This is a genomic window from Methylobacterium sp. E-045, from assembly GCF_022829685.1.
Lineage (GTDB): Bacteria > Pseudomonadota > Alphaproteobacteria > Rhizobiales > Beijerinckiaceae > Methylobacterium.
Window position 1 is genome coordinate 1 of sequence record NZ_JAKSYE010000122.1, and the last position, 54,185, is coordinate 54,185.

Here is a 54,185-nt window from a genome sequence, read left to right on the forward strand (position 1 = left end):
CCGTTGGGGCGACCCGGAGCTGGTGGCGATCAAGCGCGGCGGCCCCGAGGCGCCCGGCGGCTCGGTGTCGAGCCGCCACGCACAGGGCGCACGCCGCATTGCCGAGGCCCAGGCGCGTTACCGGCGCGGCGAGATCATCGAAGGCTCGGCCAGCGACGACGAGGACGACGAGGCGACGGCTTGATCATCGGACTGAAGCGCCACGCTGTAGGATCGTCACGGCATTGCCGTAGGCATTCATCCCCTCGGCGCCCACCGGAGTGAGGATCTGGCCCGTTCCGTTGCCCGCGAATGTCGGCGCACTTTGACCGGAATACGCACCCACGACCGTCCCCCTCGTCGGCAAGCCGTACGCGGTATCCCCGTCCCGAGCCTCGGCGATACGCGCCGTGCTGTCGAGTCAGTCCGCTGGCCAGCATTATCGCTCCGTTCGCGAGGATTAGAGCGAAGGATATTTACATTAAGTAAACCGCTCTCGTTGTTGATTAGAGACCGGCTCTCGCAGACGTCGAGGCGGAAGACGCGATCGAAGCTGTCCAGGATCTTGTCGTATTCGGTCGTGACGGCACGCAACTCTTTGAGTGTCGGCCTGCGTTACCGGACACCGCGCGCTGAACATGTCGATGGCCGATCATGTTGCTCATCGCCGTCTCCTCAAGTCCGCGCGCGGGGGATGATTGCTTCACGTACGGTCAGGCGCGTCCTGGCGGGCTCCCGCGAGGGCGTGTTCCATCGCCTCGACGCCGCCGGGGCCGGCAAACTCCCGGCCCTTCCGATGGATCGCCGAGCGGTCGGCCGTCCCCCCGGCCGGCAAACCGGCAGGCCCTCACTGGCGACGAGGAGGCCGAGGACCGAGGCAGGTGGACTGGCGACCGGCGGGGAAAACGGGACGGTCGGGGGCGGGCGGCGATCGGTGATGTCGTGTCCTTCGCCCGCGGCCGTGATCCGGCGCCCTGGCTCGGCCTCGTCCCGTGTCGGGGCGCGACGGGCGGACGACCCCACCCCCTCGGTATACCAAAGCGCGGCAGCACGGATCTGCGCAGGATGCCGGACCAGGGTGCCGGAGCGGTGCCGATCCGGATCGGGGGCGCCCCGGGGGCGCGGTCAGTGCGGTTGGGAGGGTTCGAGCTTCCGCCGGTGTAATCCCAAACGAAAAACCCGCCGCGGCGTGAGCCGAGCGGGTTTGCGCATGTCCGTCTGGGCGGAGGGTTAGGCGTGGACGTCTCTCACGTGCGCGCGGTTCTCGACAATTATATCAACCTGGATCTTTCAACGAAAGAGCTTCTAATTCAGGGTAAGGCTCATAGGGTCCTTCACACGCCGGAACTATATCTAGTTCCCTCCGCATCGAAAGTCTGGTGCCAGAAGATGTTTCAAACGTTGTTGCATGGAGATCGACAGTTGCAGGTCCAAATATACCGACTGACGACACATGCACCTTCGCACAAATAATATTGTTTGCGTAGATGCTTTTTGAAGGAACACTAACTTGGGCATTCTTATAATACCTGTCGTTGCCGAGCAACGTCTTGGTACCAAAATTTTGGTGTACAGAAATAAGCTTAGCAAACATAATCTTCAAATCTTGCTTGCGGAAATTTTGTCGCTCAGCGGTCATTGGCTCGATTGGTCGGGCGCCACATCCTGCAACGCCAGTTGAGATCAGGGCTAAAATTACAAATTTCGGGACCATTGACGCCAAATCCGTATTCAAACTGGCCAGATCATATTGGGCCCTTGTGGTATCGTGGTTGCATTAGCGCAACGCATACGCATGATCGCTCCACCCCACGGAACGTTTCAGGATTTGCGTCAGTAGCGGCCTCCCTCGACCCTGCCGGATCGGCGCTTCGCCGTCGCGCGCGTCGCGAAACGGGCCGGGAACGACGTGGGAAACGAGTAGGAACGACCTGGACACAGTCCAGCGGCTTGGGTCGATTGTGCGTTAAGGCCATGTTAACCCTGAGCCGACGATCGTTCCGCCGAGTGACCAGGGGTCTGCCGACCCGATGAGGAGCCGATGGGCCGCACGATCCTCGCTTGTCGGCTCGCCGCTTCCTCTCTCGCCTGCGCCCTTGCGGGATCGCCGGTTCTGGCCCAGGAACCGCTGCTCCTGAGAATCAGGCCTCCGGACGCCGCTCCGGCCGAGATCGGCGCTGGCGGCGGAATGCCGTCGGCGGAGGAGGTGGCACGGGCCCGGGCCGCTCGCGAAGCGGTGTGGGAGCGGGCAGACCGCCGCGCCCGCATCGCGATCGCCTCCGTCTGCAGCGGCTGTCTGCAGCCGGAACGTCCGGCGCCGCGGCTCACTTCTCAACCACGCCCGGAAGACGCCATCGTCCGGGAGCAGACGACACCGCCCGAGCCGCCCGCCGCCGGCGACACGGCTCCGGCCGATATCCTCGCCCAGACCTCAACCAGCCAGACAGGTACTCCATGACCCAGTCGCACCCCACCAGCGGCGCCGAGCCGGATCCGGCCTGCCCGGTCTCCCTCGATCTCCTCGGGGCGGTCTATCGCGCCGAGCCCGAGGACCTGCCCGAGATCCTGGCCGAGATCCCTCCCACCACCCGCGCCAACCTCGCCGTCTACCTCTACGGCAAGAGCCACATGCATCAACTCGGCCTCTCGGTGGCCCGGGCCTGCGAGCGGGACGACCTCGTCCGGGTCGCCGGCGAGATCGGCTCGGTGGTCCACGGACAGGCGCAGATGAAGTCGGCGCGGCCAGCGGCTCCCAACCCCGCCGCCGCCCCGCCCCCCCGCAAGATCAGCCTCGGCGGCGGTTCGGCTCCGAAGAAGATCAGCCTCGGTGGATCGTCGGCGAAATCGCGCTCCTTCGATTGAGCGCCCGCCACTGCGCGCCCGTTCGCGAGATCGTGACGCGCGAGCGGCCTTTCGATCGAGCCGGCCCTTACCGCGAAGACGGACCGCGTGACATAAGCGCGGCCATTGCGCCCGGCGGCGTGGAGAGGACTGACATGTTCGGTGCGTGGTGGAAGCTCGGCATGGATGCGACCCTGCTTGCGATGGAATCGCAGCAGGTGATCGGCCTTCGCCTCGCCAAGCTGTCCCTCGGCGGGCCGGCCGCGCAGGTCGAGGCTCAACGCATGGTCAGCGAGAAGATCATGGCCGCCGGCGAGGCGGCCCTGCTGATGGCGACCGGAGGCTCGACCCAGAGCATGGTCACCGGATACCGCCGGAAGGTCCGCGCCAATGCCAGGCGGCTCTCGCGGGGCTGACACGGCCTCGCTGCGGCGCAGCATTAACCAGGGATTAACCAACCTCCGCTTCCATCGGGGCGACCACCCACGAGGAGAGCGCGGATGATCCCTTTCGAACAGCAGGTGCGTGAGCGCGCCTATTATATCTGGGAAGGCGAGGGCCGGGTCTTCGGCCGCGCCGAGGACCATTGGCTGATGGCCGAGGCCGAGCTGGTCTCGACGCGTGATCCGGCCCCGCACTACGTCCAGGCGGCGACCGCCGATCTGAGCCTGTCGCCGAGCCCGGCCAAGGTTCTGAAGCCCCGTGCCTCGCGCAGCGCCGCCGCCAAGGCCGTCGCAGAAAAGGCCGTCGCCGAGAAGGCCGTCGCCGCTCCGCGCAAGCCCAGGACGTCGGCGAAGTCGGCGGCGACCCAGTCGGCTTCCGCCAAGGTGGCCGCCCCCAAGGCGCCTGCCGCGAAGGCGCCCGCGACCAAGACGGCGGCAGCCAAGACGACCGCAGCCAAGGCGACCCCGGCCGCGCGGCCCCGCGCCGTGTCCAAGCCGCGCGCCACCGCTTCGATGGAGTCCGGCGCCACCGTCCACTGACGCCGAACCGCTCCGTTCAAGCCCGCCGCCCGTCATGGGCGGCGGGCTTCTTCATGCGCGAGACCCGGTCCCCGGACGCCGCCCCTCGATCCGCCACAGGCACAGGGCCACGACCATGGCCACGGCGAGCAGGAGGGCGTTGAACGCCGTCACGGCCGGCCAGGCCCCCGCCGTCCAGAACCATCCGCCGGCCGAGCCGAGGCAGCTCGAACCGAGGTAATAGGCGAGGAGGTACAGGGACGCCGCATGGCCCTTGGACCCGGCCGCCATCCGGCCGACCCAGCCGCTCGCTACCGAATGCGCCACGAAGAACCCGATCGTGACCGCCGCCACACCGGCGATCATGCCGGGAAGCGAGGGCAGCAGCGTGAGGGCGATGCCCGCCGCCATGATCAGAATCCCCGAGACGAGGACGGGGCCGCGGCCGAACCGGTCCGCCATCGAACCCGCCGTCGAGGAGGATACCACCCCGAACAGGAACACGGCGAAGACGAGGCTGATCTGGGCCTGGTCGAGGCCGTAGGGCGGGGCGCTCAGCCGGAACGTCAGGTAGTTGAAGGTCGCGACGAAGACGCCGAGCACGAGAAACCCGGTGGCGAAGAGCAGCGGCAGGCCGGGATTGCGCAGGTGCGAGGCCCAGGCTCCCACATGATGGGCCGCGTTGATGCCCGAGCGCCGGATGAAGTTGCGCGAGGGCGGCAGCAGCAGGATGAAGCCGACAGCCGCCAGGAGGTCGACGGCGCCGAGGGTGAACAGGGCGGTCCGCCAGGAGGCGAACTCGGTGAGGGCGCCCATGCCGAGCCGGCCCATCATCCCGCCGAAGGCCGTGCCGCCGACATAGAGGCCCATGGTCGCCCCGAGGGCACGCGGGTCGATCTCCTCGGCGAGGTAGGCCATGGCCACCGCCGGCACGCCGCCCAGCATGAAGCCCTCGGCGGCCCGTAGCGCCAGGATGGCGTACCAGCCCGGCACCAGGGCGCCGGCCATATGGAGGAGGGCGCCCCCGGCCATGGAGGCGAACATCAGGCCGCGACGGCCCAGAGCCTCGGAGACTGCGCCGGCGCACAGGATCGAGAAGGCCAGGAAGCCGGTGGTGAGCGACAGCGCCAGGGACGCCTCCGAGGCGCCGATCCCGAATTCCGAGGTGAAGTTCGGCAGGAGCGGCTGCACCGCATAGAGCAGCGAGAACGTGGAGAAACCCGCCAGGAACATGGCGAGGCTGGTGCGCCGATAGGCGGTGGTCCCCCGCTCCACGAAGGTGCCGGCGGGGCGCTCGCGCCCTGCGCGCTCCGACCCGGCGGTAACGGAGGCGGGGATGCCGAAAGCCGTCTCGGCGGCGGAGAAGCGGGTGGTCATGGCCTGTCTTTCAGGTGGGGACGGCCATGTCCTAGTCCTCGCCGAGCTATTGCACCTCAGCAATCGAGACGGAACAGTTATCGCGAACGGGCATAGGTGACATGGACATCTCGCAGCTGCGCACCCTGGTGCACGTCGCCGAACTCGGCAGCCTCAGCAAGGCGGCGGCGCGCCTGCGCATCGCGCAGCCGGCCCTGAGCCGGCAGGTCCGGCTGCTCGAGGACGAACTCGGCGTGCCGCTCTTTGCCCGTCACGGGCGCGGGATGGTCATTACCGAACAGGGCCAGGCAGCGCTGCGCCATGCAAAGCGCATCCTGGCCGAGGTGGAAGCCCTGAAGGCCGGCGTCACCGGTGCCGGTGCGTCCCTGACCGGACACGTCGCCATCGGCCTGCCGCCGACCATCGCGGACATGATCTCGGTTCCCCTGGCCGCGGCGTTCCGGGCGGCGCATCCGGGCGTGATGGTTCAGCTCGTGAGCGCCTATACCGGCTACCTGCTCGACGGGCTCCATCGCGGCGAGATTGACCTCGCGATCCTGTACGACCCGCGGGCGACCCGTTCGCTGCGCTCGCGGCCCCTGATGCGCGAGAGCCTGTTCCTGATCGGACCCGGCGGGGAGGGGCGGGAAGACGGCGCTCCCATGTCCGGCAAGCCCGTGCCGTTCGAGGCCCTGGCCGCCGAGCAGCTGCTGCTTCCGAGCGACCGCCACGGCCTGCGCATCATCCTCCAGCACTTCGCCACGGAGGCCGGGATCACCCTCGACGTGGCGATCGAGACGGACAGCTACACGGCCCTGAAGGACTTGGTGCGCCACGGCTACGGCTTGACCATCCTGCCGCTGGCCTCGATCCATGCCGACATCGAGGCCGGACGGCTCACGGCAAGGCCCATCGTCGACCCGGCGCCCACGCGCCGCCTCGTCCTGTCCTATCCGCCGGACCGGACACCCTCCCGCGCCGCCAGCTTCGCCGGCGATGCGGTGTTGGCGATCATGACCGATCACGTGGAACGCGGAATCTGGGTCGGGGAGATGCTGCGAGGGTAAGCAGGTTTCGCAAGAGCGGTCGCCGCTCTTGCGTCCTGGAACCTGCGACGCGTCAAAGCCTCAGCGAGGTGAAGCGTCGGCTTGCCGAGGCGAACTTGCCGAGGCGAACTTGCCGAGGGGATGCCGCCGGCGGGGAACGCCGCGGCAACCTTCGCCGTTATACGCTCACCACATCGACACGCCGATTCCCGGCCCATCCCTCCGAGGCCCGCATGAAGACCGCCCTGTCCGCCGTGTTCGCCGTGGCGATGATGGCCGCGCCCCTGGTCGCCGCTCCCTCGGCCGCCGAAGCCGGCGCGGGTCCGTACCGCGAGCGCCCGGTCGTGCGGGAGGTCGATTCCACCGGCGGCATCAGCGTGGGCGGTCGCGCGCCTTGGAACCAGGCCTGGGAATACGATTCGGGCAGCGACAACGACCGCCGGCCGGAACTGCCCTATTACCAGCAGGGACGTGGACAGCAGACCGGTGGGCCGGCGCGCAACCTGCTCCCCGATGACGGTCTGCAGATCGTCCCCCGCTGACGCGCCAGTCTGGAACCGCTCTGCAAGCCACACATGACACAAATGCGTCAGAGCCGGTCGTCGGCTATGAATAGTCGGCGAAAGGGACTGGCGGAGGCGGACGACTTCGCGTAGCCAACCGCCCGGGGAAAATGATCCCGAGCGACGGAACGCAGACCATGCCGCAGCAGGCCCAGTCGAGCTTCGATACTCAGCATCCTTACGAGCGGATGGCGCTCCAGGACGAGGTCGAGGCCGCCGTCCAGGACGGCACGACCCCGATCAGCCGGCTGCTTCGGCTGATGTTCGCGGTCGATGCGGACGCCACGGCCAACGAGAACCTGCGCCTGCGCCTGCGTGCGCGCATCGGCGCGCCGCGCAGCGTCTGATCGTCCGCCTATCGCCGCCGACGCGCGGTGCGCGGCTGCGAGCGGGTCATGCAAGCGGTATAGATCTGACGGCCGACGGCGTAGAGTCCGATCCCACCCGGGTCGGGGGTGACGAACACCTTCGCACGGGCCTCGTTGCGGCAGGCCGCGTCCTGAGGACTCTTGATCGGGGCCTCGGCCCTGGCCGGCAGCGCGATTCCCAATAATCCCACAGCGGCCATGCCGACGATCCAGCCCCGTCGACGCACCGCCGAACTCCCACCGCACGATCCGGCCGTCTCGCCCATCATTCCCGCCCCCCGTCGTTACGGCTGAGGTAGGGCGGATCGGCGGAAAAGCGCATCGGTATTTTCCACTGAATCGGCGCTCGGGCAGGAATCCCCGCTTACGGCCGAATCCAGAGGCAGGAGGCCTCCCCCGTCACCGTGAGGCATTCGAACGGGGCTCCGCCGATCATGGCGCGGTGCTCGGGCGCGCCGACGCGATCGTGGGCGATCCTGCGGCAACCGGAGTCAGCGGCGGGATCGGCCGACGCCGCGGCAGGGTCGGATTTCATCCCTCCCATCAGGACGCGCAGATGGACCAACGTATCGCAGCCGACGACATCGCGCGGCGCGGCATCGTCGGCGGCGGCCGCCTTCGTCGCCGCCATGATGAGCAGGATGGCGATTCCCCAACGAGTTTGCGGCATCACGGCGTGGCCTCCTCCGGCTCTGCTCCACCGGCGGGGATATAGGGCGCCCCCGGCGTCAGGGTCCGCGACCGATGAGCCCTCAGCGCTTGGCTTTGGCGGGAGGCGCCTTTTTGGCGGCGCGCGCAGGATCGGCCGGGACGACCGTTCCCGCGATGGTCCAGGAACAGATGCTGGTCCCGGTGACGCCGACGCAATCGTATTCGTTGCCGTTGAGCGCCGCGTGGTCGGTGATGGCATTGACCGTCTCGCGGCCGAGGAGGTTGCAGCTCAGGTGATCGGCCTTGGGATCCGCCAGGGTCGCCGCCGCGATCTTCGCGTCCCCGCCCGCTTGCCGCAGGAGAAGGCGCAGGTTGGCGAGCGACGGACAGCCGATCGCGGGCGCCGAGGTCGCTGCGGCGGCCGGGGGCGCGGGAGGCCTGGCCGGCTGCGCTTCGGCGGGCGGGAATCCGATCGCGGCCGTGAGGATCGCGGCTGTCGGAAGGTGGCGGTAAGACCCGCCGCTCATGCCGCGCGCCTCGCCTTGGCATAGCGCTTCACGGCCCGCTCCCGCCGAAGCCGCGACAGGCGCTCGATCCAGAAGATGCCGTCGAGCTGGTCGATCTCGTGCTGGAGGCAGGCCGCCTCGAACCCCTCCGCCTCGACCTCGTGCTCGGTCCCGTCGAGGTCGGCGTAGCGCAGGCGCACGGTCACCGCCCGCTCCACGACGTCCGAGACGCCGGGCATGGAGACGCTGCCCTCGGTCTGGGGTGCGGTCTCCTCCGACGCGAAGCTGATCTCCGGGTTGACGTAGACCGAAGCCGGCGTGCCCGGCTCCAGGCGCAGGGCCACCACGCGGGCGAGCCAACCCACATGCGGCCCGGCGAGCCCGATGGCGGAGACGCGGGAGAGGGCCTCCACCAGTTCCGCAGCATCCCGCCGCAGGGCGTCGTCGAACATGGTGACCGGCTCGGCCCGCAAGCGCAGCCGTGGATCGGGATAGAGAATCAGCGACTGGACCGGCACGGGGCAGGGCACCTCACGGAATGGGCCGTGGCGTGGATACGCGATCGCTCGGGCGGTGTCCAAGGCCGCCCTGCGGATCGGTCACGACCGGGGCGCCCCCCCGTTGGTCAGGGTTCGGCAAAGACCTCGCGCGCGACGGCGACGGCGTTGAGGGCCGAGGGAAATCCGGCATAGGGAATCATCTGCAGGATCGTCTCGATCAATTCCGTCTGGCTCACCCCCACACGCATGGCGGCCTTCATGTGGACTTTGAGCTGGGGGCGGGCATTGCCCATCGCGGTCAGCGCCGCCACCGTGGCGATCTCGCGGGTCTTCAGGTCGAGCCCCGGCCGCGCGAAGACGTCGCCGTAGGCGAACTCGACGATGTATCGCCCGAGATCGGGGGCGATGTCGTCGAGGCTTTGAATGACGGCCTCGCCATGCGGGCCGCTGACCTTTTCGAGCTGGGCCAGACCGCGAGCATAGCGATCTTCAGGCGCCTGTGCCCCTTCCTCGGCCGGGATCGGCAGTGCCGCCGCACCCGCCATGATCGTGCATCGATCCAGGGTCATCGACCATTCCTTCCATGTCTCGATAGTGAGTGATCTTGGCGTCGAGTGCCGCGATCAATCCGGCAATGTCCGTCTGCTTCTTGAGAAGGGTGGCCCGGTGCTCTTCGAGCATGTGCCGGCGCTCGCCCAAGGTCGTAGTCCCCATGGATCTCAGACGGCTATATTCGAGCCTCTTGCGCATCGGCATGTCCATGGCCTGAAGTTTCTGAAGAAACGAAGCCCAGACGAGGTCATCAATGCCATAATCTCTTCGTCCACCCCGGTCCCGCAATACTCGCGGCATGAGGCCGATACGCTCGTAATAGCGGATCGTATCGATGCTTAATCCGCTCTCTCTGGCAAAGTCGCTGATCCGCACGGCGCAACCTCCTCGGCGACCGGTTCTAGTTGTTGGAGCGCACTCCAGGTCAACAGGGAATCGTCAGCCGCTGGCGGGCGGTCTCCGGTGGCGGCGGCCACGGCGAGATCGAGGTCGGCGGGCCGGGGCACCGCCATGCCCGTGCCCGCCTCGCCTTCCGCTTCCGCGCTCCATGCCGTAAGGCCGCGGGACACATCTCAGGACACCGACGCGCGCATGATCCGCCTCGAGAAAATCGGCAAGCAGAACGGACGGCAGATCGTCTTCATCGAGGCGTCGGCCGCGCTCCAGAAGGGCGAGAAGGTCGGGCTCGTGGGGCCGAACGGGGCCGGCAAGACCACCCTGTTCCGGATGATCACCGGCGAGGAGGAGCCCGACGAGGGCCAGGTCGCCACCGACCGGGGCATCACCATCGGCTATTTCAGCCAGGATGTCGGCGAGATGGCCGGCTGCTCCGTGGTCTCCGCCGTGATGGACGGGGCCGGTCCGGTGAGCGTGGTCGCCACCGAACTGAAGCAGATCGAGGCCGGCCTCGCCGATCCCGACCGGATGGACGAGATGGACGCGCTGGTCGAGCGCTACGGCGAGGTCCAGGCCCGGTTCGAGGAGCTCGACGGCTACGCGCTGGAAGGCCGGGCCTACGAGGTGCTGGCGGGCCTGAGCTTTTCCCAGGAGATGATGGACGGCGACGTCGGCAAGCTCTCGGGCGGCTGGAAGATGCGCGTGGCGCTGGCCCGCATCCTCCTGATGAACCCGGACGTGATGCTCCTCGACGAGCCCTCCAACCATCTCGACCTCGAGAGCCTGATCTGGCTGGAGGCCTTCCTCAAGAATTACGAGGGCGCCCTGCTGATGACCTCGCACGACCGCGAGTTCATGAACCGCATCGTCTCCAAGGTCATCGAGATCGACGGCGGCACGCTGACCACCTATTCGGGCGACTACGGTTTCTACGAGCACCAGCGGGCCCTCAACGAGACGCACCAGCAGGCGCAGTTCGAGCGCCAGCAGGCGATGCTCGCCAAGGAGATCAAGTTCATCGAGCGGTTCAAGGCGCGCGCATCCCACGCCGCGCAGGTGCAGAGCCGCGTGAAGAAGCTCGACAAGATCGAGCGGGTGGAGCCCCCCAAGCGCCGGCAATCGGTGGCGTTCGAGTTCCAGCCGGCACCGCGCTCCGGCGACGACGTCGTCATCATCAAGAACGTGCACAAGCGCTACGGCAGCCGCACCATCTACGAGGGGCTCGACTTCTCCATCCGCCGCCGGGAGCGCTGGTGCGTGATGGGCATCAACGGCGCCGGCAAGTCGACCCTGCTCAAGCTCGTGACCGGCTCGACCCCGCCCGACGACGGCAGCATCGCGGTGGGGGGAAGCGTCAAGCTCGGCTACTTCGCCCAGCACGCCATGGACCTCCTCGACGGCGACCTCACCGTCTTCCAGGATCTGGAGCGCTCGTTCCCGCAGGCGGGGCAGGGGAGCTTGCGGGCGCTGGCCGGCTGCTTCGGCTTCTCGGGCGACGACGTGGAGAAGCGCTGCCGCGTACTCTCGGGCGGCGAGAAGGCCCGCCTCGTCATGGCCAAGATGCTGTTCGACCCGCCGAACTTCCTCGTCCTCGACGAGCCCACCAACCACCTCGACATGGGCACCAAGGAGATGCTCATCACGGCGCTCGCCAACTACGAGGGCACGATGCTGTTCGTGAGCCACGACCGGCACTTCCTCGCCGCCCTGTCGAACCGCGTCCTCGAACTCACCGCCGACGGCATCCATCAATATGGCGGCGGCTACACCGAATATGTCGCACGCACTGGCCAGGAAGCGCCGGGCTTGCGGAGCTGAGCGGCGGGTTTCTCCCTCTCCCCGCGGGCGGGCCGAGGGGATGAATGCCCATGAAAGCGCCGCGCACCCGATCACCCCAGGAGCCCCACCATGGATGCCAAGCTCGCCGACATCGTCAGGGCGGCGGCGGCGCAGGCCCGGCGCAAGGCCCGCGCGTTCGACGCATCGTCGTCGAAGGACGCGCTGCCCTGGGCCGTGGTCGAGGCCTTCGACGCCGAGGTGCGCGGCCATGTGGAGCGCGACCGGCGCATCGAGGAGGAGCGCGACCGGGTTCTCATCGCCGCGGTCAATTTCGCCGAGACCCCGCCGGACGAGGGGGAAGAGGTCGTCGAGGCGGCGCGCAACGCCCTGATCGACGCCATCGACTACCTCGAACAGGCCGTCCTGCGCTTCGGCATCGTCAACCGCCAGGGAGCCAGGCTCGGCTACGGCGAGGCGGGGCAGGCGGTGACGGCGAAGACCTGATGCGGGATCAGCCGAACCAGCCGGTGACCCAGTAGCATCCGGCCGCGATGAGGGCGGCGGCGGGCAGGGTCAGCACCCAGGCGACGACGATGTTGCCGGCGATGCCCCAGCGCACGGCCGATGTCCGGCGGGCGGCACCCACGCCGACGATGGCGCCGGTGATGGTGTGCGTGGTCGAGACCGGAACCCCGAGCCAGGTCGCCAGGAACAGGGTGATGGCGCCCCCGGTCTCGGCGCAGAAGCCCTGCATCGGATTGAGGCGAGTGATCTTCGAGCCCATCGTATGGACGATACGCCAGCCGCCGAATAGGGTGCCGAGCGCCATCGCCGACTGGCAGGCCAGGACCACCCAGAGCGGGACGTGGAAGCTGCTGCCGAGATGCCCCTGCGAGTAGAGCAGCACCGCGATGATCCCCATGGTCTTCTGGGCGTCGTTGCCGCCATGGCCGAGGGAATAGAGCGAGGCCGAGACGAATTGCAGGAGCCGGAAGCTCCGGTCGACTCCGAAGGGCGTGGCGCGCCGGCAGGCCCAGGACACGATCAGGACGAGGAGGAGGGCGAGCAGGAACCCCACGAGCGGCGAGAGCACGATGGCCGCGATCGTCTTCGACAGGCCGGACCAGACCACCACGTCGAGGCCGGCCTTGGTGACGCCCGCCCCGACGAGGCCGCCGACCAGGGCGTGCGAACTGCTCGACGGGATGCCGAGCACCCAGGTGGCGATGTTCCAGGCGATGGCGCCGACCAGGGCACTCAGGATCACGCGCGGATCGACGATCCCGGCATCGACGATCCCGGTCCCCAGGGTCTGTGCCACGTGAAGGCCGAAGAACAGAAACGCGATGAAGTTGAAGAACGCTGCCCACAGCACCGCATATTGCGGGCGCAGCACCCGGGTCGAGACGATGGTGGCGATGGAATTGGCCGCGTCGTGCAGGCCGTTGAGGAAGTCGAAGAACAGGGCGACGGCGATGAGGCCGGCCAGGGCCGGCAGCGCGAGGGAGGCGGCGTCCATGCCCGTCACACGTTCTCGATCACGATGCCGCTGATCTCGTTGGCGACGTCCTCGAACCGGTCGACCACATCCTCCAGGTGCCCGTAGATCTCGGCGCCGATGATGTAGGCCATGGTGTCGCCGTCGCCGCCATCCTTGCGATGGGCCTGGTAGAGGGCCTTGAGGCCGCGCTCCTGCAACTCGTCCGACCGCCCCTCGACGCGGGTGATCCGCTCGGTGAGGGTGTTGATCCGCGCCGCATGGGTCCCGACCGCGTTGAGAAGGGGGATCGTCTCGGCCGTGAGCCGCGCCGCCTCGATCACGGTGTCGCCCATCTCCCGCATGAGAGGCTCGAAGGAGCGGATCTCGTAGAGGGCGATGGTCTTCACCGTCTTGTTCATCTGGTCGATGGCATCGTCCATCGACTGGATCAGGTCCTTGATGTCGCCCCGGTCGAACGGGGTGATGAAGCTGCGACGGACCGCGAGCAGAACCTCGGCCGTGATCGCGTCGGCCTCATGTTCGCGGTCGACGATCGCCTGGCAGTAGCCGGGCACGGCGTCGCCGCCCTTCAGGACGCCCTGGAGCGCCTCCGCCCCCGCCACGAGGGTCTGGGAATGGCGCTCGAACAGGTCGAAGAAGCGATCCTCCCGCGGCATCAAGGCCCGAAACCAGCCCATCATTCGGCGCGCTCCTTCCCCATCGTGGCAGCCATTCCCCGTACCGGGCCGGAGGCTACCTCAGCCGTCGCTCCGCCCTAACCGTGCGGACGCTGCCGGACGGCAACGTCGTCGCGGCCGGTCTCGTGCCCGGCGAGCGTCCCGGACCTGTCAATATTCCCATTCGGCGCCCACCCCCACGGCGGTGCGGCCGTCGCTGCCGGCCTCGCCCTGGATCTTGATGCGGCGGGTCACGTCGTAATCCACCGTGGCGGCGGTATCCTGGGGCTTGGCGCCGGCCTTCACACCGACGCTGAGTCGGTCGCTGAGGTAGCGCGAGGCACCCAGCGCCGGACCGCCGCTGGCGCCGGTGGAGACGTCGAGGCTGTCGAGTCCGAGCCCCTTGCGCGCCTGTTCGAACACGTCCGGACCGCCGGCCCCGCCCGAGAGCTGCGACACCGCCTGAGCGAGTTGCAGTGCCTGGAACGGCGAGAGGCCGCCGGCCGCCTTCTTGAACAGCAGCCGCGACAGGACCTCGTCCTGCGGCAGGGACGGGTCGGAGGTGAGGACGAAGTCGGGCTGGTTGGCAGGGCCGGTCACGGCGACGCGGGCGGTGACCTCGGCGGCCTTGGTCTCCGCCTGGAAGTCGAGATCGGGGATCGCGAGTTCGCCGTTGAAGGCGAGGCGGCCACGGGTGAAATCGAGGCGCTGGCCGATGATGCTGAGGCGGCCCCGACGCATGGCGAAGTCGCCCACCGCCACCGGGTCGCGGGAGGTGCCGGTGAGACGCAGGTCGCCGCCGAGTTCCGCGTCGATGCCGCGCCCGCGTACGAAGATGCGGTTCGGCGCGTGGACGGCCACGTCCAGCGTCGCGTCGAAGGGCGGGGGCGCCTTCCTGCGCTTGCCCAATGCCGCGACCTTCGCCTTGCGGTCGGCCTTGGCATCGAGGCGCGCCCGCACGTCGGCGGGCGTATTGACCCGGCGCACGCCGGGCAGGGGCTGCACCGTGGCGGGCAGCCGATCGGGGACGGTCACGTCGACCGAGACGAGGTCGACCCGCCCCGACACTTTCGGCGTCCGCGCCAACGGACCGCTCAAGGCGAGGTTGAGGCTCGCGGTGGCGGTGACGATGGGGCTGGAGACGAGTTCGGCCCGCTCGGCGGTGATCTTGAACGTGCCGGGGAACCCGCCATTCGGATCCAGGGCCACACGGCCGCTGGCCTGGAGGCCGCCGCCGTTCCGGGTCTGCGCGGTGAGGCGCTCCACCACGAGGGTATCGCCGCGCCCGGTGACGCGGCCCTCGATCTGCTTGAGGGCAATGCCCTGGAGCGGATCGGTGAAGCTGCCGCCGGAAAGGGTGGCGCCCCCCTCGGCACGGGGCGCGTCGAGGGTGCCCGATACGCCTCCGTCGAGGGCGATGCGGCCGGCGACCCGCTGGCCGCCGACGCTGAGCAGGCTGTTGGCCATGGCCGCGTCGAGGGTGCCGCGCAGTTTCAGGGCGATGGGCCCGCCCGCCGAGACGGGCAGGAAGCCGGCGAGGGTCAGCTCGGCGCCGCGACCGGCCGAGACCCGCCCCTCGATTCCGGCTCGTCCGTCGCTCAGGGTGCCGCTGGCCTTGGCGTCGATGGGCGGGAGGCCGGCCTTGCGCGTCTCCGGCGTCACCAGTTTCGCCACCGACAGGGCATAGCGCCCTTCCGGCCGCGCCGCCGTGCCGCGGAGATCGGCGTCGCCGTCGAGGGTGCCGGTGAGGGCGAGGCTCGGCGAGGCGATGCGGGCGAGCGCCAGGGGCAGCGCCCGGATGCCGAGCTTCAGGTCGAGATTCGATCCGGCCCGTCCGGCGAGGCTGACCCGCCCGGTGCCGGCGGCGATGACGAGGCCGTCGATGACGGCCGAGCCCCGGTCGAGGGTGACGGTCGCCGGACCGGCCAGCGCCAGGCGGTCCTTGCCGCGTGACGCGGAAAAGCGCGACAGCTCGATCCGCGTGGCCTCGGCCGGAACCAGCCGGGCGGCACCGTCGAGGTCGAAGCCGCGCGCCTTGGCGGTAAGGGTGATGTCGCTGGCACTGGGCGATCCCACGGCCAGGAGGCGCACGGTGTCGATGGACTCGCCGGCGGCGATGACCCGGTCGGCATTGACCCGGCCATCCACGACGGGATGGGCGAGGAGATCGCGGCCGGTGAGGTCGGCGTCGAGTTGCGCGAGGCCGATCTCGCCCGAGCGCAGGGAGGCGCCCTTGGCCTTCACCGAAGCGTCCTGATGTCCTTCCTCGCGCGAGAGGGCGATGGTCGCGTCGAGGCTGCCGGCCAGCGGCGTGAGGGCGAGTGGCGACAGGTCGTCGAGATTGGCCGCCGAGAGCGTGACGCTGCCCTGCGTCAGGAGGGTCGCCGCATCGACGGCCGCCTTGCCGCCGAGGGTGGCGGAGCCGAGATTCACGGCGAGCCGGTCGAGGGACCAATCCGCGCCCGTGCGGGCGAGATGCACGTCGCCGCGCAGGGTCTTGCCGCCGATCTCGCCGCCGAGCGCCAGGGTTCCATCGAGCGCCCCGGTGAGGTCCTTGAGGGCCGCCGCCACGCGGACATCCCGGATCGGGCGGCCGAGGGCGCGTCCGTCGGCGGCGGTGAGGGTGGCGGTGAGATCCGGCTTCTCCAGGGTTCCGGAGAGGCGCCCGTCGAGAAGGGCGCGGCCGGCAAGGCGCGGATCGACGGCCGAGAGGCTCTTCACGTCCACCAGGAGCTTGGCGTCGGCGAGACGTGCCGTGGCCTTGCCGTCCAGCCGGGCCACCATGTCGGCGCCGTCGAGCTTCACGCCGTCGAAACTGTATCCGTCGAAGACCTGCGAGAGCCTGCCCGAGACATGCGGCTCGCGGCCGAGGAGCCGGTCGAGGGCCGGCAGGCCGAGGACGAGCCCCTGGGTCGTCGCATCCACATCGGCGGTCACCGCCTTGCGGGCGGGGTCGCCGCTCAGGGCGGCTTTCACGGCGACGCTGCCGGCCAGGGTCCGGTCGGCCACATCGGAGAAGGCGGAGAGGTCGGCGAGACCCGCCTTCAGCGTGCCGGTGAGCGTGTTCTGGCCGACGCGGCCGGCATAGGACAGCGTGGCGGTGGGCGCGTCGAGATCGAACGCCGCCACATCGACCACGCCGTCGGGCTGGAGCGTGCCGCGGAAAGTGAAGGCACCGCGCGATCCGACCGCACGGCGCAGGGCCGGGTCGGCGAGCCTCAACCCCTCCACATTGGCATCGGCACGGAGCGCGAAGCGGGTGGCATTGGGATCGCCGCCCGTGGGTTCCATGGCGAGGCTGGCGGCGACCCGCTCGAGGACGTTGCCGTCCGCCCGCAGGCCCGCCGCCTTGAGGTCGCCGTTCACCCGTGGCCGGGCGATCGGCCCCTTCACGGTCCCGTCGAAGACGAGGGTGTCGAGCTCGGCATTGGCCGCCTTGGTGACGCTGCCATCGGTGGGGACGGCGCGGGCGGAGATCGTGAAATCGGCGACCCGCTCCGGCGTGAGGCCGCCCGAGGCATCGAGGCGGGCGGTACGGGAGGCGAGGGCGAGGCGGTCGATGCCGAAGGCGCCGTTATCGGCAAAACGCAGGGCCCCGTCGAGCTTGGTGGTTCCGGAGAAGATCGCCGCCGCCGGGCCGGGCAGCAGCCCCTCGATCCGCGAGGACAGGTCGAGGGTGAGGGACCGGTCGGTGCCGGCGCGGGCGATGCGGGCCGTGCCCTTGGCGCCGAGATCGGGGCCGGCATCGAAATCCAGACGGGCGTTCCAGGCGTCGAGGGTGCCGCGTCCGTCGAGGTCGAGGTTGATCGGCGGCTCGCCGGGGAGGTTGGCGAACTTCGACAGCAGCCCGCCGGCGGCCTCCACCAGGGTGGTCTTCACCTCGAGCTTCTCGCCCTTGGGCACGAAGAGCAGGCGGGCGACGAACTGCCCGGTGGCATCAAGGCGGCGCACCGACAGGTCGAGGTCGAGCCCCTCGGCCGGGGCGCCGAGCTTGGCCTTTCCCTCGGCGGAGAGGCGGGCCGGCTGACCGGCGACGGTCTCGCCGAGGACGAGTTCGGCGAGCTTGAAGGCGGTGATCTCCACCTTCACGGGCAACTCGGGCAGCAGCGAGCCGTCGGGCTCCGGCGTCGCCGAGATCGGGGCGGGGAGGGGACGGCGCAGCACTTCGAGGCGACCGATCTCGAGGCTGTCCACCTGCAACCGGCCGGAGAGGAGGGCGAGGCGGCTCCAGACGAGGCGCGCCTTGTCGAGCTTCAGCCAGGCCCCGTTGCGATCGCTGATCACCACGTCGCGGATCGTGGCATTGGACGAGAGCGCCCCATCGACGGCGCCGATGGAGACCTGCGAGCCGGGGGTGGAGAGCGCCTTCGACAGGAGGCCGCCGAGGACGGTCTTCTCGCCGTCGTCGGCGCGCGGCAGGGCCGGCACCGCCACCAGAACGGTAAGACCGAAGACCGCCGCGATGGCGCGCGCTTTTCCTCCCCCCCTTGCGGGGGAGGGTGGCCCGCGAAGCGGGTCGGGAGAGGGCAGCGACGCATCCGGAAAGGTCGTCCCCTCTTCCGCCTGCTCCGCAGGCACCCTCCCCCGCAGAGGGAGGAGGGTCGGTGCGCGCCGACCGGAAGCCCGTGCGAAAGACCTCATCAGAACGACTGCCCCAGGCTGATGTACAGGGCCACGGGACGTTCGCGGTTCCCCTTGATGCGGTCGAGGGGGAACGCCACGTCGACGCGGATCGGGCCGATGCCGGTATAGTAGCGAAGGCCGAGGCCCGCCGCGTAGCGGATGCGCTCCTCGAAATCCGGCAGGCTGCCCTCGAAGGCGGTGCCGGCATCGAAGAACGGCACGATCCCGATCGTGTCGGTGATCTTCACGCGTGCCTCCACCGAGGCTTCGAGCAGGCTGCGCCCGCCCACGGGCAGGTTGAACGGCCCGCGCGGCCCCAGGGTCCGGTAGGGGAAGCCGCGCACCGAGCCGCCGCCGCCGGCGAAGAAGCGGATATTGGCCGGGATGTCCTCCAGGCTCGCGCCGGAGATCGAGCCGAAGCCGACGCGGCCGGCGAGGATGTAGCGGGCCTCGTCGTCGATGGCGTAATAGGTCGAGCCCTGCGCCTTGGCGACGAAGATCGACGGGTCCGAACCGAGGAACCCGGCATAGGGGGTCACCGAGGCGGTGGCCCGGAACCCCTGCGTCGGATCGAGCAGGTTGTCGGTGGAATCGTAGGCCACCGACAGCGGCACGCCGACGAGGCGGTAATCGACCTTGCCGAGGGCGTCCTGCGAGCGGCCGGCCTGACCGTCGATGCCGATCTGCGCGTAGAACGTGTCGGAGAACCGGTGCCGGATGCCGATCGTGCCGCCGGCCGCGTCCGAGACGTAGGATTGCTGGGCCTCGCGGCCCGCGAAGATGTTGGCGACCAGATCGTTGCGCGTGCCCCACAGGGCCGGCTTGACGAAAGTCGCCGAGATCCGGCCGCCCAGCCCGTTCGAATCGATCCCGGCGGCCTTGCGCTGCGCGGCGTAGAGGTCGTTGCCGAGATAGTAGATATCGGCGTCGAGCCGCAGGGTCTCGCCGCCGCCGAACAGGTTGCGGTTGGCGTAGTAGGCGCGGATGCCCGGGCCATCGACCGTGGAGAAGCGGGCCGCGACCCCGATCAGGTTACGGTCGCGCTCGGTCACGTCCACGAAGATCGGCAGGTTGCCCTGCGCGTCGAGGGCCTCGCCCTCGCGCACCCGGACGGAGCCCAGGGCTTCGACCTTGGCGACGGACCGGCGGATGTCGGCCACGGCCTTGGGCGAATAGGGATCGCCCGGCTCGCTGTAGATGAAGGAGCGTACCACGGCGGGGTCGATGCCGGTGGTGCCGCGCACGGCGACCTCGCCGAGCCCCGCGATGGGACCCGGATCGATGGTGAAGCGCACGTCCATGACATGGGCCGCATCGTCCACCACCGGATCGCGGGAGATCGCCTTGGCGAAGGGATGGCCCAGCGCCCGGAAGCGGTCGACGATCTTCGCCTCGCGGGCGAGCACGGTGGCCGAGCGGGCGGGGACGTCGTCGCCGACCCGGGTGAAACGCTCGGGCAGCACCTCGGACGGGAAATCGGCGCCGCGCGGATCGGAGGCCGCCACCGTGCGCAGCTTGTAGAGCGGGCCGGCATCGACGACGATCTTCACGGGCACCAGAGCCCGGTTCCGGCCGGCCTCGGCGGCCCGCGCCGCAGCCGCCACCGAGGCCTCGCCCGACAACTCGACCTCGTCGATGCGGATGGCGACCTTGCCCTGATAATAACCGTAGCCGGAGAGCACGTCGGAGAGGCGGCGAAGGTCCGCCTCCGCCCGCCGCACGATGCCCTCGCCATCGGGCGGCGCGTCCTGGCGCAAGCGATAAAGCGTCGAGGTGTCCTGCAGGGCCTGCAGGACGTCGTCGTCCTCGAGTCCCTGGAACTTGACCGAATAGGGCACCGCCTCGCGGCTCGGCGCCGGGGGCTCCTCCTCGGAACCGAACAGACCGAACAGATCGAAGGCGACGGCCGGGGAGCAGGCGAGGGCCGTCATCGACACGCCGCCGAGGACGGCCATGGCCACGCCGGCGCAGCCGTGTCTGATGCCCCTGCCCTTGGAAGTCCGCGTGCTCGACGTCACGAAGCGCGACCCGCCCGCGATCCCGACAGGCCCGCTCTCAGCATCCGCGACGGCGCAACCCCGAAGGTTCGTCCGTCCGCTTTCGACTCCGTCATCCCGCCCCCGCTTCGATGCCGGTCAACCTTCCGTGACGACCCCTCACCGGGTCGTTAAGGTCGTTCCTCGCCTCATGTCGCAGAGTGGCAAGCCTAGCCGTCGCACCCGGCGGGGGCAACCTCGGGCAGTGCCGCAGCCCGGCACGGACCGGCCGCGGAGGGGGAACGGCCCGTCATTCAGTCGGCTTGCTTTGCCGACGGAAATCGCAGGCTCCGTCGGGAACCCGGAACGGCCGGGAGCCTTGTCTGAGCATCGCAGGCACCCTAACTTTCACCTATCGGACCTTGTCTTCCACGATCCCCCGCCGGTTCATTCCGGGTCGCACGCCCAGCAGTCGCTGCAGAACTGCCGCGGGCCGTCGCTTCGATCCCACCGCATCTCCGAGACCCTGCGCCCTGTCGGCCGCGCGTAGCGTTACCGCGGCCCGAGAGGCCCCTCCACACACCATTCGAGACGAGGGCGCGACCCCTGCAATCGCGTCTCTCCCGACGGCGAGAAGGATATTTCCATGAGCACGGGCACCGTGAAGTGGTTCAACGAGACCAAGGGCTACGGCTTCATTCAACCGGATGACGGCGGCAAGGACGTGTTCGTCCATATCTCGGCCGTGGAGCGCGCCGGCATGCGCAACCTCATCGAGGGGCAGAAGCTCTCCTACGAGATCGAGAACGACCGCCGCACCGGCAAGCAATCCGCCGGCAATCTCCAGGCGGCCTGAGGCCGGTTCGAGCGGGGGCCGTCCGTGTGAGGCCTTTGTTCAACACATGCGTAGGAAGCCGCCCTGCCATGGGCGGCTTCTGTTGATTCCAGGCGAATCGTGAGGCATTGGGCTTTCCGATTCGATCCCGTCTCTCGATGATTCACAGCAAGGCTCAGCGCCGCGCGCTTCCGCTCGCGGAACGGGCCGAGACGCACCACCCGAGAAAGGTCAGATGAGCGCCTTCGACTACAGGAATTTCGACGACCGCCGTAAGAACTCCGCCAGCGCCAAGCAGATGCTGCTGGAAAAATTCAAGGCCCGTCCCCCGGCGGATGACCCGGACATGATTGCCAAGGCCCAGGCCCGCGCCGCGGTCGCCCGTGCCCGGGACGAAAGGGCTCGCGAACGCGAGGCCGCCCGCATCGCCGCCGAAAAGAAGGCCGCCGAGGAGAAGCGCGCTCGCGAAGAGGCGGAGCTCGCCGCCCAGATCGCCCGCGAAGAGGAAGAGGCGCGTCTCGCCGCCGAACGCAAGGCGATCGACCTCGCCGAGAAAAAGGCCCAGCGCGATGCGCGCTATGCCGCGCGCAAGGCCAAGGCCCGTCGCTGAAGGCCTGAATGGGCCGTCCCCCGCAGGGGAGGCCTCATCGTCATGACACCCGCAAGGGCTCGGATCGTGGTACCGGATCTCGCATCCGGTGCCCCGATCCGGGCCCTTTCGCGTCGTCGCCTCGGCTCACGCCGACGGCGAACGGGAGCGCTGGCGTCAGGCCTCGTTCTCGGCTTCGCCCTCGTCCTTCTCGGACGTCGTCTCGACCTCGCCCTTCGGCTCGGTATCCGCCTCGGGGCGGGGGCCGGCCTTGAACGAGCGACGCGGAGCGTTGCCGCGCTTCATCTGCGCCGGCTTCTCGATGGCGCCGAGACGCTCGGAGAGCTGCTTGGCCCGTTCGTTGAAATCGTTGGTGGTGCGCGACTGAGACGCACCACTCTTGAACGCATTCGCCACTTGGGCCTCATGGAGTTGCCCAGGGCACGGGTTCGTGCGGGGTTGGCCGTGTTCTAGCACGGTTTGCCGTCGTGCGGGCAGTTAACTGTCCGACACGGCGTGGGACGGTGCGGTGCGAGACCATCCCGGTCCCCGGCGGGAACGGTCGGGCTTCAGAACCTCGCCGTCAGGAACAGCCGGACGTTGCGGCCGGGCAGCAGGATTTCGTCCTTCTTGAACGAGGCCGAGTTGCGGATGTCGTCGTCGAGGAGGTTGCGTCCCTGGAGCCCCACCGTGACCTCACTGGCCCCGTAGATCACCGGATCGAGGGACTGCGTGTACGCCAGTTCGGCGCGCAGATCGTTCCAGCCCCGCGTGAGGGTCTCGAACGGAGCGATCTCGGTATGGTCGAAGGCGTGGAGCAGGTTCACGCGGCCGAACCAGCCGTTCGCCCGCAGGAAGGCACCGCCGCCCAGGCGATGGGGGGGAATGCGGGGAACGTAGGAACCGTCGTCGAACTGCGCCCGCACGAAATCGTATTGCGCCTCGAGTCCGGCCCAGCCGTCACCGACGGGAAGGATGTCGAGCTGTGCGCCGATCTCGGCGCCGTAGAAGGTCGAGTTGGCCTGCGAATAGACGATCTGGCGCAACTCGTCGCCGCTGCCGCAGGAGGCGAAATCGTCGTCGCAGCGGTTGCCGGTATCCCGGCGGTAGATGAAGCCGGTATAGCGGGTGACGTATCCGGTGGCGTCCAGGCGCAGGGGGCCGTCGGCCCGGCGCACGCTGAGCTCGATCGTGCGGGCACGCTCCAGCTTCAGGGTCGGGTCACCGATCTCGAAGGTCGCGGTGGCATCGTGCGGCCCCTGCGAGAACAGCTCGTAGCTGGTGGGCGCGCGCTCCACATAGGAGCCGTTGACGCTCGCCACGAACCCGTAGGGCAAGTCCTGCAGCGCGCCGAAGCTGAGGCTCTTGGGGGCGAAGCGGCGCGTCAGCGCAAAGCTCGACGGATCGGTACCGTTGGGCAGGTAATCGGCAGGGAACAGCGTGGCGGTGCTGTTGAGCCGGTCGTTCCCGATCCGGCCCGCCGCCTGGAAGCGCAGGCCGCCTCCGACCGCCAGTTCCTCGAACAGGTAGGTGGCGAGGGAACGCGATTCCGTGGGCGGCAGGAAGCTTTCGAGCTGCGAATTGAGGACGCGCCGGCCGGTCTGCAGGCCGACCGCGCCGGTCAGGGTGCCGAGCGCGGTGACGACCGGCACGTGCTGCGCCTCGAACCGGGCCTCGACCTCGCGGTTCTTGAAGATCGCCTGCACGCCCTCGAGGCCGCCCGCTCCTCCGGACTCCTGATGCGCGAGACCGATCTCCTCATGGCGGTAGACCGACCCGCCGGCCCAGAACCGGAGGACCTCGAACGGTCCCTGGAGCGGCCGGTACTCGCCGCGGGCGAGCACGCGGTCCTGATTCGGAGTCAGTCGCGTGCGGGACTCCTCCGCTTCGCCTCCGGGGATCTGGTACATCGCCTCGTAATGGCTGAACGACACGCCGAGGAAGCCGCGGTCGCCGATGGCCGAGATCCCGATCGAGCCGCCCTGCGTCTCGGTGGCCGAGTTGCGCTGGATGCCGCCGGGAATGGCGTAGGAATCGGTGGCCGTCTTGAAACCGTCGGCATGGACCGCGATGCCGTTGGCCCCGGCATCGACACTCGCCGCGCCGAGCCGTCCGTTATCGACGCTGGAATAGCCGGTGGTGACCTGGCCGGAGACGCCCCGGGCCGGGATGAAGGTGGGCACCTGGTTGTTCTCGGACGAGACCACCCCGCCGATGGCGCGCGAGCCGTAGCGCAGGGTCGCGGGGCCCCGGATCACCTCGATCCGGTCGGCGGTGAGCGGATTGACCGGCACCGCATGGTCCTCGCCGAGATCGGACACGCCGCCATTGACGATGCCGTTCTCCTGGATCCGCACCCTGGCATTGTCCAGACCGCGAATGATCGGCCGCGAAGCCGCTCCGGGCGCATAGGTCGAGGACGAGATGCCGGGGCGGTCGGAGAGGGCGTCGCCGAGGGTGCGGGGCTGGCTGCGCTGGATCTCCGAGCGGGTGACCACCGTGACGGGGGAGAGGCTGTCGCCGACGACCGGCAGCACGCCGGCGGAAAAGCCCCCTGCGGCGGAAGGGCCGGGGGCGGGGAGGATCGGGCTCGCGGAGGTCACGCTCAGCTCGGAGAGCGTCGCCTCGGCCTGCTGGGCCGCCGCGGGGGCGATCATCGCACCGGATGTGAGGCCCGCGCCGGACAGCATGGTCCCGGCCAGCCAGATCCTCGATCGTCTCATCCGCGTCACGCCCCGAAACCACTACGTTATAATGTTTCATTACTGAGCCTGTCTCACGCGGCAAGGGGGGATGTCAGCCGCGCCGCGGTTGAGCCCCGACTGTGGCCGATGCGCATCATCGCCGGAACGCCGGGTGGCGGGCGCGATGACCGTGGCTGCGACGAAGGCGGCGCTTGCGCGAGGCCACGCGCGGGCAAAGATCCCTGTCGTGATCTCCCTCTCCCTCCTCGGCGCGAGCCTCCGCGTCCTCGGCCTCCTCCTGCTCGGCCTGTTCCTTCTGCCGCTCGGCAGCCATGCCCTGTGGTGGATGGCGCGGGGCGGTGGCGCGGCGGACTGGTCCGTGGCCGACTGGTCGAGCGCCGGGCTGCTGCGCCCGCCCCGTGCGTCGGACCCGGCCCTCGTCCGGGTCTATGCGGCTCGGGTCGGGCGCTGGCGCGGGATCTTCGCCCATCACAGCTGGATCGTGGTGAAGGCGGACGGTGCCGCCCGCTACACGCGCTACGACGTGGTCGGCTGGGGGATGCCGGTCCGCACGGACGGCTGGGCCGCGGACGGACGCTGGTTCGGCAACGATCCGCAGACCGTCCTCGCCCTCGACGGTGACGACGCGGCCCGCGCCATCCCGGCGATCCGGGCGGCGGTGGCCGATTATCCCTACCGGGCGCTCGGCACCTATCAGGCCTGGCCCGGGCCGAACTCCAACAGCTTCACCGCCCATGTGCTTGCCCGCCTGCCGGAGCCATGGGTGACCCTGCCGCCGACGGCCCTGGGCAAGGACTGGGCGCCGCCGGGTCGCATCGTCGAGCGCACGCCGAGCGGCACCGGCATCCGGTTGACCTTGGGTGGCTATGCCGGGCTCACCGTCGGCTGGGTCGAGGGCATCGAGGTGAACCTCCTCGGTCTCGTCGCGGGGCTCGACCTGCGCCGCCCGGCGATCAAACTCCCAGGCTGGGGGAGGATCGGAACGGTATGACGACACACTTCCTCATCCGCCCGGCGGAACCCGGCGACGCCGATGCGATCTGGTCCATCCTCGAGCCGGTGATCCGGGCGGGCGAGACCTATGCGCTGCCCCGCGACGGCTCGCGCGAGGCCATGCTGGCCTACTGGTTCGCCCCGGCAAACCAGGTCTTCGTCGCCGTGGACGGGGGCAGGGTGCTCGGCACCTCCATGCTGAAGGCGAACCAGCAGGGCGGCGGAGCCCATGTGGCCAATGCCGGGTTCATGACCCATCCCGATGCGGTGGGTCGCGGGATCGCCCGCGCCATGGGACAGCACGCGATCGACACTGCCACCGGCCAGGGCTTCCTCGCCATGCAGTTCAACTTCGTCGTCGCCAGCAACACCCGCGCGGTGGCCCTGTGGGAGAGCCTCGGCTTCTCGCAGATCGCCCGCCTGCCCGAGGCGTTCCGGCACCCGAGCCTCGGGCTGGTCGATGCCCTGGTGATGCACCGGACGCTCGGGGCGCACCGGGATTCGTAGGGGTCGGACGCCACGCCACGGTGCCCGGACGGAACATCGGCAGCCCGAGCGCCTTGTCGCGCAACGTCTTCAGCGAGCCCCATGCCCGATCTCCCACCGCCGCCGACCGGCTCGCCCCTGCGCGTCACCGTCGATCTCAACCGATGCCAGGCCTATGCCCAGTGCTGCTACGCGGCGCCGGAGCATTTCGTGCTGCATGGGCGCGAGGCCTTGTTCTACGACCCCGCACCCTCGGCATCCGACCGTCTCGCCATCGAGCGGGCGCGGGTGTCCTGCCCGGTCCAGGCGATCCGCGTCGAGGATCCGGAGCGGCAAGGCCGATGACGGGCATCCCTGCCGAAGGGCATGCGGTGGTGGTCGGCGCGTCCCTCGCCGGCCTGCGCGGAGCCGAAGCCCTGCGCCGCGCGGGCTTTGCGGGCCGCCTCACCCTGATCGGCGATGAGCCGCATCGTCCCTACGACCGGCCGCCGCTCTCGAAAGCCGTCCTCACCGGGGACATCGCGCCCGAGGCGACGTCTCTGCCGAACCTCCATGCCCTGGATGCCGAATGGCGGCTCGGTGTCGCCGCCATCGGCCTCGACCGGGAGGCCCGCGAGGTCCGCCTCGCCGACGGTGCCAGCCTGTCCTACGACCGGCTTCTCATCGCCACCGGTTCACGCGCCCGATCTTGGCCGAATCCGGCCGAGGCGGGCCTTGCCGGGATCCATACCCTGCGCGGGCGCGACGATGCCGCCGCCCTGCGACGGGCTCTCGACGCCGGCCCGAAACGCGTCCTGATCATCGGCGCGGGTTTCATCGGCTGCGAGGTCGCGGCCTCCTGCCGGGCCCTCGACCGCGCCGTCACCCTGATCGACCCGGGACCGGCGCCCCTCGCCCGGATCCTCGGACAGCCGGTGGGCGAGATCGTCGCCGCCCTGCACCGGGCCCTCGGCGTCGACCTGCGCAGCCGGACCAAGGTCGCGCGGCTCGAGGGCGATGCGTCGGGCCGGGTGGTCCGCGCCATCCTCGAGGACGGCGGTACCGTGGAGACCGACCTCGTGGTGGTGGCCTTGGGTGCCGTGCGCAACACCAAATGGCTCAGCGGCTCCGGTCTCGATGCCGGTCCCGACGGCGTGCTCTGCGACGGGGCCGGCTATGTCCTCGACGCGGAGGGACGCCCCGACAGGGCCATCGCCGCCGCCGGCGACGTGGCGCGCTTTCCCCATCCGCTCTACGACGGCCGCCCGGTCGCCCTCGAACATTGGGGTCACGCCGTGGCGCAGGGCGACCATGCGGGGCGTCTGCTGGCCGGAGCGGAGACGGGGGCGGCCTATGCCGAGATGCCCGCCTTCTGGTCCTCGCAGGGCGGTGTCACGATCAAGTCGGTGGGTCTCACCGAAGGGGCGGATGCCATGGTCTTCGCGCAGGGGACCCCGAAGGAAGGCCGCTTCGTCGTGGTCTACGGCGCCAAGGGCCGCTGCATCGCCGCATTGTCCTTCGATTCAGGGCGCTGGCTCCCCGCCTATGCGGAGCAGATCGCAGCCCGCGCCCCATTTCCGCCGATCCGCGTCGGGGTCGACCTGCACGGTCTCGCGGTGCTGCCGCCCGGTTTTCCAGAGGAACGGACATCGTCATGAAGGCCGGACGCCTGTTCGAGGCGGTCAAGGACGAGGCCAACCGGGCCGATCCCTATCCGCTCTACGCCCGCCTGCGCGAGACGCCGGTCTCGCGCCAGGACGACGGCACTTATGTGGTCTCGACCCATGCGGCGATCACGAGCCTGCTCCACGATCCGCGGATCAGTTCGGAGACCCTGCCGCCGAGCGAGCGCCCGCGGACCGGCAACCCGCTCTCGGACTGGATCGTCAATCCGGTCAAGGACCACCTCACCAACACCCACCGCCCGTTCATCTTCCGCGATCCGCCGGACCATGACCGGCTGCGGATGGCGGTGATGGGGCAGTTCACCCATCAGCGGGTCCACGCCATGCGCGGTCGCTCGCATGACCTCGTGGCCGATCTCCTGGACAAACAAAGGGATGCCTCGCGCCTCGATCTCGTCTGCGACGTCGCCTATCCGCTCCCCGTCACGGTGATCTGCGAGATGCTCGGCGTGCCGCCGGAGGACGAACCGCAATTCCACGGCTGGGCGACGCAGCTCGCCTCGGCCCTCGAACCGGACAATCTCGGCAACGCGGAGGCACGCGCCAAGAACATCACCACCTTCGACGAGATCTCCACCTACATGCGCGGCCTGATCAAGGAGAAGCGCCGGCATCCGCAGGACGACATGCTGTCCGGCATGAGCGGCGAATCGGGCAAGAACGGCGGAGCGGGGATGGGCGAGGTCGACCTCATCGCCACCGCCATCCTGCTGCTGGTGGCCGGCCATGAGACCACCGTGAATCTCATTGCCAACAGCATGCTGGCGCTGGTGCGCCATCCCGACATCCTGGCGCGACTCGCCGGCGAGTCGGACCTCGCCCCGCGTCTCATCGAGGAGATGCTGCGCTACGACCCGCCGGTGCATTTCCGGACACGGACAGCATTGAGCGCCATCGACATCGCCGGCACCACCATCCCGGAGGGCGCCGACATCGTGCTCCTCCTCGCCTCCGGCAATCGCGACCCGGCGGTGTTCCGGGACCCCGACCGGTTCGATCCGGACCGCCCCAACATCCGCCATTTCGGCTTCGGCGGCGGGCTGCATTACTGCGCGGGCGCGCCGCTCGCCAGATTCGAAGCCGAAGCGGCCCTGGTGGCGCTGGCGCAGCGCCTCGTCCATCCGCGACTCATCGACGATCCGCCGCCCTATCGCTCGGGGGCGGCCCTGCGCGGCCCCATGCATCTCCGGCTCGCCATCGACGGGGTCGCGCCCCGGCGCTGAGGTCGCGCGGACGCGATTGAGGCCTTGCCGCCACACCGTGTCCGAAAAGCCAGGGCGATACGTCTTTCCCCTCTCGGGCCTTCCGCATTGCCTTGCCGTCAGCGCAATTGGCGGTGACGCAACGGCCATTGCCGAAGTCCCCGCCGGGAAGAGAGATCGATGCCGCGTCAGTTCCTGTCGACCGTTGCCCTCGTCGCCCTTGCCGCAGGCCTCGGAGCCTGCAGCTCGTCGCGCCTCGACGGGCCGAGCCGCGGCAGCCGCGCCGGCCTCGGCGCCCAGGCCGCCCTCGAGCCGGTCGCCCCGGCCATGCCCGCCGGCCCGGTGACCTCCGCTCCCCTCGCGCCCCCGCCCGGCGCCAGCGCCGCTCCCGTGGATGCCCCGCCTCCGGTGGGTGCGGACGTGGCCGCCGCGCCCGCCCCGGTCGTCGCCGAACCGGTCTACGTGCCGCCGCCGGCTCCGCCGGTCGTGTCGAGCGGACGCTCCTCGGTGGTGGGAAGCTGGAACGCCAGGGACGCCACGGGCGCGACCTGCAAGGTCTCCCTGTCGAGCGCCCCGGCCCTCGACCTCTACAAGGCCAACGCCTCCGGCTGCGCCAACAAGGATCTGGCGAAGGTCACCGCCTGGGATTATCGCGACGGCGAGGTCTATCTCTACCAGCCCGGCGGCACCGTGACGGCCCGCCTGCGCCAGGGGGGCGGCGCGCTGGACGGAGCGCTCTCCAAGTCCGGAGCCTCCCTGGCCCTGGCGCGGTAAACGCCTACGGCGTCACATCGCGAAGCCCGCTCAAAGGCCTGCCGTTGCTGAATTTCAGGGAGCGACCGCACACTCCGGCCCGGCCCGTCAGGGCGTGACCCGCAGCCCCAGCAGCCAGGTATTGGCGCTGAAACTCGACCCGGCGGAGGTGCTGTCGATCTGCTGGTAGATGTAGCTGCCGCGCAGGGAGAGCCAGCGGTTGAAGCGGTAATCGAGCCGGGCGGTGGCCGAGAAGCCGCGCTCGGTGATGTTGACCCGATCGTAGTCGCTGGCGAGATAGCCGCCGCCCAGCGTGATCGACAGGTTGCGCAACAGGTCGTGCTGCACCTCGAGCGTCACCGCCTGGGTCAGCACGCCGCTCGATCCCGGGACGGCGGTCTCGATGATGCCGGTGGCCGCGTTGAGCCGCACGGTGGTGAGCGGGCTCGCCGTCCAGATCAGGGCCGCGTTGACGATCGGGGCGGTGAGGTCCTTCAGGCCCGGATCGACATAGGTCCGGTGCTGGAGGCCCGCCGAGACCTCGCCGCTGACGAAGCGGGTGAGCGCCACGCGGGCACCGCCCGTGACCGTGATGCCGTCGGAATTCCGGCGGATGCCGTTGGAATCGGTGCGCAGGTCGTAGACGCGGGTATCGGCCAGGACATCGACGAAGGGCGAGATGACGGGCGAGATCTCGTAGGAGGCGCGCAGCCTCAGGCCGTACTGGTTCAGGTTGCGGTCGCTCTGGTTCAGGATCGCCCCGTTGGAGAGCGTCGCGTTCTCGAACTCCGACCGGTCGATGAGGCCGCGCAGGGAGACCTGCAGCCGGTTGAACGTCTCGGTGACGCCGATCGTCGTGCCGTAGCTCGCCACGATCGGGCGGTTCGACAGCGTGGCGTTGATGTCCGGCGAGCCCGGCCGCTGCGTCTCGACGAGGAAGCGGGTCTCCACGTCGAGGGTGGTGCTGCGGTTTGCGTCGAGGCGCAGGCGAACGGTGCCCGCGCCGTTGGGCCGGCTGGCGGCTTGGTTGTCGGGAAAATCGAGATAGCCGCCGCGGAGTTCGCCCGCGAGTTCATGCGAGGACCAGTCGCTGCGGAAGGCGAGTTCGCCCTCGGTGCGCAGGGCGAGCGACCCCTTGGCGCGGTTGGCGGTGATCTGGTCCGGATTGGTGTCGTAGCCGACGCTCTGCTGGAACACCGGCAGGAAGGTGAAGGTCCCGAGCTTGATGCCGAGGGGGGCATAGGCCTCGTCCACCACGAGCGGCCTGCGCAGGGCCGCGCCGAGGAAGGCGCCCGGCGTGCCGATCCCGGCCAGCGGCAGCAGGGTCAGGGACGGCGCAGAGGGCGGGACGGGCGAGGGGGTCGGAAGCGGCGCACCGACGACGGCGTTGCGGATCACCGGGGTGAGGCGAAGGTCCGGCGGCGGCGTCTGCACGATGGAGCGGACGGGCCGCGCCGTCGACAAGCCGAAGCGGCGCGGCGGGATCGCGCGCAGGCGCAGGAGATCGGTGGGATTGCTGTTGTTGCCGGCGCTCGTGGCCGGACGCGCGACGGGAGCGAGGGAGCGCCGCGGGGCGGGGGTGCCGGCCGAACCGTCATCGGTCTGCGAAAAAGCGCCGTCGCTCGGGGAGGCGGCGCCGGTGGATGCGTCGCCGGAGGCCCCGCTGCCCCGCAGGGTCGGGCCGCCCGTACTCCCGGCCCCCGTGGCCGAGGACGGATTCGTGCTGCCGAAGGTCGATGCGGCGGGCCGCGGCGCCGGGCTCGACTGAGCCTCGGCCCGGCTTCCGGGCAGGGCGACGGCGGCCGTCAGGATCAGGCCGTGAAGCCCCCTCCTGCGCCATCCTGCGATCGGCCCTGCACGCATCACGGACGGGTGTCTCTCCGCGGGTCCCCGCCTCGAGCGGTGTGCGCGACAGGACCGCTGCCCGGGATGTTTCACGGACGTCCCTTCGCGCATCCCGGACCGGCGCGACGGACGCGGCGGCCGAAGATCGCCCCAGGGGATCGCATACGTTCACCACGCACCGCCATCACATCGGGACGGCTCCTCGCCGACCTCAACGTGGTAAAAGAACAGGGTTAGCGTTGTCTTAAGACGGCGGCATCGAGAGGGTGAAGGCCACGCCCAGCGACCGACGACGCGGAGAGGCCGGCGCCAGGCGACGGTGGCGGCCGGCCTCCGCCCAGGCCGGGCCAAGCATCAGGTCTGCCCGAAGCGACGAAGTGGTATCAGACCGCCGCCAGGGCGAAACCGGTAGGTAGGGCGAGCGGTTCACACGGAGGCGAAGAGCGGCCCACTCGGACGGTCCGACCACGTCACCGACGATCCCGGTGCCGCGCGTTCCATGGCGTTCAACGTGTCGACGAGGGCGTCGGCCTCCGCGAAGGCAAGCCCGGCCTGTCGCAGACCCTTCACCCATGCCGGCCGACCGGTCTTGGTGTCGAAGACGGTCCACCTGTCGGGGCTCCGGTCATCGGAACGGAGATCGTCGGTGATACGGCAATCGACGAACATCTCCGTTCCCCATGGTGCTGGGCGAGAGCGCGGCCCGGGATCACGGAAACACTACCGTCCCGCTCCGTCCTGCCATCCCCCATATGGGGGAGGGCGACCGTCCCGCCGCGGATCGGCGCCTCGGCGGAAGCTGGCCGCCCGGGTCGCGTCAGTCGAGCCGGTGATAGGCCCTGAACCAGCGCACGAAGGCCGGGATGCCGACCTCGATCGGCGTCGTCGGGGCATAGCCGAGGTCGCGGGCGATGGCGCCGAGATCGGCATAGGTCTCCCTCACGTCGCCGGGCTGCATCGGCTCGGACCGGCGGATCGCCGGGCGCCCGCAGGCCTCCTCCAGCACGTCGATCATGCGCGGGAGCGGCACGGACGTGTTGTTGCCGATGTTGTAGAGCCGGTGCGGCGCATGGCTCCCGCCGGCCTTCTCCGCGCCGTCATCGGGGGGCGGCGTGTCGAGGCAGGCGAGGACGCCGGCGACGATGTCGTCGATATAGGTGAAGTCGCGGCGCATCGCGCCGTCGTTGAACACGCGGATCGGCTCACCCGCGAAGATGGCCTTGGTGAACAGCCACAGGGCCATGTCGGGCCGTCCCCAGGGCCCGTAGACGGTGAAGAAGCGCAGGCCCGTCTGGGGCAGGCGATAGAGATGGGCGTAGGTCTCGCTCATCAGCTCGTCCGCCTTCTTGGTGGCGGCATAGAGCGAGACCGGATGGTCGACCCGATCTTCGACCCGGAAGGGCAGGGAGGTATTGCCGCCATAGACCGAGGAGGACGAGGCATAGGCGAGGTGCGCCACGCCCCGGTGGCGCGCGAATTCCAGGATGTTGAGGTGTCCCACCACGTTGGCCTGGACGTAGGCGCGCGGGTTCTCGATGGAGTAGCGCACCCCGGCCTGGGCGCCGAGATGGACGATCCGATCGATCCCATGCCCCTCCAGGCCCCTGTCCAGGGCCTCGTGATCGGAGAAGTCGACGGGCAGGAAGCGGAACGCCTCGCCCCGGCGCGTCGCGATATCGGCGATCCGGTCACGCTTGAGCGCGACGGAATAGTAGTCGTTGAGATTGTCGATGCCGATGACCGTCTCGCCACGCGCGAGCAGCCGATCGGCCACATGGTAGCCGATGAAGCCCGCGGCTCCGGTCACGAGAATCGCCATGGTCGGGTCGAGGCCTCACCGTCGCCCGGACCGCCTGCCGACGAGGCCGGCGGCGATCCGGAAAGGTCCGTTCAGAGTCGCTCGTAGAGCTCCTTGAGGCGCCCGCGATAGATCTCGGGGCTGTATTTTGCCGCCTGGACCTTGCCCATCTCGGAGAGGCGCCCGCGCAGGTCCGCATCCGAATCCACCGCGCGGATCGCGTCGGCGATGTCGCGGGCGTCGTAGGGGTTGATCAGCAGGGCGGCGTCGCCGGCGACCTCCGGCGTCGAGCCCTCCTTGGAGGTGATGACCGGGGTGCCGAGCAGCATGCTCTCCAGCACGGGCAGGCCGAAGCCTTCGTAGAGGGAGGGGAACACCACGCCCTTGGCGCCGCGGATGAGGCTGACGAGGAGCGAGAACGGCGCGTAGTCGAACCGCCGGATGCGGTCGCGCTGGTAGGTCATGTTGTCGATCTGCTCGAGATACGAGTTCGTCGCCGGATTGATGAACTTGAACTCGATATCCGATTTCCAGGCCGCGCCGCCGACGATGACGAGAGGCGCCGAGACCTGGCTCGCGAGATAGGCCTCGACGAGGCGGCCGACATTCTTCTTCGGCTCGATGGCACCGAAGAACAGGAAGTAGCCCTTGTAGGGCAGGCCGAACGCGCCCTCGATCTCGCGGCGGACCACGTCTTCGGGCTTCTCGGCGAACTTCTTCGGGATTTCCACCGACTGGTAGGTGTTGGTGATCCGATGCTCGGGGCAACCGAGCAGGTTGATGATGTCGCGGCGCGAGGTCTCGGACACGGTGACGATGTGGTCGGCATCCTTCACGATGCGCCGCATCAGGCGCAGGTAGCGCCGCTTGATGTCGCCGGTGGTGAAGGGCAGGCGCAGGGGAACGAGGTCGTGCAGGGTGTAGATGTTCTTGGCGCCCGGGATCCGGATCGGCAGAGGATAGGTCCAGTGCATGATGTCGGGCGTGCGCAGGCCGCTGACGCGCAGGGTGCGGTTGTAGGTCTTGAAGTAGGAGAGCGCGACGTCGAACAGGTTCACGCTGTTCCAGATCTGGTCGAAATACGGCATCCGCGCTTCGAACGTCTTGCTGATGACGGTGCCGGTGATCGGCACCTTCACCGCGCGCCGCCCGAGGGGCGAGGTGAGCTGGTCGCGGAGATAGCGCAGGATCACGAGCCATTGGGGCGGGATGCCCACCGCCGGATCGAAGAACGAGATCTCGCGCAGGAGGGGGTCGAGGCCCGGCGAGGCGCGGGTCCCGTACAGGACGTCGGTCCGGTAGCCGAGCTCGTGCAGCTCGTAGCTCAGGTTGCGGGCGTAGGTGGCGACGCCGGTCCCCTTCTCCAGGCCGAGATTGTACCCATCCAACATCACACTTTTCGGCATTCCGGACTTCCTCGGATGGTTCTGCGGTGGGTCGTTGGCGACAGGAATGAAAGACTCGGACCACATGCGATCTCACGCGCCGATGGCTCGGCCTCGTGCCGTCCGAACTCCGTTCCTCCTCGAGCGCTGACGCCTGCGGGAGGACGAGGTTCGGCTCTTCTCGATCGCCGCGTGGCCTCGACGATAGGATGCGTCCCGTGGGGCCGGACGCCTAGAACTTGAGCGCCTTGAGCACCTTCGGCTCCACCGGCCAGGGCGTCGCCTCGAATTCGACCGCCTTCGGCAGCGGAAAGGCCTCGAACAGCGCCTGGGGCGAGTAGGTCAGGGGCCGCCAGGTGGCCTTGATCCAGTCGAGGGCCTTGTCCCATTCGGGCTTGGCGCGCCGCTCCAGGCAGAAGGCGTTGAGGCGGGTCACGCCGGCGCCGAGATAGAAATCCCGCACCCGGTGATCGACCTTCTCCTCGTCGTCGTCGAGCTTGAGCTCACGGCCCTCACCCTGGCCATAGGTGGCGAACCAGGCGCTGGGAATGCCGTAGCATTCCGCGATGACGAGGCCGTGAAGCGAGGTGGAGAGGATGTGCCGGCAGGACACGATCTCCTCGACCTTGGCGCGCAGGGAGGGCGCGTCGCGTTCGGTGATCGTGTTGATGATCCGGATATCGCCCTTGCGCTCGGGTGGGATGCCGTAGCGCGTCATCACGTCGAGAACGGTGGCGGCGGGATCCTGGGAGGCGAGCTCGGTCAGGTGGACGATGACGCCGATCTCGTGGGTCTTCGCCACATGGTCCATGGGCCAGAACTTGGGCAGCAGGTAGACCGGATCGCCGTAGATCTCCGGCACCGCGATGCCCTGCGCCCTCAGCACGGCACCGGTCTTGGGGCCGCGCACGGCATGGACGTGGAAGTCGGTTCCCGCCGGGCGCTGGTAGGGCGCCGGGTTCGGGCTGCCCGGGCAGCGCTGGGCATCGAGACCGGTGCCCCACATGTGCACCGTGCCGTTGCTGATGGCGTGGCCGATGGTTCCGACCGCGACGAGGCGCTCGGACTTGCTGTCGAAGGCCGCATGCCGCACGACGCGCCCGGAGATGGCGGCGACCATGACGGCACTGAGCGCGTCACCGAAATTGGCGTAGGGAAACTTCTGCGAACTGGCCGCCCAGGCCAGGGGCACCGAGCCGGGCGGCAGGGTCGATTTAATGCGCTTCAGGAGAGCGACGGAGCTCTTTTTTTTTTCTAGCTTCGCCCCGGCGGCCAGGGCAGCATCTTCGCCAGACGGCTCGGAGACAGTCTTGTCGGCCACAGCTCTCGCAGCGGCTTTGGAAGCGCCTTTGGGAGATTCGTCAGGAAATCGGGCGGCGGCCGCCTTGGCACCTCCCGGGAATTCCTTGCGGTCGAGGCGGTTCAGCTCGCCGACATCGTGGCGGAGCTTCAGGTCGGTGAGCGCCTTGTGCTCCCAGATCGTCTCGCCGGGCGCAGCGGAAATCGGGCTCAGGTCGACGGGGAAGGCATTGATCAGGGCATCGCCGTCGAAGCTCTTCGGGGACCAGCTCTGGTCGATGGCCTTCATGATCGCGGGCCAGTCGCTCGGCTTGGGCCGCGGCTGGTTGTAGACGTCGATCTTCGGCAGGCCGAGGCCGGTATAGAGATCGACGATGCGCAGGTCGACGTCGCCACCGGGGGTGAGCTCCACCGACTGCAGCCCGTCCTTGCTCAGGCTCGGCGCGAAATACAGGCAGGGAATGCCGTAGGATTCCGCGATCACCATCCCGTGGAGGCTGGTGGAGACGATGCGCTCGCAGGACAGGATCTCGTCGATCTTCGACTGAAGCGCGCCCACATGCAGCTCGGTGACGGTCGTGATGAGATGGATGTCGTCGGCGAGTTCGGCGGGAATCCTGAACCGCGCGATCTCCTTGCGTGGCACCGCCTCCATCTCGCGGTTGGCGAGTTCCGACAGGTGGAGGATGACGCCGAGCTTGTAGCGCTTCTTGACGGTCGGCTTGTAGAAACGGGGCAGCAGCCAGACCGGGTCGCCGTAGGGGACGGCATGCGAGAGGGTCTTGGCCGAGAGCAGCGATTCCGAGACCGGACCACGGGTGGCGGTCACGGTGAAATGCGACTCCGCGGACGGGACGAAGGGCTTCTTCTCGGCTGCCGGAGCGGAAGGGTTGGCCCAGTTCGAGCAGCCCGTGCCCCAGAACCAGACCTCGCCGTTGGCGAAACCATGACCGATCGTACCGACGCAGGACAGGCGAGGCGCGAACGACTTCATCGGCGCCCTGCGGATCGGCTTGCCGGAGAGCAGCGCGATCATCACCGGGCTCAGAGCGTCGCCGAAGTTGAGATAGTTCATGTCCAGGGTCGAACCGGCCCAGGCCAGCGGAATCTCGCCTTTCTCACGCACGTACCGGGTGATGGATGTCGCCATAGATCACGTCCTTGGTTCTTGGATTCTCTAAAACGAAAACAATGATCGTATCGTGATGGTACGATTCAAATCCGCCGGCATCGCCACGACCGACGCTCGCGGATTCGTCCCACCGCAGCCGTGAACAAGGGCTGCGCACAAAATGCCATCGACGCTCGAGTGATTATATCTTCAGCAGCCCGACGCAATCGCCGAGCCCGTCCCGCCGGCGGACACCGCGGCCATCCTGCATGCGATGGCCCGGATGCCAAGTCCGCCAATCCTCCCAAGTCATTGGTGCGCCTGATTAAGGCGGATTCCGCGGGGTGTCCAGGGCGGGATGTCGCGGCATCGACGAAACCGCGGGGTGCCGTCGGTCTCGCTCTGGCCGGTGACAGGCCGGGCGGCGACGAGCGCCGTCACGGCATGGTTTGTGGGACGCGCTGCCTCGCCGCGCCCGAAGGGGAGACGACGCGGCGGGGCGGGGCGGGGCGATTGGCGACTCGGGCGGTCTTTGCCCCCTCGTCCACCCGATTTAGGGCCGCAATGATCTGCCGGCCGGTCTCCGTCCAGGTGGCGGGCCGGTAGTTCCTGTCGATCTCGCGCTCCTTCTCCCTCAGCAACTCGGGATCGGTGGCGTAGGTCCTGATCTTGGCGGCCCATTCGCTCGGCATGTGAGAGGGGGCGTAATCGACGAAATGCTGACCGACCTCGGGCAGGGAGGTGGTCTTCGAGACGATGCCGAACTTGCCGAAGCTCAGGGCCTCGGCCACCGGAAGGCCCCAGCCCTCGTATCGCGAGGGAAACACGAACATCTGGCAGTTCTTGTAGAGGGTCCGCAGCGCCAGATCGTCGACCTTGGCGAGAAAGTGGAGCTTCCGCGCCAACGGCGTCCGCCTGACGATGGCGCGCAGCAACATGCGCTTCTTGCGCTTGCTGTGCCCGACGCAGACGAGGCTCGGGGCAGCCTGCTCGTTGCCCTTGAAGGCCAGCGACCAAGCCTTGATGGCGACGCGGTGATTCTTTCGCGGATGCACCGACGAGACGTAGAGGATGTAGGGTTCCTTCACCTTCAACGGCTTCGGTGGGGTGTTGTCGCCGATCTGGGACACACCGAAGTCGAGCGTCACGATCCGCCCGCAATCGAACCCCTGATAGGCGATGAGGGCCTCCGCGGTGGCGCGGGACGGCGTGAAGATCACATCCGCGGTCTCGAGCACGAGGTCGATCCAGCGCTTGAACGTCGCGTGGGCCGAGCGGAACGTGAGCTTCGGGCGCTCGATCGGCAGCATGTCGTGGACGAGAACCGCCTTGCGACAGGAGATGTCGGCGCTTTTCAGCGCGCTGACGATGCCGGCATAGTTCGAGCGCGACCAGCTCGCCCCGAGCATGACCAGCCACGGAGCCGACCGGGGCATGGAACTGTCGGCCGCCGCCGCCGGCTGGTTCTTGAAGATGCGGACATAGCTCAGCTCCTCCACCGCCTTGGCGACGAGAGAGCGGCCCTGGACGGTGTTGGTTCGGCCATACGCCTCGATCAGCTCCAGCATCCGAGCACTGATGGGTGCGAGCCGCCGCTTGAAGGGCGTGATGCCGATGGGGGTGATGACGCAGTCGAGATCGTCTGCCTGGATCGCGCTGGTGATCTCGTAGACGACGCGCTGAATCCCCGTGATCGGTAGCCCTCTTTTGAAGAAGGACACCAGATCCGTATAGTCCATCAGAATGTTCGAAACTGTCATGGAACCTGCATTTTGGTTCCAACGATGGCCAAGCATCGCCGCATGACATGCATCTTTCTCTGACCGCCCCCGGAGTCAGCGATTCTTGCCATCGTTCGGAACGCCTCGCCATTCAAAAACGCTGCGGCCAAGTGCGTGCACGACGCGTCGAAACTATGACCGTATCCCACTGCTGGTCGACGCTAATGCATCGCACCGACCGCGCATAGCCGATCAGGCGAAATCCAAACGCCCGATCCATCCCGATGGCAGGCCTTCCGGCGGGCGCGGTGGTGCTTGATACGAAGAGGTCCGTGACCCTCATCCCACGTCTCGTCCGGCACAGCCGGGGACCGGAGAAGGTATTTGGCTCCCCGAGTAGGACTCGAACCTACGACAAAGCGATTAACAGTCGCTTGCTCTACCAACTGAGCTATCGGGGACCACGGCGGGGTCTCTACACACGGCTTTGGCGGGACGCAAGGCCTGTTCGCAGATTTGTCGGCTTTGTTTACGGCCTCGCCCCGCTTTGGCCTCGTGGCGCGGAATCCCCGTTGCGGACGAGGCCAGGGCTCTGTAAGAGACCGGTCACCCCGGATCGACCGCCCGACCCGGAGGCGCCATTCCTTCCTCGATGGGATGTGGCAGAGGCCTCGTGGCGGAGTGGTTACGCAGAGGACTGCAAATCCTTGCACCCCGGTTCGATTCCGGGCGAGGCCTCCAAATCTTTCCCGATCCCCGACCTTGAGGAGCGCGTGCCCGGTCATGGCCGGTGCGCCTTATCCCGTCGGCTCGGTCCATCCGAACGAGCGCGTCACCGCCTTGCCCCAGGCGGCATAGAGCCGGTTGCGCCGGTCCTCGTCCATCCGCGGGTGCCAGCGATGGTCGACGCCCCAATTGGCCACGAGGTCGCCGGGGCCGGCCCAGTATCCCGTAGCGAGGCCCGCCGCGTAGGCGGCGCCCAGCGCCGTGGTCTCCGTCACCTTCGGCCGCAGCACCGGCACGGCGAGGAGATCCGCCTGGAACTGCATCAGGAGGTCGTTGCCGACCATGCCGCCATCGGCCCGCAGTTCCGTGATCGCAATTCCCGAATCCGTCTCCATCGCCTCGATGACCTCACGGGTCTGGTAGGCGGTGGCCTCCAGGGCGGCCCGGGCGATGTGGCCCCTGTTGGCGTAGCGGGTGAGGCCGGCGATGATGCCGCGCGCGCTCTCCCGCCAATGCGGCGCGTAGAGACCCGAGAAGGCCGGCACGAAATAGACGTCGCCATTGTCCTCCACCGTGCGGGCGAGGGGCTCGATCTCGGCGCTGTCCCGGATGAGACCGAGATTGTCGCGCAGCCACTGAACCAGGGCGCCGGTGATGGCGATGGAGCCTTCGAGCGCGTAGACCGGTGCCGCGTCGCCGAGACGGTAGGCGAGGGTGGTGACGAGGCCGCAGGTAGAGGGCACCGGAACCGTCCCGGTATTCATCAGCACGAAGCAGCCGGTGCCGTAGGTGTTCTTGGCCTCGCCGGGCGAGAAGCAGGCCTGACCGAACAGGGCCGCCTGCTGGTCCCCGAGGATGCCGGCGATCGTCACCCCAGAGAGGGCACCCCGCGTCTCGCCGTAGACCGCGCTCGACGAGACGATCCCCGGCAGCATCGCCCGTGGAATGCCGAAGGCCGAGATCATGGCGGCATCCCAGTCGAGGGTGTCGAGGGCCATGAGCTGGGTGCGGCTGGCATTGGTCGCGTCGGTGACGTGCAGGCCGCCCTGCGGGCCGCCGGTGAGGTTCCAGACGAGCCAGGTGTCGATGGTGCCGAACAGGACATCCCCGGCCTCGGCCGCCGCGCGGGCACCGGGCACCCGGTCGAGGAGCCAGGCGAGCTTGAGACCGGAGAAGTAGCTCGCGAGCGGCAGCCCGGTGACCGCGCGGAACCGATCCTTGCCGCCGTCGCGGGCGAACTCGGCCACGAGCCCGTCCACCCGCGTATCCTGCCAGACCAGGGCGTTGTGGAGCGGGCGCCCGGTGGCCCGATCCCAGATCAGCGTGGTCTCGCGCTGATTGGTGATGCCGATGGAGACGAGGTCCGAAGGCTGCAGCCCCGCCGTCTCCAGGGCCTCGCGCATCACGGTCCGGGTGTTGCGCCAGATCTCGTTGGCGTCGTGCTCCACATGGCCGGGGCAGGGATAGATCTGCTCGTGCTCGCGCTGGGCCACCGCGATGATCGCGCCGCCGCGATCGAAGACGATGAAGCGCGTGCTGGTCGTGCCCTGATCGATCGCCCCGACATAGCGCGACATGGCCGTCTCCCCCTGAGCAGGTTTCGCAGAAGTGGCCCCCGGTTCTGCGATAAAAACCTGCGACACAGCAAAGAGCGAAGCAAGGTGAAGCGTCGGCTCGCCAACGCGAACCCGCTTCGCTGGTGCGCGTCCCCGGTCAGGCCGCCTCGGGCTTGGCTTCCATATAGGCGTCGAGCCGCGCCCGTCCCTCGGGCGGCAGGTGCAGGCCAAGCTTCGAGCGGCGCCAGAGGATGTCGGGCGCGCTGCGCGCCCATTCCCGTTCGATCAGATACTCCACCTCGGCCTCGGTGAGCCCTTCCCCGAAAGCCGTCCCGAGATCGGCGAAGGTCCGGGCCGTGCCGAGCAGCTCGTCCGTCCGGGTGCCGTAGGCCCGGGCCAGGCGCCGCGCCACCGTCGGCGGCAGGAAGGGCCGCCGCGCCAGGAGGTCGGCGAGGAACCGCTCGAAATCGGCACCCGGCATGTCGCCGCCCGGCAGGACCGCGTCGCCGGTCCAGGCGGGCTTCATCCCGGACCGATAGGGAGCGAGCTTCCCCAGAGCGTGTTCGGCCAGGCGCCGGTAGGTGGTGATCTTGCCGCCGAAGACCGAGAGCACGGGCAGGCGGCCATCCCGGTCGGAGACGTCGAGGACGTAGTCGCGGGTGACGGCGGAGGCGTTCGCGGCGGCATCGTCGAAGAGCGGGCGCACGCCCGAGAAGCTCCAGACCACGTCGTCGGGGCCGATCCGGGCCCGGAACGACCGGTTGATACAGTCGCAGAGGTAGCGGGTCTCGTCCTCGGTGATGCGGACCGGGCCCGGTTCCCCGGCATGGGGCACGTCGGTGGTGCCGATGAGGGTGAAGGCGCCCTCGTAGGGAATCGCGAAGACGATGCGCCCGTCGGGCTGCTGCAGGATGTAGGCGTGCGCGCCGTCGTAGAGCTTGCCGACGACGATGTGGCTTCCCTTGACGAGCCTGACCGCCGACCGGCTGGCGAGGCCGAGGGTGAGGCCCAGGGTCTCGCTCACCCAGGGGCCCGCCGCATTGACGATCATCCCCGCCCGCACGGTCTCCCGGCGTCCGGTCGCGACGTCGCGGATCGTGGCGGCCCAGGATGTCCCGTGGCGATGAGCCAATTCGACGGCCGTCCGCGTCCGGATCTCGGCCCCGCGCTCGCGCGCATCCATGGCGTTGAGCACCACGAGGCGGCTGTCCTCGACCCAGCAATCCGAATAGGCGAAGCCCCGCGTCAGACGCGGCTGCAGCGGCAGGCCGACATCCGAGCGTCGCAGGGCCACCGACGCGGAGCCGGGCAGGGCGCGCAGGCGGGCGAGGTGGTCGTAGAGGAACAGCCCGAGCCGCAGCATCCAGGCGGGGCGCAGGCCCTCGTCATGCGGCAGGACGAAACGCAGCGGCCAGATGATGTGGGGCGCCAGCCGCAGCAGGCGCCCGCGCTCGGCCAAAGCCTCCCGCACCAGCCGGAACTCGTAATGCTCGAGGTAGCGCAGGCCGCCGTGGATCAGCTTGGTGGAGGAGGACGAGGTGAACTCGCCAAGATCCCCGCGCTCGCAGAGCAGGACCCGAAGACCGCGCCCGGCCGCATCGCGCGCGATGCCCGCGCCGTTGATGCCGCCGCCGATGACGAGGAGATCGTAATCGCTCGCGTCCAATCCGTGACCTCCCTCACGCGTCCCCAAAACCCTCCCGACGAAGGGAGAAGACCGGCCGCCGCCGTCGCGATGCCCGCGCCGGAGAAACGCGGGATCGAAGAGGTCCGGCGACCGGCCCGGATCGAGACGACACGAGAAGTCGTCGGGCCTCAAGCGGTTTTCGCGTCCGGCGGAACGGCACGCGCGTGTCGCCGGGCCGACGTTGCGGCACGATCCCTTATCCCTTCGACCGGCAGCCGATCGGCCGCCATGCATCCGGTCCACGCGCGCGCCGGACGACCCGCACGTCTGCCTCGACCTCGATCTCGCGCGCTTCGGCAGGCCGGCGCGCCGCAGCGTGCGCATGCGTCGCCCGGACGCGCAGACCGCAGGCCGCTCCGACGTGACGGGCACTCCCTGAATCCTGCCAAAGAATCCTGCCAAACGAATCCTGCCAAACGCACCACCGGGATCCATGCCCTTCGCGCGATCGCTCCGTTTGGCATCATCCGGGTGGTTGACCGGACAGGAACAGTGCCTTATGCGAACAACCTCGTTCGGAAGCGCTCACTACGCTTCCGGCCCAGTTCGAAGAACGGCGGCACAAACGCCGTGTCTTTCATGGGTTCGTTGGGGGATAGTTTAACGGTAGAACAGTGGACTCTGACTCCTCTAGTCGAGGTTCGAATCCTCGTCCCCCAGCCACTGCTTTTAGCCCGCTCGGTCAATGACTTAGCGGGTTTTTTGCTGCCTGTTTTATCCCAATAAGGTGTTGCAACCCGCTGCAACACGATGTGTGATATTACAATGAGTTACGGTCTGCCGCTGGCTGGTCCGTGCAACACAGATCGAACACGGGACGGATAGCGAACGGCCAACCTGGCTGATCTTAAAACCGCCGTTGCAGCTGCTGGAATGCTCGCTCCCATGAGAGGCCTACGGGATAGGTCTTTCATCGATGAGATGCGAGCTGGGCTGAGAGCTCAGGCCGGCAAGGGCTTTCGGCCTAAGGAGTTTTTTCGTGACTGAGGTGTGATGAGGCGAGGAGGCCATTCTCAAGGCTCCCTGTGGCGCTCCTTGGATGTCACCGTTGCGATTGATGTCAGCATCACCGTCCACCTCATCCAGCAGTGAGATAACCCGCTCAACGATATCCAGAGCGAGGTCAGCCAGCTTCTCGAACTCATGGCGAGAAATGGCCGAGGCGGGGACCGAGCGGCGGGTTGGGAAGAGCACGACATTGCTCATGATCAGCCCCAAGCCTTCACGGCATCGAGGAGGAGATCGCGATCCAGGATCCGCCCCTCGCATAGGATCTCATCCTTGATTCGAATGCTCAGCAGCGTGTCGCGCTCCGATGGGTCTCGAGGGGTACGCTTTCTGATTTCGTCAGCGATCCGGTCGCGAGCATTCGCTACCCGGCTCGCTTCGATATCCACGAGCGAAGGAGGAAAGCCCGCCTGATTGCCGCTTCTGACAAAGATCGGCTGGCACGACACCGCGAGCCATTGCGAATGCATCATCTCAAAAAGATCGAACAGGTAGGCGAGTGCGTTGCTGTCGATGTTCGTCAGATCGCTAGCTTGACGCGACGCTCTAAAGGCGACTTCGCCCCCCTGCGAAGCCACGAGCCCCTCTATGCCTTCACAGACCGCCAGGACGGCTTGATGCGCCAGTCCGGAGTCCAGGCTGCTCACGCCGATGTTTGTACGGAGCACCTCGGTCTTGAGAGCCAAATCTCGGAGATTGGTCACAGGGGCCGATAGCAGCGCTTCTTCCGCTTCGGTGGCAGCCTCACAGAGATGCCGCCTCTCAGGGTCCTGCTTCCAGCTTTGCCCATGTGCGCTCGCAGCTTCAGTCGCCACCCGCCAGCGCTGATGAAGCAGCTGGGTTCTTGATAGCTCCTCCGTAGAGGAGTCACTCGACACGGTATGCATCGGCTCTTTCGCGGCCGATCTGCGCAGGCGAGCTGCTGTGGCGCCGAGCGTCGCGGCGCGTTCACGTAGTGAGGGCTCGTCCGACCGGGAAGCAGGCTTTGATTTAGGGGATACCATTGATGCGGCTCCTCTCAAGCAAGCGATGCGAGAGCGGTAAGCAAGGTACCGCCCCCGATGATGACTGCAGTGGCGAGAAAATCGCCTGCAGCATCCATGACCCTCAGTGCTCTCACGAAGGCTGTGTCCGGGCGGACGGCCGCGACTGCCTGCCAAGGCTCGATCTCACCCGGAAGCACCTCGTTCTCTGGGCGCATTGGCGCGCGCCGGCGATAGATCGACGAAGATGGCACCGACCGAGACGATGACGGAGACTTAAAGCGCCCCATCGGTGTTGCCGTGGGTATGGCGACCGGTGGAAGGTTCGTGCCGAGGAAGAGTGTGAGATCTGCGGCACGAGCCTCGGCGATGCCATAACTAGGCTGATGGGCAGCAGCGAACTCGGCCTCCTCGGCAAGCCACCAGCGCAGGTGTGCCAGAAGCGCCAACGCTCCGAATCGAGACGCGCATGAGGTCACGACAAGAGCCTCTGTCGCCGCCTCGTACTCATCATTGGCAATGACGGAGGCCTGGCCCTCTGGCGCGGTTTGATAGGCGTCGTATGCGCTCCGATGTCGGACGATAGCTGCTTGGATCGGGTCAGAGGCGTGAGGGACGTGTTCGATCGTCCGAGTTGGAACGGGCTGGCTGAAATCGGGAAAGCGGGCGTGCGTCATTGTTCGGGCTCCTAAAGGGCTCGTGGCGGTGGGATCGGGGAGGAGGGCCGGCTACCCGCCGGCAGGGATCGGGGCTGCTAGGCGGTCGCGTAGGCCATGGCAGCGACGCGAAGGCGGGCCGCGTTGTTGCGGGCGGCGACCTCGTGGATGCTGTCCGTGTAGGAGGTCGAGAGGCCGACGCGGACACGGGGCTCGATAGCGTCAGCGGCCTTCAATGCCTCGACACCGAGAGCAGCAAGGCGAGCCGTCTCGCGGGCCTCGGCCCAAGCTTTCTTGAGTGCCCAGGTGAAGCAGCCCCAGCCGAGCGAGCGGAACGGCACGCGGGGATAGTTGTAGGACTCGCGGAAGAGGGCCCAGGCGCTGGCCAGGACGCCACGACGGAGGGCGGCAGGCATCGGAGCCACAGGGGCGGCGGCCAGGACCACGAGGCGGCGAGCGGCGTGGGCGCAGGCCCAGAAGAACCGGAGAGCGCGGGAGAGGGCAGCGCCCCAGGTCAGGGTCGGATCGTTCCGGCGGTGCTTGCGAGCCTCGACGATGGCGCAGGACATGATCGTCGGGACGTTGAAGGTCGAACCGGTGACGAGGCCATGCTTCGCCGCAATCTGAACGCGGCCGGCATCGCGCTTGGCGGCGCTCTCGGCCAGCATGGCGGCGTTGAACTCGGCCTTTGACGGGCCAGAGCTACGAATGCCGCTCAGGACCATGGACCAAGAGATGGTGCGGGAGTGAAAGGTCATTGCGATTGCCGTTGACTAAGTAGCTCGTTGCGATACTTATGGATCACAACGCGCTATAGGTCAACACTTAAAGATCGATATGAGCCAAAAAGATCATGCTACGGTATCGGGCAGACAGATTGCGGCGGCTCGCGCCCTGACGGGAATGGGGCAAACCGATCTAGCAAGCGCTGCATCGATTTCCGTCCCCACCCTTAAGAGGATGGAGGCCAGCGACGGCCCAGCTGCGGGCATGGCGAACAACGTCAGGGCGGTGATTTCTGTACTGGAAACCGCGGGTATCGAGTTCATCCCCGAGAACGGGGGAGGGGCCGGCATCCGATTTCGGGAGCGGAAGGTGCCATGGGCCGAAGGTTAAGGAGCAGGGCCTATGACGCGCCGCCTCTATCACGTCGCGCCGGACGGCTACGGCCCTGGCGGCCACTTCACGCGGGGGCGATACGGCTCGGCCGCGCGGCAGTTTGGTCCTAGCACCGCAAGGATTGAGAGCCCGCAACTTGGCGCCGTGATGTGGGAAATGGCTCTGGAGGCAGCCCGGCTGGCGCTCGCCCCTGATGCAGTCTCGCGGCTCGACTGCCTGTTCACGTGGGAGAGCCTGGAGCTCGCCCGGGCCTTCCGAGATAGGTTCCGGCGAGGGTCAGCGATCTACGAGGTCGAGCCTTTGTCCGATGCGCGGTTTTACCGTGGGGATTTTGGCCTCATCAGCAACAACGTGCCTAGCGGCGCCTTCGTGGATTTCATGCCGCCGATCGCCGTCCGGTATTGGACTGAGCCGCCGGGCGATCAGGTCGAGGTGCTCGTGGGCGGACCTGTTGACGTACGTGCCGTCCTTGAGCCGCCAATCGCTGGCGCCTAGTCCTGATCTGAGCCAAGAGCCGATGCCTGACTTTTCTTCCTGCTAACCGCCCCGCCCGCATCCTCTCGTAGAGCCAGGTTGCGTACCGGCTCAGTGTGAGATGGACGATCCACCCCGCCGGCCCCGTGAGCAGATCGGGGCGGCGGGAGTGCTGCGGACAGCCTTCCAGTCCACACCTTGGCGCAATCCGCGTATATATCTTGCATGCTCGCCCAACTTTCGAGGAGGGCTGTCGGTGCCGGAGCCACTCACGCGCTTCTACGCTTACGTGCTGTACCGCCTCGCCAAGCGCGATGTCGTTTCGGCGGACCGTGCTGCGGCCAGCGGTGACGGCGATCGATCTGCTCAACTCGTCGCCAGAGCCGATGCACGGCTCAAGCGGGCCTGCGGATTGAATGGGTGGCCGTCTCATCGACGCGCAACGTCGCCAGCGAGCCATCCCTCGACCTGAGCAGCGGCACGAACGGGCAAGGCCTTAGTGGTCTCGAATCCAGAGAGAACAGTTCGAATGGCGCATGCGTTCAAGTTCGGCATCGAGGAGGAGATGTTCCTCGCCAGCGCACGGTCGCGCGGCGCGCCGACTCGCTCCGTCGAGCGCTTCCACAAGGATGTGGCCAAGCGGCTTGATAGCGTCGAGCGCGAACTGCTTCAGAACCAGGTCGAAATTTGCACCAAGCCCTCGGAAAGTTTTGAGGAAGCACGTAGCGTTCTGTCAGGGCTGCGGACCGGCCTGACGGAGATAGGTCGAAAGCACGGACTGCTCGTCTTCGCCGCCGGCACGCACCCGACTGCCTTATGGCCGGCGCAACAAGCGACCGAGAAATCGCGCTACGTCGATATGATGGACGACCTCCAGATCGTGGGGCGCCGCTCGGTAGTGTGCGGCCTGCATATCCACGTCGAGGTTCCCCGTCCGGAGGCGCGGGTGGACCTGATGAATCGGCTGATGCCCTTCCTGCCGGTTCTGCTGGCCCTTTCCACCTCCTCGCCGTTCTGGGAGAAGCGACGGACAGGCCTCGCCGGCTATCGCATGCGGGCCTATGCCGAACTCCCACGCACCGGCCTGCCCGAACTCTTTGAGGATGCGGCTGATTACGACCGCTACGTCGAGGGTATGACGAATTCGGGCGCGGTGAAGGATGCCACCTATTTCTGGTGGCACATCCGTCCCTCGATCCGGTTTCCAACCCTGGAACTGCGCGTGGCCGACAGCTGCACCCGGCTTGCGGACACACTCGCCATTGCCGCGCTTTACCGTTGCCTCGTGCGCCTCGTCGATCGCCGCCCCGACATCCACGCGGGACTCACTGGTGCGTCGCGGGGATTCGTCATGGAGAACTTGTGGCGCGCCGAGCGCTCGGGCATCCACGCCACGCTGATCGATGAGACAACGCTGAAGGGCGTCCGCCTGCCAAAGCTTGTCGACGCCCTCCTCGACCTCGTAGCTGAGGACGCCGCCGTCCTCGGCTGTGAGGCCGAATGCCACCACGCTCGCACCATCGCTCGTAAGGGGTCTAGCGCTGACGGACAGATCGATGCGTACGAGGCCGCTCAAAAGGCTGGAGGTAGCGAACGGCAGGCATTGAGTGCGGTTATAGACTGGCTTGCGGCTGAAACTGTTGGGCCTTCCGCTGTCTAGGTCCGTTCGGACCAGCATTCAGGATCTGAGGGCAACCCTCTGGATCGTATTGGAGGGGAGGAGGGATACTGCCCGATGACGTTCTTTCTTAGAAAATAATTTGGAGACCCACTCTGCCAGCCCGCGAATAGATTCGCTGGGTATTGGCACCAGTCGATCGGAGCGAGGGGGCTACTTCTCGCCGCATTCCCTCTGGAGATCCGGCTTTTGCGGGGCTTCCCGCCAGCACTCGAGCGTGGCATCGGCAGAGGCATGCCCAAGAAGCCTGCTCACTTCGCCTATCTTATTGCAGTCCGTCAGCCTGACGGGTCCGATCATGTCTATGCGATCCTGGCGCAATCGGTGGACGAGGCGGTCAAAGTAGCCGCAGCACGAGAGCCCGAAGGGCCTGCACCACGTCACGTCGGCTCGCTAGGCTCCCACACCGTCGAGCGGATCAAGCTGCAGATCGGCGAGGCACGGATCATCTGACGCAACTTCGCGCATCCGTCTCTCACCGGGCCTACGGCTTGCATTTGCTGGATGCCAAGCAGGAGGGGAGGGGCTGATGCGGGAGCTCTATACCAGCTCAAACGGTGACCGATGGCATCTCGTGATCGAGGCAGCCACAGGACACACGTTTATTCGACACGCTGCCAACGAGGCCTCTGGCGGGCATACCGTAGACATGGCCTTGCCCATCTTCCTAAGTCTCGACGGCGGCGGCCCAGAGCATCAAGCGCTCTGGGCTATGATCCGTACCCTTGTCAGCAGTAGCGGCTCAGGGCAGGGCTGAACCCGCCACTGCATGGGTCGTAGTCGGGCAGGGAGGCCGCTCGACGCCCATCAGACGGCGACGGCAGTCTTACGAGGCCGACCAGCCTTCTTTGGCTTCTCAGGAGCCGAAGCGGCCTCTTCTGCGACGGCCTCTTCCGGAACGGCTGCCTTCGCCTTGGCCACACCCTTTCGCACCTGCCCAAGGCCAAGAGCCCGGGCAAGCTCCGAGCGCTGCGCCGAGTAGCTCGCAGCCGTCATTGGGTAGTCAGCATGCAGGCCATGCTTCGCACGATAGGCTTCAGCGGTCAGACCCCGAAGTGTCAGGTGCCGGCGCAGCGTCTTGTAGGGCTTGCCGTCCTCAAAACTGATCAGCGCATCCGGTGTGATCGACTTCTTGATCTGAGCCGGCGTCGCTTTCTCGATCTTGTCAGCTTCCAGCGTGGCAGATCCCCCGTTGGCAAGGCCGCTGATGGCGGCGTGCACATTGCTCAGCAGGTCGTGCAATGCACTTACCGGAACGGAGTTGTTGGAGACGTAGGCGGCGACGATGTCGGCTGTGAGTTCGATGTGGCTGGTCTGAAATTCGGAGGTCTGATCGGTCATAACGTCTTTCTCTGAGGCCCAGTGGGTACCCCATAGAGCATCTTTAGCCACAGTCTCAATCAATTCGGGAACAGATAACAAAATAGAATGATTTTGGACCCTTGCACGAAGTAAGCGGTGCCGATCCAGACTATGAAGCGATAGGCTGCAGGTGACTGACGAACCGCCGCCTTGGCGCGAGATCACGACGGACGAGTATGCGCCCCGCATTTTTATGGATCTGGGGTCTTCGGAAGCATGGATCGCTTCTTCGGAAACCCTCAGGCTCTTATTGGTCCGCCAGCATGAGGGGGAGTTCCGCCTTCGTCTGATCCTTCGGGAGGGCGTCGATCTGAGGTGGGGTCCAACCGCAGACCCGAACTGGCGGTGGGATTACGCCCACGGTCCAGAGTTCGCCCTCGACGCCGCTGAAATCTGGATCGAGCGGGCTGATGGCCGACGCAAGCGGGTGGATCAGATGGAGACGCGGCCGCAGCCTTGGTGAAGTTCACGAGGCTGGAGCCCGGGGCTGGCGATGAAGGGGACGGCATGCGCCATGCCCAACCTCGAACCTCTCCTGACCGCTTGAAGGCCCATCACCGGCTTCGTACTCGCACGGCTCCGCTTACCAACTCGACTTGACCAAGCCAGGTATCAGACCCCGGTTGCCAAGTTCCCGAAGCGCAATGCGCGAGACGCCCATTTTGCGGTAGAAGGCCCGCGGACGACCGGTCATTCCGCAACGGTTGCGGACCCGGGTCGCCGAGGAGTTGCTGGGCAGTTCCGCGAGCTTGAGGCGAGCCTCGAAGCGCTCCTCCATCTCAAGGCCTTCGTTGTTGGCAGTCGCGAGGAGCGCCTTTCGCTTTCCGGCGTACTTCGCAACCAACTCCTTGCGATGATTGTTTTTTTCAATCGAACTTTTCTTCGCCATGCCGATCTCTCCGTACCAGCCTGCAGAGGCTCAACGTGGCGACGGCTCGGGCATTTGTCCACGCGGCGGAAAGCTTCATCCTGTCCCAGCTGAAAATTGACTTCCGAAACACGCCCGGCAAGCCGAAGGGGGCCGTGCCGATCTGGGCGGTGAAGCGGTAGGCGACCGGGAAGCCTGCCCTACCTCCTCGCGGTCGCCGCCGGGAACCCGAGCATGAGCACCGAACGCGTAGAGGGATATCGTGAGGCTTTGTCTAACGTCAGAAGCACGATCTAGCGCAGATTAAGCGAGGGCAGCGTGCCGGAGGATGGGAAGCTCGAGCTGTCGAACCTCCTGATCATGCTCGACGACATGCTGCAGCCCACCCGTAAGGTTCCCGAAGCTGGAAGCGATGCGCCGGAGCCGCTGAGTGGAAGCTTCTGACGACGGGCCGCCTTGGCGGGATCTGACGTCCGCCGAGTATGGACCGGAGAACTTCCCCGCCCTGACGGCGGCCGGGCTTGAGGAGAAGCTATCAGCCCATCCCGCGAGCTGAGCGCCAATCTGCGAGCGCCCTCTCGCGGTGGTCGTATAGAGCGCGAAGCCTCGAACCTTCTGCGCCTCTGCCCTTTAGGTGGACAGCCATTGCGTCAACGCGGTCTGCACCAAATTTAGCAGCCAGCTCCTCGACCCATGCTGCATCTGCTTCGGTGAGACGTGCTGCGGTGGACGCGAGTAGATGGGCGCCAAATGGCTTGACGTTCGGTTCGATCATTCGCCCCCCCAACGAGGAGCTGTCGATCTGAGTTTCAGGTTGGGCGCCAAGAACCGCCCGCTTGGTACGGGCTAAACTACGCAGACAAAACGAAAAACCCGCCGCGGCGTGAGCCGGGCGGGACTGAGATGGGCAAGCTTCAGAGTATACCCGAGATTGGAATGTCTATCGCCCGCCTGTTCCGCCACCTGCGCTTCCATTCGGAAACGCCTGCTCTGGGCGACTAGCGTTTCCGCCGGCTGCGGAGTTTGTAGTTACCGTGTCTGCGCCGGTCGCTCCATAAGATATGACCCTGTCGCGGCTGTTGCCGGTGGTGTTCGGTTGGTTCTGAATGACGACGCCGCGCTCGCCGTTGGGTGGGAACACCCCCTGCGCCATAGCCGGTAGGATCATCAACATTGCGAGTGCTGAAGCGCTCGCGAGGATTGGTAGGCGCATCATGGCACGTCCTTGATCTTTGGGGAGACGTGTCAATCCGTTCGACCTATGCCTGTTCCCGCGGCGAAAAACCCCCGCCCCCGCTCTCGCCGGGGCAGTGACGTAGAGGGTTTGGACTGCAGCTATCCTATCAATCCGCCTTCTCGGCCGCGGAGCCTACCAACGGAGGCGTCTGCTGGTGCTGAACGACGCTCCATTTATCATGTGAGAGTCGGCGGTACGTTGAGGTGCAGTGAGCCTCATAGGTCTCACCGTCCCGGGCAGCCTTGGCGTGGTATGCGATGACGATCAGCCCTTCCTGAGGCCGCGCGATCTGCCCTTCGGAAATCTCCACTTCCGACCATCGAGGCGTATTCGCCACCGCCTCGATCGCCTGCGATCCGCTCAGGACGAAGGGCGGCTGCGGCAGCACCATCAGGCATTCGTCGTCGACCAACTCGCGGTAGTGATCGGCACCACCGGTCCAGAGACTTTTCTCGAAGGACCAAACGCGATCGTCGTCCATGATGCTCTCCCGTGGTCTCTTATCTGTCAGAGAAGATTCCAGGGCGGGGATCGTTCCTGCCGTGTTGCAGCACCCGAAATGGGAGCCGGCTCAGTCTGAGCGCGGCTCGCCGCCGAACTGGCCTAAGCGGCGACAGCCTTGCGCGGACGACCGGTGCGCTTCTTCTCAGGAGCGGGCGCCTCCGACACTACCTCTTCCCGCGGTGTTGAAGCAGCGGCAGCCTTCGAGGCACCATTCCGCTGCTGCCCAAGACCGAGCTGCTTAGCCAGGGCGGACCGTGCAGCCGAATAGTTGGCCGACGTCATGGGGTAGTCGGCGGGCAGGCTATACTTCGCCCGATAGGCCTCAGGGCTAAGGCCCCGGATCGTCAGATGTCGACGGAGCGTTTTGTAGGGCTTGCCGTCCTCAAAGCTGATCAGTCCATCTGGCGTGATTGACTTCTTGATCTGCGAGGGGGTCGGCTTCTCGATATCATCCGTGGGAGCAGAGGCCGATCCACCGGCGGCAAGGCCGCTGATCGCGGCATGCACGCTGTTAAGGATGTTCGGAAGCTCAGAGGCGGGGAGGGAATTATTCGAGACATATGCAGAAACAATGTCGGCCGCGATCTCGATATAATCGCTCGCGAAATTCTGCGGGGTATCAGTCATTTGGTGTTCTCTCCGTGATCAATCATCAGCTCCTAAATCACCGAAAGAAACAAAATCAACAGCCCGGATGTGTTATCAGGCATATAGATCGGTAAAATCCACAATGAGTAACAATCTTTTGACGCCGGGGTCAGATACACCTCCCCAGGCTGGCGATTTTCCCTGACTTCGCTTCGAACGATCAGGGAATGCCTTATTCCCCGAAGTCAGCAGCTCCGCTTGCCCGACGCACTCCTGAGGAGACGATCGCAGAGGTAGCCGTCCCTGCACTCCACAGCCTTGTATAGTCGCCCCCGCCGCGCCCGGCTCACGCGGCGGCGGGTTTTTCGAATTCTGGATTGGGTTCCAGGCTGCGAAAGATCCAGCGTATCCCCAGCCAGCCAAGCGCGGTCGCTGCGATCCAGCTCAAAGCGCTATCGCGGGCTAGATACGCTATCAGCTCGAACCAGATCTCGTAGCTCAACCATAAGAGACCGAGTCCCGCAATTCCCTTGAGCGGTCTCAGCACATATCGAGATTGCGTTGGCACCATCGTTTTTTCCCTTGGTCGCGCCCAGCGAAAGCAGTTCGAGCTTCTCCATTGAAACCTGCGCGCCCGCGCAAATGACGTGAGACAAGCCTTGGCTCGAACATCCGTCTCGCCCAGCAGTTGGTCTCATTCAAGAGTCATCGAGGAAACCATGACCGAGAAGAAAACGTCCCAAACCGACGAGGCAGGCCCGTCGACCGCGCCGGATACACAGGATCCGCTGAACGTGCCGATGGATCAGGTAATCACCAAGACCCCGAAGATCGAAGGTAGCCATACGCAAGAGACCATTGATCCGGCAGAGCGGCTGTCTGATGATCCCGAGGATCAGAACGATCTCGTATAAGCCTCCAAGTAACGCCGCCCCTGCCCCGCATGGCTCCGGCCGCGCGGGGCCTTTCGCTCATCACTGAAAGCTCAAGCAAGCACGATCTCGAATTCCATTCCCCTGCCCGGTCCCTGATCGGCATAGTCGACCAGCGCATACCCGCGCTCGCCCAAGCAGACATCGAGGATGTTACGGTGCTTGC

At 67.5% G+C, this 54,185-nt stretch carries 54 protein-coding genes, 3 tRNA genes and 3 pseudogenes (1 of these 60 running past the window's edge); 27 read left to right on the top strand and 33 right to left on the bottom strand.

The window, feature by feature from the left end:
* Positions 1 to 184, top strand: a pseudogene (locus tag MKK51_RS22140) (hypothetical protein); the annotation flags it as partial.
* Between the two features lie 719 nt (positions 185 to 903).
* A pseudogene (locus tag MKK51_RS22145) lies at positions 904 to 1,068 on the top strand (transposase); the annotation flags it as partial.
* 187 nt (positions 1,069 to 1,255) lie between these two features.
* On the opposite strand, the gene MKK51_RS22150 reads toward MKK51_RS22145, so the two are convergent.
* Positions 1,256 to 1,693, bottom strand: a complete 438-nt coding sequence (locus tag MKK51_RS22150; protein WP_243980999.1) for a hypothetical protein — start codon at positions 1,691 to 1,693, stop codon at positions 1,256 to 1,258.
* A 327-nt stretch (positions 1,694 to 2,020) separates the two neighbouring features.
* Between MKK51_RS22150 and MKK51_RS22155 the strand changes: the two genes are divergently transcribed.
* From MKK51_RS22155 to MKK51_RS22170, 4 genes are all read left to right on the top strand, one after another.
* Positions 2,021 to 2,437 carry a hypothetical protein gene (locus tag MKK51_RS22155; protein ID WP_243981000.1) on the top strand — a complete coding sequence of 139 codons (417 nt, stop codon included), beginning with the start codon at positions 2,021 to 2,023 and terminating at the stop codon, positions 2,435 to 2,437.
* Positions 2,434 to 2,841: a hypothetical protein gene (locus tag MKK51_RS22160; protein ID WP_243981001.1), complete on the top strand. Its 408-nt coding sequence runs from the start codon at positions 2,434 to 2,436 to the stop codon at positions 2,839 to 2,841. The genes MKK51_RS22155 and MKK51_RS22160 overlap by 4 nt, the downstream gene beginning before the upstream one ends.
* Before the next feature lie 134 nt (positions 2,842 to 2,975).
* Positions 2,976 to 3,236: a hypothetical protein gene (locus MKK51_RS22165; RefSeq protein WP_243981002.1), complete on the top strand. Its 261-nt coding sequence runs from the start codon at positions 2,976 to 2,978 to the stop codon at positions 3,234 to 3,236.
* A gap of 84 nt (positions 3,237 to 3,320) precedes the next feature.
* Entirely contained in the window at positions 3,321 to 3,803 is a 483-nt protein-coding gene (locus MKK51_RS22170; protein ID WP_243981003.1) for a DUF2934 domain-containing protein, read from the top strand.
* A gap of 51 nt (positions 3,804 to 3,854) precedes the next feature.
* On the opposite strand, the gene MKK51_RS22175 is transcribed toward MKK51_RS22170, so the two are convergent.
* Positions 3,855 to 5,159: an MFS transporter gene (locus MKK51_RS22175; RefSeq protein ID WP_243981004.1), complete on the bottom strand. Its 1,305-nt coding sequence runs from the start codon at positions 5,157 to 5,159 to the stop codon at positions 3,855 to 3,857.
* 101 nt (positions 5,160 to 5,260) lie between these two features.
* Between MKK51_RS22175 and MKK51_RS22180 the strand changes: the two genes are divergently transcribed.
* The 3 genes from MKK51_RS22180 (at position 5,261) to MKK51_RS22190 (ending at position 7,094) form a co-directional block, all read left to right on the top strand.
* Positions 5,261 to 6,205, top strand: coding sequence for a LysR substrate-binding domain-containing protein (locus tag MKK51_RS22180; RefSeq protein ID WP_243981005.1), 945 nt, complete (start codon positions 5,261 to 5,263; stop codon positions 6,203 to 6,205).
* Between the two features lie 212 nt (positions 6,206 to 6,417).
* Positions 6,418 to 6,726 (top strand): hypothetical protein, encoded by a 309-nt coding sequence (locus MKK51_RS22185; RefSeq protein WP_243981007.1) that lies wholly within the window; start codon positions 6,418 to 6,420, stop codon positions 6,724 to 6,726.
* Positions 6,727 to 6,857: 131 nt separating this feature from the next.
* Positions 6,858 to 7,094: a hypothetical protein gene (locus MKK51_RS22190; protein WP_243981009.1), complete on the top strand. Its 237-nt coding sequence runs from the start codon at positions 6,858 to 6,860 to the stop codon at positions 7,092 to 7,094.
* An 8-nt stretch (positions 7,095 to 7,102) separates the two neighbouring features.
* Here MKK51_RS22190 and MKK51_RS22195 read toward each other — a convergent pair whose 3' ends face one another.
* The 6 genes from MKK51_RS22195 to MKK51_RS22220 form a co-directional block, all read right to left on the bottom strand.
* Positions 7,103 to 7,342, bottom strand: coding sequence for a hypothetical protein (locus MKK51_RS22195; protein ID WP_243981011.1), 240 nt, complete (start codon positions 7,340 to 7,342; stop codon positions 7,103 to 7,105).
* 137 nt (positions 7,343 to 7,479) lie between these two features.
* The gene (locus MKK51_RS22200; RefSeq protein WP_243981012.1) at positions 7,480 to 7,785 is read right to left on the bottom strand and encodes a hypothetical protein; all 306 of its coding nucleotides are present in this window, start codon (positions 7,783 to 7,785) and stop codon (positions 7,480 to 7,482) included.
* 82 nt (positions 7,786 to 7,867) lie between these two features.
* Entirely contained in the window at positions 7,868 to 8,293 is a 426-nt protein-coding gene (locus MKK51_RS22205; protein ID WP_243981014.1) for a hypothetical protein, read from the bottom strand.
* Complete coding sequence (locus MKK51_RS22210; protein WP_243981016.1) at positions 8,290 to 8,790, bottom strand: peptide deformylase; 501 nt, start codon at positions 8,788 to 8,790, stop codon at positions 8,290 to 8,292. Before MKK51_RS22210 ends, MKK51_RS22205 begins: the two co-directional genes overlap by 4 nt.
* A gap of 107 nt (positions 8,791 to 8,897) precedes the next feature.
* Positions 8,898 to 9,341 (bottom strand): carboxymuconolactone decarboxylase family protein, encoded by a 444-nt coding sequence (locus MKK51_RS22215; RefSeq protein WP_243981017.1) that lies wholly within the window; start codon positions 9,339 to 9,341, stop codon positions 8,898 to 8,900.
* Complete coding sequence (locus MKK51_RS22220) at positions 9,262 to 9,699, bottom strand: MerR family transcriptional regulator (protein WP_243981019.1); 438 nt, start codon at positions 9,697 to 9,699, stop codon at positions 9,262 to 9,264. The genes MKK51_RS22215 and MKK51_RS22220 overlap by 80 nt, the downstream gene beginning before the upstream one ends.
* Positions 9,700 to 9,915: 216 nt before the next feature.
* Between MKK51_RS22220 and MKK51_RS22225 the strand changes: the two genes are divergently transcribed.
* Together MKK51_RS22225 and MKK51_RS22230 are read left to right on the top strand one after the other, a co-directional pair.
* Positions 9,916 to 11,538, top strand: coding sequence for an ABC-F family ATP-binding cassette domain-containing protein (locus tag MKK51_RS22225; RefSeq protein ID WP_243981021.1), 1,623 nt, complete (start codon positions 9,916 to 9,918; stop codon positions 11,536 to 11,538).
* 90 nt (positions 11,539 to 11,628) lie between these two features.
* Entirely contained in the window at positions 11,629 to 12,003 is a 375-nt protein-coding gene (locus MKK51_RS22230) for a hypothetical protein (RefSeq protein ID WP_243981023.1), read from the top strand.
* A 7-nt stretch (positions 12,004 to 12,010) separates the two neighbouring features.
* On the opposite strand, the gene MKK51_RS22235 is transcribed toward MKK51_RS22230, so the two are convergent.
* The 4 genes from MKK51_RS22235 to MKK51_RS22250 form a co-directional block, all read right to left on the bottom strand.
* The gene (locus tag MKK51_RS22235; RefSeq protein WP_243981024.1) at positions 12,011 to 13,018 is read right to left on the bottom strand and encodes an inorganic phosphate transporter; all 1,008 of its coding nucleotides are present in this window, start codon (positions 13,016 to 13,018) and stop codon (positions 12,011 to 12,013) included.
* A 5-nt stretch (positions 13,019 to 13,023) separates the two neighbouring features.
* Positions 13,024 to 13,680 (bottom strand): DUF47 domain-containing protein, encoded by a 657-nt coding sequence (locus tag MKK51_RS22240; RefSeq protein WP_243981027.1) that lies wholly within the window; start codon positions 13,678 to 13,680, stop codon positions 13,024 to 13,026.
* 147 nt (positions 13,681 to 13,827) lie between these two features.
* On the bottom strand, positions 13,828 to 18,120 hold the full coding sequence (locus MKK51_RS22245; protein WP_243981427.1) for a translocation/assembly module TamB domain-containing protein: 4,293 nt from the start codon (positions 18,118 to 18,120) through the stop codon (positions 13,828 to 13,830).
* Between the two features lie 176 nt (positions 18,121 to 18,296).
* Positions 18,297 to 20,234, bottom strand: coding sequence for an autotransporter assembly complex protein TamA (locus MKK51_RS22250; RefSeq protein WP_243981429.1), 1,938 nt, complete (start codon positions 20,232 to 20,234; stop codon positions 18,297 to 18,299).
* Between the two features lie 667 nt (positions 20,235 to 20,901).
* Here MKK51_RS22250 and MKK51_RS22255 point away from each other — a divergent pair.
* Positions 20,902 to 21,111 carry a cold-shock protein gene (locus tag MKK51_RS22255; RefSeq protein ID WP_018043862.1) on the top strand — a complete coding sequence of 70 codons (210 nt, stop codon included), beginning with the start codon at positions 20,902 to 20,904 and terminating at the stop codon, positions 21,109 to 21,111.
* Positions 21,112 to 21,325: 214 nt separating this feature from the next.
* Entirely contained in the window at positions 21,326 to 21,700 is a 375-nt protein-coding gene (locus tag MKK51_RS22260) for a DUF6481 family protein (RefSeq protein WP_027173301.1), read from the top strand.
* Between the two features lie 156 nt (positions 21,701 to 21,856).
* On the opposite strand, the gene MKK51_RS22265 is transcribed toward MKK51_RS22260, so the two are convergent.
* Positions 21,857 to 22,096 carry a hypothetical protein gene (locus MKK51_RS22265; RefSeq protein ID WP_018043860.1) on the bottom strand — a complete coding sequence of 80 codons (240 nt, stop codon included), beginning with the start codon at positions 22,094 to 22,096 and terminating at the stop codon, positions 21,857 to 21,859.
* 152 nt (positions 22,097 to 22,248) lie between these two features.
* Positions 22,249 to 24,369 (bottom strand): TonB-dependent receptor, encoded by a 2,121-nt coding sequence (locus MKK51_RS22270; RefSeq protein ID WP_243981430.1) that lies wholly within the window; start codon positions 24,367 to 24,369, stop codon positions 22,249 to 22,251.
* 178 nt (positions 24,370 to 24,547) lie between these two features.
* Here MKK51_RS22270 and MKK51_RS22275 point away from each other — a divergent pair, with 178 nt between their 5' ends.
* The 6 genes from MKK51_RS22275 to MKK51_RS22300 all read left to right on the top strand — a co-directional run bounded on the left by MKK51_RS22275 (position 24,548) and on the right by MKK51_RS22300 (position 29,503).
* Positions 24,548 to 25,375 (top strand): DUF3750 domain-containing protein, encoded by an 828-nt coding sequence (locus MKK51_RS22275; RefSeq protein WP_243981029.1) that lies wholly within the window; start codon positions 24,548 to 24,550, stop codon positions 25,373 to 25,375.
* Entirely contained in the window at positions 25,372 to 25,884 is a 513-nt protein-coding gene (locus tag MKK51_RS22280) for a GNAT family N-acetyltransferase (protein ID WP_243981038.1), read from the top strand. Before MKK51_RS22275 ends, MKK51_RS22280 begins: the two co-directional genes overlap by 4 nt.
* A gap of 81 nt (positions 25,885 to 25,965) precedes the next feature.
* Positions 25,966 to 26,208 (top strand): ferredoxin, encoded by a 243-nt coding sequence (locus MKK51_RS22285; protein ID WP_243981040.1) that lies wholly within the window; start codon positions 25,966 to 25,968, stop codon positions 26,206 to 26,208.
* A complete protein-coding gene (locus MKK51_RS22290) occupies positions 26,205 to 27,500 on the top strand; it encodes an NAD(P)/FAD-dependent oxidoreductase (RefSeq protein WP_243981042.1) in 1,296 nt (431 codons plus the stop codon). The genes MKK51_RS22285 and MKK51_RS22290 overlap by 4 nt, the downstream gene beginning before the upstream one ends.
* Entirely contained in the window at positions 27,497 to 28,750 is a 1,254-nt protein-coding gene (locus MKK51_RS22295) for a cytochrome P450 (RefSeq protein WP_243981044.1), read from the top strand. The genes MKK51_RS22290 and MKK51_RS22295 overlap by 4 nt, the downstream gene beginning before the upstream one ends.
* A gap of 159 nt (positions 28,751 to 28,909) precedes the next feature.
* Complete coding sequence (locus MKK51_RS22300; protein WP_243981046.1) at positions 28,910 to 29,503, top strand: AprI/Inh family metalloprotease inhibitor; 594 nt, start codon at positions 28,910 to 28,912, stop codon at positions 29,501 to 29,503.
* 87 nt (positions 29,504 to 29,590) lie between these two features.
* Here MKK51_RS22300 and MKK51_RS22305 read toward each other — a convergent pair whose 3' ends face one another.
* From MKK51_RS22305 to MKK51_RS22335, 7 genes are all read right to left on the bottom strand, one after another.
* Positions 29,591 to 31,345: an outer membrane beta-barrel protein gene (locus MKK51_RS22305; protein ID WP_243981048.1), complete on the bottom strand. Its 1,755-nt coding sequence runs from the start codon at positions 31,343 to 31,345 to the stop codon at positions 29,591 to 29,593.
* A 408-nt stretch (positions 31,346 to 31,753) separates the two neighbouring features.
* Positions 31,754 to 31,996: a hypothetical protein gene (locus MKK51_RS22310; RefSeq protein ID WP_243981050.1), complete on the bottom strand. Its 243-nt coding sequence runs from the start codon at positions 31,994 to 31,996 to the stop codon at positions 31,754 to 31,756.
* A gap of 148 nt (positions 31,997 to 32,144) precedes the next feature.
* Complete coding sequence (locus MKK51_RS22315; RefSeq protein WP_243981052.1) at positions 32,145 to 33,146, bottom strand: NAD-dependent epimerase/dehydratase family protein; 1,002 nt, start codon at positions 33,144 to 33,146, stop codon at positions 32,145 to 32,147.
* Between the two features lie 71 nt (positions 33,147 to 33,217).
* On the bottom strand, positions 33,218 to 34,531 hold the full coding sequence (locus MKK51_RS22320; RefSeq protein WP_243981053.1) for a glycosyltransferase family 4 protein: 1,314 nt from the start codon (positions 34,529 to 34,531) through the stop codon (positions 33,218 to 33,220).
* Between the two features lie 211 nt (positions 34,532 to 34,742).
* On the bottom strand, positions 34,743 to 36,959 hold the full coding sequence (locus MKK51_RS22325) for a polysaccharide pyruvyl transferase family protein (protein WP_243981056.1): 2,217 nt from the start codon (positions 36,957 to 36,959) through the stop codon (positions 34,743 to 34,745).
* A 398-nt stretch (positions 36,960 to 37,357) separates the two neighbouring features.
* A complete protein-coding gene (locus MKK51_RS22330) occupies positions 37,358 to 38,659 on the bottom strand; it encodes a glycosyltransferase family 4 protein (protein WP_243981063.1) in 1,302 nt (433 codons plus the stop codon).
* A 367-nt stretch (positions 38,660 to 39,026) separates the two neighbouring features.
* Positions 39,027 to 39,102: transfer RNA gene (locus MKK51_RS22335), tRNA-Asn, on the bottom strand.
* A gap of 206 nt (positions 39,103 to 39,308) precedes the next feature.
* On the opposite strand from MKK51_RS22335, the gene MKK51_RS22340 reads away from it, so the two are divergent.
* A tRNA-Cys gene (locus tag MKK51_RS22340) sits at positions 39,309 to 39,382 on the top strand.
* Between the two features lie 56 nt (positions 39,383 to 39,438).
* Here MKK51_RS22340 and glpK read toward each other — a convergent pair.
* Both glpK and glpD read right to left on the bottom strand, forming a co-directional pair.
* Entirely contained in the window at positions 39,439 to 40,944 is a 1,506-nt protein-coding gene (gene glpK, locus MKK51_RS22345) for a glycerol kinase GlpK (protein ID WP_243981065.1), read from the bottom strand.
* A 136-nt stretch (positions 40,945 to 41,080) separates the two neighbouring features.
* Complete coding sequence (gene glpD, locus MKK51_RS22350; protein ID WP_243981067.1) at positions 41,081 to 42,589, bottom strand: glycerol-3-phosphate dehydrogenase; 1,509 nt, start codon at positions 42,587 to 42,589, stop codon at positions 41,081 to 41,083.
* A 610-nt stretch (positions 42,590 to 43,199) separates the two neighbouring features.
* On the opposite strand from glpD, the gene MKK51_RS22355 reads away from it, so the two are divergent.
* A tRNA-Gln gene (locus MKK51_RS22355) sits at positions 43,200 to 43,273 on the top strand.
* Between the two features lie 231 nt (positions 43,274 to 43,504).
* Here MKK51_RS22355 and MKK51_RS22360 read toward each other — a convergent pair.
* The 4 genes from MKK51_RS22360 to MKK51_RS22375 form a co-directional block, all read right to left on the bottom strand.
* Positions 43,505 to 43,816: a hypothetical protein gene (locus tag MKK51_RS22360; protein ID WP_243981069.1), complete on the bottom strand. Its 312-nt coding sequence runs from the start codon at positions 43,814 to 43,816 to the stop codon at positions 43,505 to 43,507.
* Positions 43,817 to 43,818: 2 nt separating this feature from the next.
* A complete protein-coding gene (locus tag MKK51_RS22365; RefSeq protein WP_243981078.1) occupies positions 43,819 to 44,505 on the bottom strand; it encodes a hypothetical protein in 687 nt (228 codons plus the stop codon).
* 131 nt (positions 44,506 to 44,636) lie between these two features.
* Positions 44,637 to 45,278, bottom strand: coding sequence for a hypothetical protein (locus MKK51_RS22370; protein WP_243981080.1), 642 nt, complete (start codon positions 45,276 to 45,278; stop codon positions 44,637 to 44,639).
* Between the two features lie 77 nt (positions 45,279 to 45,355).
* Positions 45,356 to 46,015, bottom strand: coding sequence for a hypothetical protein (locus MKK51_RS22375; protein ID WP_243981082.1), 660 nt, complete (start codon positions 46,013 to 46,015; stop codon positions 45,356 to 45,358).
* 370 nt (positions 46,016 to 46,385) lie between these two features.
* On the opposite strand from MKK51_RS22375, the gene MKK51_RS22385 reads away from it, so the two are divergent.
* The 3 genes from MKK51_RS22385 (at position 46,386) to MKK51_RS22395 (ending at position 48,981) form a co-directional block, all read left to right on the top strand.
* Complete coding sequence (locus MKK51_RS22385) at positions 46,386 to 46,871, top strand: hypothetical protein (protein WP_243981086.1); 486 nt, start codon at positions 46,386 to 46,388, stop codon at positions 46,869 to 46,871.
* A gap of 508 nt (positions 46,872 to 47,379) precedes the next feature.
* On the top strand, positions 47,380 to 48,510 hold the full coding sequence (locus MKK51_RS22390) for a carboxylate-amine ligase (RefSeq protein WP_243981088.1): 1,131 nt from the start codon (positions 47,380 to 47,382) through the stop codon (positions 48,508 to 48,510).
* A 252-nt stretch (positions 48,511 to 48,762) separates the two neighbouring features.
* Positions 48,763 to 48,981, top strand: coding sequence for a hypothetical protein (locus MKK51_RS22395; protein ID WP_243981090.1), 219 nt, complete (start codon positions 48,763 to 48,765; stop codon positions 48,979 to 48,981).
* Positions 48,982 to 49,335: 354 nt separating this feature from the next.
* On the opposite strand, the gene MKK51_RS22400 is transcribed toward MKK51_RS22395, so the two are convergent.
* Complete coding sequence (locus MKK51_RS22400; RefSeq protein ID WP_243981092.1) at positions 49,336 to 49,869, bottom strand: MucR family transcriptional regulator; 534 nt, start codon at positions 49,867 to 49,869, stop codon at positions 49,336 to 49,338.
* Positions 49,870 to 50,020: 151 nt separating this feature from the next.
* Between MKK51_RS22400 and MKK51_RS22405 the strand changes: the two genes are divergently transcribed.
* The gene (locus MKK51_RS22405; RefSeq protein WP_243981094.1) at positions 50,021 to 50,353 is read left to right on the top strand and encodes a hypothetical protein; all 333 of its coding nucleotides are present in this window, start codon (positions 50,021 to 50,023) and stop codon (positions 50,351 to 50,353) included.
* Positions 50,354 to 50,473: 120 nt separating this feature from the next.
* On the opposite strand, the gene rpsN is transcribed toward MKK51_RS22405, so the two are convergent.
* Entirely contained in the window at positions 50,474 to 50,779 is a 306-nt protein-coding gene (gene rpsN / locus MKK51_RS22410; RefSeq protein WP_243981096.1) for a 30S ribosomal protein S14, read from the bottom strand.
* Positions 50,780 to 51,076: 297 nt separating this feature from the next.
* Here rpsN and MKK51_RS27300 point away from each other — a divergent pair, with 297 nt between their 5' ends.
* Positions 51,077 to 51,202, top strand: a complete 126-nt coding sequence (locus MKK51_RS27300; RefSeq protein WP_279601278.1) for a hypothetical protein — start codon at positions 51,077 to 51,079, stop codon at positions 51,200 to 51,202.
* Between the two features lie 899 nt (positions 51,203 to 52,101).
* Here the strand turns inward: MKK51_RS27300 and MKK51_RS22415 are convergent.
* From MKK51_RS22415 to MKK51_RS22425, 3 genes are all read right to left on the bottom strand, one after another.
* Entirely contained in the window at positions 52,102 to 52,476 is a 375-nt protein-coding gene (locus tag MKK51_RS22415; protein ID WP_243981098.1) for a DUF4440 domain-containing protein, read from the bottom strand.
* 122 nt (positions 52,477 to 52,598) lie between these two features.
* The gene (locus MKK51_RS22420; RefSeq protein WP_243981100.1) at positions 52,599 to 53,126 is read right to left on the bottom strand and encodes a MucR family transcriptional regulator; all 528 of its coding nucleotides are present in this window, start codon (positions 53,124 to 53,126) and stop codon (positions 52,599 to 52,601) included.
* 307 nt (positions 53,127 to 53,433) lie between these two features.
* The gene (locus tag MKK51_RS22425; RefSeq protein ID WP_243981102.1) at positions 53,434 to 53,589 is read right to left on the bottom strand and encodes a hypothetical protein; all 156 of its coding nucleotides are present in this window, start codon (positions 53,587 to 53,589) and stop codon (positions 53,434 to 53,436) included.
* A 217-nt stretch (positions 53,590 to 53,806) separates the two neighbouring features.
* Between MKK51_RS22425 and MKK51_RS22430 the strand changes: the two genes are divergently transcribed.
* The gene (locus MKK51_RS22430) at positions 53,807 to 54,001 is read left to right on the top strand and encodes a hypothetical protein (RefSeq protein ID WP_243981104.1); all 195 of its coding nucleotides are present in this window, start codon (positions 53,807 to 53,809) and stop codon (positions 53,999 to 54,001) included.
* 71 nt (positions 54,002 to 54,072) lie between these two features.
* On the opposite strand, the pseudogene MKK51_RS22435 reads toward MKK51_RS22430, so the two are convergent.
* Positions 54,073 to 54,185: pseudogene (locus MKK51_RS22435) on the bottom strand (adenylosuccinate synthase) (its annotated part continues 94 nt past the right edge of the window); the annotation flags it as partial.

Excerpts from the sequence above, each read along its gene's own strand:
- MKK51_RS22225 (WP_243981021.1), top strand. The coding sequence starts at position 9,916 with ATGATCCGCCTCGAGAAAATCGGCAAGCAGAACGGACGGCAGATCGTC.
- MKK51_RS22330 (WP_243981063.1), bottom strand. The coding sequence starts at position 38,659 with ATGGACTATACGGATCTGGTGTCCTTCTTCAAAAGAGGGCTACCGATC.
- MKK51_RS22305 (WP_243981048.1), bottom strand. The coding sequence starts at position 31,345 with ATGCGTGCAGGGCCGATCGCAGGATGGCGCAGGAGGGGGCTTCACGGC.
- MKK51_RS22390 (WP_243981088.1), top strand. The coding sequence starts at position 47,380 with ATGGCGCATGCGTTCAAGTTCGGCATCGAGGAGGAGATGTTCCTCGCC.
- MKK51_RS22360 (WP_243981069.1), bottom strand. The coding sequence starts at position 43,816 with ATGAGCAATGTCGTGCTCTTCCCAACCCGCCGCTCGGTCCCCGCCTCG.
- MKK51_RS22400 (WP_243981092.1), bottom strand. The coding sequence starts at position 49,869 with ATGACCGATCAGACCTCCGAATTTCAGACCAGCCACATCGAACTCACA.
- MKK51_RS22290 (WP_243981042.1), top strand. The coding sequence starts at position 26,205 with ATGACGGGCATCCCTGCCGAAGGGCATGCGGTGGTGGTCGGCGCGTCC.
- MKK51_RS22215 (WP_243981017.1), bottom strand. The coding sequence starts at position 9,341 with ATGACCCTGGATCGATGCACGATCATGGCGGGTGCGGCGGCACTGCCG.
- MKK51_RS22160 (WP_243981001.1), top strand. The coding sequence starts at position 2,434 with ATGACCCAGTCGCACCCCACCAGCGGCGCCGAGCCGGATCCGGCCTGC.
- MKK51_RS22320 (WP_243981053.1), bottom strand. The coding sequence starts at position 34,531 with ATGCCGAAAAGTGTGATGTTGGATGGGTACAATCTCGGCCTGGAGAAG.
- MKK51_RS22250 (WP_243981429.1), bottom strand. The coding sequence starts at position 20,234 with ATGGCCGTCCTCGGCGGCGTGTCGATGACGGCCCTCGCCTGCTCCCCG.
- MKK51_RS22395 (WP_243981090.1), top strand. The coding sequence starts at position 48,763 with ATGCCCAAGAAGCCTGCTCACTTCGCCTATCTTATTGCAGTCCGTCAG.
- MKK51_RS22150 (WP_243980999.1), bottom strand. The coding sequence starts at position 1,693 with ATGGTCCCGAAATTTGTAATTTTAGCCCTGATCTCAACTGGCGTTGCA.
- MKK51_RS22165 (WP_243981002.1), top strand. The coding sequence starts at position 2,976 with ATGTTCGGTGCGTGGTGGAAGCTCGGCATGGATGCGACCCTGCTTGCG.
- MKK51_RS22230 (WP_243981023.1), top strand. The coding sequence starts at position 11,629 with ATGGATGCCAAGCTCGCCGACATCGTCAGGGCGGCGGCGGCGCAGGCC.
- MKK51_RS22275 (WP_243981029.1), top strand. The coding sequence starts at position 24,548 with ATGACCGTGGCTGCGACGAAGGCGGCGCTTGCGCGAGGCCACGCGCGG.
- MKK51_RS22385 (WP_243981086.1), top strand. The coding sequence starts at position 46,386 with ATGACGCGCCGCCTCTATCACGTCGCGCCGGACGGCTACGGCCCTGGC.
- MKK51_RS22175 (WP_243981004.1), bottom strand. The coding sequence starts at position 5,159 with ATGACCACCCGCTTCTCCGCCGCCGAGACGGCTTTCGGCATCCCCGCC.
- MKK51_RS22315 (WP_243981052.1), bottom strand. The coding sequence starts at position 33,146 with ATGGCGATTCTCGTGACCGGAGCCGCGGGCTTCATCGGCTACCATGTG.
- MKK51_RS22235 (WP_243981024.1), bottom strand. The coding sequence starts at position 13,018 with ATGGACGCCGCCTCCCTCGCGCTGCCGGCCCTGGCCGGCCTCATCGCC.
- rpsN (WP_243981096.1), bottom strand. The coding sequence starts at position 50,779 with ATGGCGAAGAAAAGTTCGATTGAAAAAAACAATCATCGCAAGGAGTTG.
- MKK51_RS22200 (WP_243981012.1), bottom strand. The coding sequence starts at position 7,785 with ATGCCGCAAACTCGTTGGGGAATCGCCATCCTGCTCATCATGGCGGCG.
- MKK51_RS22205 (WP_243981014.1), bottom strand. The coding sequence starts at position 8,293 with ATGAGCGGCGGGTCTTACCGCCACCTTCCGACAGCCGCGATCCTCACG.
- MKK51_RS22240 (WP_243981027.1), bottom strand. The coding sequence starts at position 13,680 with ATGATGGGCTGGTTTCGGGCCTTGATGCCGCGGGAGGATCGCTTCTTC.
- MKK51_RS22155 (WP_243981000.1), top strand. The coding sequence starts at position 2,021 with ATGGGCCGCACGATCCTCGCTTGTCGGCTCGCCGCTTCCTCTCTCGCC.
- MKK51_RS22180 (WP_243981005.1), top strand. The coding sequence starts at position 5,261 with ATGGACATCTCGCAGCTGCGCACCCTGGTGCACGTCGCCGAACTCGGC.
- MKK51_RS22325 (WP_243981056.1), bottom strand. The coding sequence starts at position 36,959 with ATGGCGACATCCATCACCCGGTACGTGCGTGAGAAAGGCGAGATTCCG.
- MKK51_RS22310 (WP_243981050.1), bottom strand. The coding sequence starts at position 31,996 with ATGTTCGTCGATTGCCGTATCACCGACGATCTCCGTTCCGATGACCGG.
- MKK51_RS22285 (WP_243981040.1), top strand. The coding sequence starts at position 25,966 with ATGCCCGATCTCCCACCGCCGCCGACCGGCTCGCCCCTGCGCGTCACC.
- MKK51_RS22260 (WP_027173301.1), top strand. The coding sequence starts at position 21,326 with ATGAGCGCCTTCGACTACAGGAATTTCGACGACCGCCGTAAGAACTCC.
- MKK51_RS22190 (WP_243981009.1), top strand. The coding sequence starts at position 6,858 with ATGATCCCGAGCGACGGAACGCAGACCATGCCGCAGCAGGCCCAGTCG.
- MKK51_RS22430 (WP_243981104.1), top strand. The coding sequence starts at position 53,807 with ATGACCGAGAAGAAAACGTCCCAAACCGACGAGGCAGGCCCGTCGACC.
- MKK51_RS22300 (WP_243981046.1), top strand. The coding sequence starts at position 28,910 with ATGCCGCGTCAGTTCCTGTCGACCGTTGCCCTCGTCGCCCTTGCCGCA.
- MKK51_RS22170 (WP_243981003.1), top strand. The coding sequence starts at position 3,321 with ATGATCCCTTTCGAACAGCAGGTGCGTGAGCGCGCCTATTATATCTGG.
- MKK51_RS22280 (WP_243981038.1), top strand. The coding sequence starts at position 25,372 with ATGACGACACACTTCCTCATCCGCCCGGCGGAACCCGGCGACGCCGAT.
- MKK51_RS22420 (WP_243981100.1), bottom strand. The coding sequence starts at position 53,126 with ATGACTGATACCCCGCAGAATTTCGCGAGCGATTATATCGAGATCGCG.
- glpK (WP_243981065.1), bottom strand. The coding sequence starts at position 40,944 with ATGTCGCGCTATGTCGGGGCGATCGATCAGGGCACGACCAGCACGCGC.
- MKK51_RS22185 (WP_243981007.1), top strand. The coding sequence starts at position 6,418 with ATGAAGACCGCCCTGTCCGCCGTGTTCGCCGTGGCGATGATGGCCGCG.
- MKK51_RS22415 (WP_243981098.1), bottom strand. The coding sequence starts at position 52,476 with ATGGACGACGATCGCGTTTGGTCCTTCGAGAAAAGTCTCTGGACCGGT.
- MKK51_RS22255 (WP_018043862.1), top strand. The coding sequence starts at position 20,902 with ATGAGCACGGGCACCGTGAAGTGGTTCAACGAGACCAAGGGCTACGGC.
- MKK51_RS22295 (WP_243981044.1), top strand. The coding sequence starts at position 27,497 with ATGAAGGCCGGACGCCTGTTCGAGGCGGTCAAGGACGAGGCCAACCGG.
- MKK51_RS22370 (WP_243981080.1), bottom strand. The coding sequence starts at position 45,278 with ATGACGCACGCCCGCTTTCCCGATTTCAGCCAGCCCGTTCCAACTCGG.
- MKK51_RS22365 (WP_243981078.1), bottom strand. The coding sequence starts at position 44,505 with ATGCATACCGTGTCGAGTGACTCCTCTACGGAGGAGCTATCAAGAACC.
- MKK51_RS22270 (WP_243981430.1), bottom strand. The coding sequence starts at position 24,369 with ATGCTGTCCGGCGCGGGCCTCACATCCGGTGCGATGATCGCCCCCGCG.
- MKK51_RS22375 (WP_243981082.1), bottom strand. The coding sequence starts at position 46,015 with ATGACCTTTCACTCCCGCACCATCTCTTGGTCCATGGTCCTGAGCGGC.